Genomic DNA, 55,664 nt, shown 5'->3' with positions numbered 1-55,664 from the left:
CCCCTCGATCAGCGGGAAGGTGGCGACCCAGCCGAGGTCCCATCCGCCGACCAGCTCGGCGGCCGTGGCGAAGTCGGCGTCGGTGTAGGCGAACGAGCCGAGCACCCGCTTCTCGCCGCGCACGAGCCCGGCGGCGTCGAAGCCCGCGACGGCGTCGGCCAGGCCCAGCCACACCGCGACCCCGCCGGGCCGTAGCAGCGCGAGCGACCGTTCGCGGGTGACGGCGGCGCCCACCGCGTCGAAGATCACGTCGTACTCGCCGGTCAGCTGGGCCACGGCCGCGTCCGCGCCGAGGCCGCGCGCGATCGCGCGCCGGCTCTCCGCGTGGTCGGCCACCTCGATGCCTGCGGCCCCGCCCGAGAGGGCGACCTGCAGGCAGGCGAGGCCGATCGCGCCCGCGCCGATGACGCCGACGCGCGCCCCCGCGGGAGCTCCGGCCAACGACCACGCGTGCACCGCGTTCGCCGCGGGCTCCACGATGCCCGCCGCCGTCCAGTCCAGCTCCACGGGCGGCGCGGTGATCGCCGCGCGGGGTACGGCCACGCGCTCGGCGAAGCCGCCCGGCCGGTGCACGCCGACGATCTGCCGCTTCCTGCACACGTTCCGCAGACCGATCACGCACACGTCGCAGGCGCCGCACGACAGGATCGGGTTGACGATCACCTGGGTCCCGTCGTCCGTACGGCCGGCGAACTCGTGCCCCATCACCAGCGGCGGCACCCTGAACCCTGGCGTCCTGACGCCGTGCAGCTCGCTCCCGCAGATGCCGGAGGTGACCACGTGGACCAGGACCTCGCCGTCACCGACCTCCGGCTCGGCCACCTCGCGGATCTCGACGACACCAGGGCCGGTGAACACCAACGCCCTCATCGCGGGCCTCCTAATTCCGTATCGCAGAACGACATTCCGAATCAGCGCAAGAACACCAGCATGCGATGCGGCTGTCAAGGGTCTTCCGCAGCCACCGCGAGATTCCACATAACGGAACGCTGGTGCACTAGACGGAATGGATGTTAATTTCGAGACATGTACCCCGAGATCGACACTCCCGCGCTCGTCATCGACCTCGCCGCGGTCAGAGCCAATGTGACGGAGATGGCCAAGGTGGCCGCGCGCAACGGCGTCAGGCTGCGGCCGCACGTCAAGACGCACAAGATGCCCGAGCTGGCCAGGATGCAGCTCGAGGCGGGCGCGACCGGCATCACCTGCGCCAAGCTCGGCGAGGCCGAGATCATGGCCGGCGCGGGGATCGACGACATCCTGCTGGCCTTTCCGATCTGGGGCGAGCCGAAGCTACGCCGCCTGGCCGCGCTGCGCGAGCGGGCCAGGGTGCGGGTCAGCCTCGACTCCCCCGAGGTCGCCGCGGGGCTCGGCCGCCTGGGCGGGCCGCCGGTCGAGGTCCTGGTGGAGGTCGACACCGGCCAGCACCGCCTGGGCCGTCCTCCCGGCCGGCCCACCGCCGATCTGGTGGCCGAGATCGCCGCGATCCCCGGCGTCGAGGTCGTCGGGCTGCTCACGCTCGCAGGCCACGCCTACCACTCCCGCACCCCCGAGGAACTGGCCGAGACCTCCCGCCGCGAGGGCGCCGACCTGGTGGCCACGGCCGAGCTGTGCGCCCGCGACGGCATCGAGCTGCACGAGATCAGTGTCGGCTCCACGCCCACCGCCAGGCACGTCGCGGGAGTGGCGGGCGTGACCGAGATCAGGCCGGGGACCTACATCTTCAACGACGCCTCGATGATGCGCCTCGGCGTGGCGACCGAGGCGACCACGGCCGCCCGCGTGCTGGCCACCGTCATCGCCAGGCCCACGCCCGAGCGCGTGGTCTTCGACGCGGGGACCAAGTGCCTCACCTCCGACGGCAGCGGCTCACCCGACTGGATCAGGGTCGCGGGCGTGCCGTACGCGCACATGGAGTTCCTGAACGAGGAGCACGCCGTCGCGCATCTGGAGCCCGGGCACCACGGCGAGCTGCCCGTGGGGACGCGGGCGGCGCTCATCCCGAGCCACGCCTGCTCCGTCGTCAACCTCTTCGACCTGGCCCACGGCGTCGAAGATGGACAGGTCATCACCGAGCTACGCGTCGCGGCCCGCGGCGCGGTGCGTTGAAAGCAGGGACATCATGCGCGGACTGGCCGGCAGGCGAGTGCTGATCAGCGGCGGCAGCAGCGGCATCGGCGCCGCCACGGCCCGCAGGTTCCTCGAGGAGGGCTCCAGGGTCGTGCTCGGCGGGCTCGAGCAGGCCGAGGTCGCCGCGACCGTGGCCGAGCTGTCCCCGCTGGGCGAGGTGAGCGGCGTGGCGGGCGACGTCCGCGCGGAGGCCGACGTCGCCAGGCTGGTGGAGGGCGCGATCACGGCGATGGGCGGGGTCGACGTCCTGATCAACAACGCCGGTACGGCATGGCGCGAGCCGTTCCTCGAGATCACCCCCGACCACTGGGACACGATCATCGCGGTGAACCTGCGCGGCATGTTCCTCGTCGCCCAGGCCGTGGCGCGCCACCTGGTGGAGCGCGGCGAGGGCGGCGTCATCCTCAACATGTCCTCGACCAACGGCCTCGGCGGCGAGGCCGACTACGCCCACTACAACGCCTCCAAGGGCGGCGTCCTGCTTCTCACCAGGACCATGGCCGTCGAGCTGGGCAGGCACGGCATCAGGGTGAACGCGCTGTGCCCCGGCTACATCAGGACGCCGCTCAACTCGGCGATCTCGGCCGGGCTCGACGGCGACTTCGTCTCGTCGTACGAGCGTGACCACATCCCGCTCGGGCGCGCCGGGTTCGCGGAGGAGGTCGCGGCGGGGTACGCCTTCCTGGCCTCCGACGACGCGGCGTTCGTCCACGGCACCGAGCTGGTCATCGACGGCGGTCAGCTGGCGATCATGTGATGGACCTGCGGCCCTGGCGTCGCCGGACGACACGTCGAGGACACGGCCGACGCCGATCGCCGGTCACGACTCCCCCTTGCCAAGCCATCGCGCGACAGGGCTATCATCGCCATATGGCGATCAATGATGGTGGCCGGTGTGTGAGCGCCGACATCGCGGCAGGACTGCCGCCGGCGGCGGCGCTGTTCCACTCCCTGGCCGATGAGACCCGGCTGCGCATCGTGGCCAGACTGGCCCGAGGCGAGGCGCGGGTGGTGGATCTGACCGGCGAGCTCGGGCTGGCGCAGTCCACCGTCTCCAAACACCTGGCCTGTCTTCGCGACTGCGGCCTCGTCGACTACCGCGCCGAAGGACGGCAGTCGTTCTACTCGCTGACGCGGCCAGAGCTGATGGACCTGCTCGCCTCGGCCGAACAGCTCCTGTCCGCCACCGGTCACGCGGTCGCCCTGTGCCCGATGCCCGGCCTGGCAGCGCAGCCGAGGCCGTCGTGACCGCGCTGAACATGCCGGGTCTCGGGCCGTCCGCCGACCGGCGCGAGGCGCTACGGCGCCGCATCCGCCTGCTGGTCGCCGCGACGATCACCTACAACGTGGTCGAGGCCGCGGTGGCCATCACCGCGGGCACCGTCGCCTCCTCCGCCGCGCTGGTCGGCTTCGGCCTCGACTCGATCGTGGAGGTCGCCTCGGCCGCCGCGGTGGCCTGGCAGTTCTCCGGCGCCGCCCATGAAGAGCGCGAGAGGACCGCCCTGCGCGTCATCGCGCTGTCGTTCTTCGCCCTGGCCGCCTACGTCACCTTCGACGCCGTACGCGCCCTGCTCGGCACCGGCGAGGCCGACCACTCCACGCCCGGCCTGATCCTGGCCGGGCTCAGCCTGGTCGTCATGCCCTTCCTGTCGGCCGCCCAGCGGCGCGCGGGTCACGAGCTCGGCTCCGCCTCGGCCGTGGCCGACTCCAAGCAGACGCTGCTGTGCACCTACCTGTCGGCGGTGCTCCTGGCCGGGCTGGCGCTCAACAGCCTGTTCGGCTGGTCATGGGCCGACCCCGTCGCCGCCCTCGTGATCGCCGCGGTGGCGGTCAAGGAGGGTCGTGAAGCCTGGCGCGGGGACGCCTGCTGCGCTCCGCATCCGCTCGCCACCGACCTCTCAGCCCCGGATTCGGCCTCGGCCGGGTGCGCCGACGGCTGCTGCCCGAACGACCGAAAGGACGACTGATGCTCGGCCGCCGGATGCCCGCCCGCGTGCGGGCCGCCTACGACAGCGAGATGAACGCCGCCCGCACCGCCGACCCGCAGGCCCGGTGGCGACATCTGGAACGGGCGCACATCATCTCCCAGCCCTGGCCCTGGCCGCACACCCGCAACCACCTCTCGATGCTCGCCCTCGCCGTCGCCCAGCGCGACCGGCGCGAGGCCTTCGGCCAGGTGATCCGGATCATCGTCGCCGCTCCAGGCTCGGCACTGGGCCGCTACCCCGAAGGCAACACCGGCCGCGCCTCCGTGCCGCTCACCCAGCCCCAGCCGATCCCCGCCGACCTGGCCACCCTGCTGTCGAACCTCGCGTCGCCCGGCAAGGAGCGATGACCGGGCTCTGCGGCCGAGCCACACGGCTCGGCCGCAGAGCCCCCTCTACGCGAGCAGGTCCCGGTTCCACCCGGATGACCGGTGGACTCGGCCACCGCCGCCCACCGCGTGGGCCGGTCGCATGCCCCGCATTCGCTTGGCCGCCACAGCGGCGCACAGCAGCGCGACCAGCACGGCGGCCGAAGCGGTCACGTCCTGAACCTGGGGCAGTTCGGACGTCACACCGGCGAACGTCTGCCGAGCGGACACGGAGACGTCCTGCACGGCCGCGGTCTTCATCGGAGGCTCGGACGCGCCGCCGACGGCCGCGCTCTCGACCTGCTCGGAGGCGCTCTCCACGCGCGCGCCGAGGTTCTCCTGCACCTTCCTGGGGAGGCCGTAGCCGACGATCTTGCCCGGGTCACGCTCCTTGCGCTTGAGCCAGACACGGTCGGCGTTGCCCTCGATCGTGAAGACCTTGGCTCCGTCCACCTTCTCGACGATTCCGACATGGTCGATGCCATCGATGCGGTCCCCGCCGGACCAGTCGAAGAAGACGATGGCGCCTGGTTCGGGCTCCTCGCTCCACGCGTCCTGCTGTCTGAACCATTTCGCGTGGTCGACGGTGTAGGCGAACTCTCCGACGTACTCCTCGACACCGGCCTGGTGCGCCGCCCAGGTGACGAACATGTCGCACCAGGGCGCGGTCTTGAAGTAGGAGTCGCTCTTGTCCACGTTGGCGTAGTACCACTCGCCGAACTTGGTGTAGCCGTTGCTCTGTTCCCGGTAGCCGAGATCCCTTTGGGCAGCGTCAAGCAGCCCGTCCACGATGGATGGCATGAGGTTGGGGGAATGCCCTTTCTCCTTGACCGCCTACCGGGTTAGCTGACGGGTTCGGGCCAGGAGTCGCCCTACCACCACGCATGGTGGATTCCCCCCAGGCGTGGATCGCTCCACACCAAGTGGGTCCCCGGTTCCCATGACGGGACGTGCCCGTCACCGATGGGATTCGGCGGCCGACCGGCCGCCCTCGGGGGTGAAGGCAAGTCGCCGGTCAGTACGTTGCGATGTGGCAAGAAGGTAGCGATTTGTTGAACAAACCGCACCATTCCGGACAAAAGATTTACCTTGGACTGGTTTGGACAGCCGTCGACCACACCTCGCTTTTGCCCTCACGAGCTCTCCCCCGCGAGATCACCTCGTCACCATCGAGAGCGACCAGTCGCCACCTGGCACACCTTTTCGGCGCTGTTCACCTGGATCACCGCACACGCCCCCGAAGGACTGCTGCGCCACGGCGACCCGGGCCCCACGCGCCTGCACGCTCACGGTCGCCCCCTGCGCGACCCCGACGACATCGCCGCGAGCTACGTCGAAGATGTCCAACGACCTGGCAGTCCCCGACGTCAGCCCCTGTGGACGCCGCGGTTTCGCTGATCAGACACAAGCAGACTCCCGAGCAGCTCGTCGACCAGGCCTCGTCACCGAACTCGGCGTCAAGGACGGCGGCATCCAAGCCGAGCTCATCCCGCTCGCCGAGTTGACCGGCATCCTGATCAACTCCTTCCGCCACATGCTCGACGACGCCCCAACTACCTCGCACAGCCCGTCGACGTCGAGCCACCCGTCATCCTGGATTCAGAGAGGAACACGGTGGGTCGTCATGAGCCGGGCGGTTCGGGAGACGTGGGCACGGAACCTGACACGCCGATGGAGCCGACAGTGGAGTTTGTTCACCCGGAGTCGGAACGCCGGGCGGCCATGCGCCGGCGCCCCTCGCGCCGCTGCCTCGCGGACGGTGCGTGCGCTCGTGCTGACAAGCCGCCACTTGTGCTGAGGCACGTTGGCAACTGGCATCGGTTGCGGCCTGCTTGCAATGTGCTGTAAATGGCAGAGGCCGGGGTGCGTGGGCAGGGGCGATCACCACGACCGTCCGAGACGACCTGAAGCTCGCGGCGGGGCCGCTGTGGCGTCGGCGCTTCTGGACGCGGCCCGCGGGTGATCCTGGGCACTGGGCTTTCCCCCCGCTCACTCCCTATCGCAACTGATCCAGGGAGCGGCATCGTAGGTTCATGCCATCCTCCCTCCGCCATTTAGCCGCTTGGTTCGCCGCCAACGCCGACAGCATGATCGCGCTGATTCTGGCGGTGGTCATCGGCTCCCTCTCGGTCCTCTCCGACGCGCTGCGCTCCAGCGTCCTGGAGGGCACCACCCTGCTTGTCGTCGCGCTCATAGCCACCGCCTTGCTGCGCGATCGGGCCCGCACGGAGATGCAGTTTCAGCGGCTTGAGCAGTTCATGCACGTGTCCTCCCCGCAGGCGGGCGTTCCGGCAGTCAGCGACGACGAGAATCTGGAATCGCGCTTCACCGATCTGGCCCAACGGCTGGAGGGCACGTTCGCGGAGCTGGAGGAACTCGAAGCCGCCATGCAGGCCCGCGCCGCCATGGCCAGGAGGCTGGCGGCTGAGGCCGAGATGAACTGGATGGAGGCTGAGGCCAGCAGGGAGATGGCGCAGCTGCGCAAGGAAGAGGCCGAGGCATTCGACCGGCTCTTGCATAGCAAGATGGACGTAGTCGCCGAGAAGGTCGATCAGCGAGGGAAGAGAACCCAGCGCCGATACATGCTGTATGGCGTCGCGCTGGGATTCTTCGCCAGCATCGTGCTGGACGCGATGCGATCACTGTTGATTTAAGAGGCTGGGGTCCTGGCCGTACACCTCGGCCCAGACTGCCGCCATCGTCTTGAGGTGCGCGCGCTTCGCCTCACGCTCTCGCCGGGCCTACTCCTCCGTCCTCGACCGACCCCCTCGCCCTGCCGCGTACGGCATCGGCGGCCGGCTCCAGACCGGACAGATCATCTTCTGGGGGGACCGAACCAGCCCGGCACGGCCTGCGGTGGACGCAGACGCCGTGCTGCGAACGGTGGACACGTCTGCCCGTGCCGGACGACGCGCCGAACGGCCAGGACGATGAGCCGGAGCCGACAAACCGCTATTCGACACCGTAGCGGGCGGCGCATCCATCGGAGATCAGAGCACAAAGGTCGCTCCATCGTGCCCAAGTCCAGCTCGACCGCGGAAGTGGTCGCGGCACTACGTCAGGCTTGGCAGGATCTTGAGCCCTGCTGCGACACCCAACAGTCTGAACGAGAAGGGAGCTGCCAGGTGCGGACCCGGCACGGAGCTCGAACCGTATTGTTAGATCCCGATGACCAGCTGCTCATGATGCAGGTCCGAGACGATGGCGTCATCGTCGTCCCCGGTCATCCTGCGCCGGCATTCTTCTGGATCCTGCCAGGCGGCGGCGTTGAGCCCGGTGAGACCTTCCTCCAAGCCGCCCGCAGGGAACTGTTTGAAGAGACCGGCCTGACCGACATCGACTGGGGCCCATGTCTGTGGACTCGCGATGTGGACGCCTACTGGTCAGGCCAGCCCATCCACGCGCATGAGAGGTACTTCCTCGCCCGAATCCGAAACAACCAGAGCATCAGCCGAAAGCATCTAGAGCCCGCAGAACACGATGCGATTACTGAACACCGATGGTGGTCTTTCGCTGAGCTGGTCGCTGCCCAGGCGACACAGACCTTCTTCCCTCCAAGGCTGCCCCTGCTGCTCGCTGATGTCCTGGACGGGAACGGGTGCCTGCCGAGCGAACCGTTGGCCCTGGACATGTAGGCCCCCCGACGACCTGGGAAACGATCAACTGACGTGGCTGATCGCGAACGAGGTTGGGCTTCTCGCGCGGGGGGTCGAGGGCCGGCGCGGCCCGGGGTCGATCGGCGAGGGAGCGCGTTGTCTCTACGGGCTCGGTGCCCAGGGAGCCGGCGATGACAGGGTCGCCTCGAGTAATGAGTTCTTTTCCTTTCACATGTTTCCACCGGGACACTTCCAGAGCTTTGCTGGAAGCGACCGATGGTTGTGAGTATTTGTTGAATGAAAAGTTCTCCATGGGTGCACCCCGACCGCTGTCCGCGCTCGTCATCAAGGTTCCCGACCGAGTGTGAAAGCCGCCTGAGGCGCCCGTAGGGAGGGCAGTTCAGGAGGCCGTCATGGCTCGCTCACGTATCGTCTTCTCGCTCTCACTCGTCGCGGCCATCGCGCTGGTGGCACTGGTGCTCGGGGTGGTGGGAGGCCGGGCGACGAGTTCGGCCAGCCAGGCGACCGGCGGAGGCTCGGGCGGGGCGGCGAGCGGCAAGAAGATCGACGTGGTCATCAAGGCGAGTGACTCCTCGTTCTGGCAGACCATGATCGCCGGAGCGAAGCAGGCAGGCGGCGACTTCGGCATCAAGGTGAGCACCTTCGGCCCCACGTCAGAGACCAACATCGACCAGCAGGTCCAACTGGTGGAGAACTCCATCTCCAGGGGCGTTGACGGGCTGGTCATCGCGCCCAACTCCTCCAGCGCCCTGAACTCGGCGATCGACAGGGCGCGCAAGGCGGGTCTCAAGGTCATCACCGTGGACAGCCGCGTGACCACCGCCTCGGAGGGGTTCATCGGCACCGACAACCTCAAGGCCGGGATGCAGGCCGGCAAGCGGATGTGCGAGCTGCTCAAGGCGCAGAACAAGACGAGCGGGAGCGTCATGATCGAGTCTTCCGTCGCCGGCATCCAGTCACTGGTCGACAGGGACGCCGGCTTCAAGCAGGGCCTCGCGCTGAACTGCCCGCAGGTCAAGGTGACGCTGCAGCGCTTCAACAACAACGACATCAACACCGCGGCGTCGCAGGTCAACGACGCGCTGACCGCCAACCCCGACCTGGCGGGGGTGTTCGCGGACAACAACACCTCAGGGGTCGGCGCGGCCCGGGCGATCCAGGACAACAACGCCAGCGAGACCGTCCCTGTCGTGGCGTTCGACTCCGACCCGCAGGAGAACGCCGCGCTCGCCGCGGGCACCATCGACGCGCTGGTGGTGCAGAACCCGTACTTCTTCGGCTACCAGGGTGTCCTGGCCGCGGGGATGGCCACGGTCAACCGCATCCCGCCGCGTGACATCGACCCGGGGGCGGTCGTGGCGGACAAGAAGAACATGAGCGAGCCCGACGTGAAGCAGCTGCTCAACCCGCCGACGATGAAGGCGGAGTGATGGTCCAGGCCGTGGTCGAACTGCAGGGCGTCTCCAAGGCCTTCGGCCCCGTCCAGGCGCTGAGCGACGTCTCGCTCAGCCTGGTCCCCGGCCAGGTGAACTGCCTGGCGGGGGAGAACGGGGCAGGGAAGTCGACCCTGATCAGGGTGCTGACGGGTGCGCTGCGCCGGGACAGCGGCAGTTACGAGATCGAGGGACAGCCCGTCACCGCGCCGACCCCCGCGTCGGTGCGCGCGGCAGGCGTGCAGGCCGTCTACCAGGAGCTCAGCCTGCTCCCCCACCTGTCGGTCGCGGAGAACCTGTTCATGGGCCGCCTCCCCTCGCGCACCGGGATCATCGCAAGGAGCCGGCTGCGCACCCGGGCCAGGCAGGCCCTCGACGAGGTAGGGCTGACGGACCTCAGCCCGGACGCGATCGTGGAACGGCTCCCGGCGGCCACGCGCCAGCTCGTGGAGATCGCCAAGGTGCTGACCGCGGACTCCGTCAAGGTGATCGTGTTCGACGAGCCGACCACGGCGCTCACCGAGGCGGAGTCGGCGCGGCTCCTCGAGCACATCCTGCGGCTGCGCGAGCGCGGTATAGCGATGCTCTACGTGACCCACCGCCTTGAGGAGATGTTCGAGATCGGCGACTGGGTGACCGTACTGCGGGACGGGAGCCTGTCCGAGACGGGGCCGATCAGCAACTACGACGAGGACCGGCTGATCACCGCGATGGTCGGCAGGGAGATCAGTTCCCTCTATCCGGAGACCCACAGGCACGCGGGAACGCCTGCGCTGCGGGTCAGGGGACTGCGCCGGTTCGAGGGCTCGCCGAGCCTCGACCTCCACGTCGGAGCAGGGGAGATCCTCGGCATAGGCGGGTTGCTGGGCTCGGGGCGGAGCGGCCTGCTGCTGTCCGTCTTCGGCGCCGCTCCTGTCGTGGCCGGTGAGCTGGAGGTCGACGGCAAGCCGGTGAAACCGTCCGGTCCACGCGCGATGATGAACGCCGGAGTGGGACTGCTCACCGAGGACCGGAAGGTGCTGGGACTGCTGCCGGAGCTCTCGATCCGGGAGAACGTCACCATCGCCAGCCTGCGCAGCGGCTCCCGCCGTGGGCTGCTGCCCGGCCGCGAGCAGGTCGAGGAGGCGGATCGGCTGCTCGACAGCCTGCGGCTGCGGGCCGGTTCCTACGACCAGCCGGTGTCGACTCTGTCCGGCGGCAACCAGCAGAAGGTCCTGCTCGCCCGATGGCTGCTCACCAAGCCGAAGGTACTGATGTTCGACGAGCCCACGAAGGGCATCGATGTCGGGGCCAAGGGAGAGCTCTACACCGTCATCGGAGACCTGGCCGCGAAGGGGCTGGGGATCATCGTGGTGTCGTCCTACCTCCCTGAGCTGCTGGGTCTCGCCGATCGCATCCTGGTGCTGCGCGACGGGGCGGTGGCGGGCGAGCTCCCGGGATCGGCCACCGAGGAGGACGTGCTCCGCCTGGCCAGCGGCAGCGGAGGCGCCGAGATCCCGGCCGCCGAGGACGCGACCGCGGCGACCCCGGCCCCGGACGGAACCGCATCGGTCTCGGGTGAGGTCCGAGCGCCTGGGCGCACGACTCCACCGACGCCGGACGACCCAGGAGGGGGAAGCCGAGATGCCTAAGCTGATCTGGCGTGAGCCGATCGAGACCACGACGATCACCAACAAGCCGCCGGGCGGTGAGGGACCGGGGCTGGAGACGGTGCCGAGGGCGAGGCTGTCGCCCGAGCAGCAGGCCGGGCCCCGGCGGCGAGTCATCACGCTGGGGGACATCGCGGGACGGGAGAGCGGCGGCCTCGTCGTCCTGCTCGTCGCGATCGGCGCCCTCACCCTCGCCAGCGACGAGTTCCTCACCGGCAACAACCTGTCCAACCTCGCCCGGCAGGTCGCGATCTTCGGGATCATCGCGGTCGGCCAGCTCCTGGTCATCCTGACCGCAGGGATCGACCTGTCGGTCGGGTCGATCCTCGGCCTGTCAGGCGCCTCCACCGCGCAGTTCCTGGTCGCAGGCGTGCCGATCGTGCCGGCGATCCTGCTCGGCGTGGGGATCGGCACCGCGCTCGGGGTCGTCAACGGCCTGCTGGTGACCAGGGCCCTGCTGCCGCCGTTCATCGCGACCCTCGGCATGCTCGGCATCGCCCGCGGGATAGTCCTGGTGAGCACCGACGCCCAGACCATCCAGGGCGTGCCCGAGGCGTTCCAGGTCATCGCCAACGGCACGATCCTCGGCATTCCCAACCTGCTCATCGTCGCCGCCGTGGTCACCGCCGTGATGTGGTTCGTGCTCACCCGGACGGTCTTCGGCCGCTACATCTACGCCGTCGGCTCCAACCCCGAGTCGGCCCGCCTCGCGGGTGTGCCCGTGCGGATGGTGACGATCTCGGTCTACATGATCTCTGGCCTGCTCGCCGGTCTCGGCGGGGTGCTGCTGGCCTCCCGGCTGGGAGCGGGCATCCCCACCGCAGGCACGGGCTTCGAGCTCAGCGCGATCGCCGCCTGTGTCATCGGCGGCGCGAGCCTGTTCGGCGCGAAGGGAAGCGCGATCGGCGCCGCCACCGGAGCCCTGATCATGGGGGTCCTCAACAACGGCGGCAACCTCCTGGCGATCAACGCCTTCTACCTGCAGATCGCCATCGGCGTGCTCATCCTTGTCGCGGTCGGGTTCGACCAGCTGAACACCAGACGGTCGGCCTCCAGCGGCGGTTGACAACCGCTCTCCCCGGTGCCGCGCGGTGCGCCGCGGCGGTCCCCCGTCACCCTCCGTCCGCGGCACACGACGCCCCGAGATCCGGCAGGTCACAATTCCCACATATGCCGCAGTTGCCCCTTGAAAAGGTAACTGACGGGAGTCACGCTTCGTCCACATGGAGGTAAAGATCGTCTAGGAGCGTCTGTGACCCACACCCCCCGGCGCCGTCGAGCGGTCCTGTTAGGGATCCTCGCCGTGCTCTCCCTTCTCCTCCCCCACGGCCTGGCCCACGCAGCACCGGAACCGCAGAAGATCAGTGAAGCCGTCCGCGCCGACCTGGCCAAGGACGACAAGGCGACATTCTGGGTGCGGTTGAAGGGCGAGGCCAGCCTCACCGCCGCGCACCGGGCCACGACCAAGGACGACAAGGCCAAGCAGGTCTACACGGCCAAGTCCCAGCACGCCAGGTCCTCCCAGGCGAACCTCCGCAAGCTGCTCGACGCGCGCGACGCGGAGTTCACGCCCTTCTGGATCGTCAACGCGGTCACCGTCACAGCCGACGCCAAGCTCGCCGCCGAGATCGCCGAGCTGTCCGAGGTGACGGCCATCGAGCCGGTCAGGACGCTCTCCCTGCCCAAGCCCGTCCCCGGTACGGCGGAGGCGAAGGTCAACGCGGTCGAGTGGAACGTGGACCGGATCAACGCGCCCCGCGTCTGGAACGAGCTGGGCGCCAGGGGCGAGGGGATCGTCGTCGCGCACATCGACACCGGCGCGCAGTTCGACCACCCGGAGATCGCCGCGCAGTACCGGGGCAGGACCTCGGGAGGCGGCCACGACCACAACTACAACTGGTTCGACCCCGCGGGGATCTGCCCCAGCCCGGCCCCGTGTGACAACAACGGCCACGGCACCCACGTCATGGGCACCATGGTGGGCGCTTCCGGCATCGGCGTCGCGCCCGGAGCCACGTGGATCGCGGCCAAGGGTTGCGAGGGCCAGACCTGCACGGACGCCTCGCTGCTCGCGGCCGGTCAGTGGGTGCTGGCGCCGACGGACCTGACCGGCGCCAACCCGCGCCCCGACCTCGCTCCCGACATCGTCAACAACTCCTGGGGCGGGGCGGGCTTCGACCCCTGGTACAAGGCGACGGTCGACGCGTGGATCGCGGCAGGGATCTTCCCCATGTTCGCCAACGGCAATGAGGGGCCCGCCTGCCGTACCAGCGGCTCGCCAGGGCAGTACGTGGCCAGCTACAGCACCGGCGGGTTCGACGTGAACAACGTCGTCTACAACCGGTCCAGCAAGGGCGAGGGCGAGAACGGTGAGATCAAGCCCAACATCTCCGCTCCCGCCGTGAACGTCCGCTCGTCCGTGCCGGGCGGCGGATACAGCAGCTTCACCGGCACTTCGATGGCCTCGCCGCACGTCGCGGCCACGGTGGCGCTGATCTGGTCGGCCTCGCCGCGCCTGCAGGGGGACATCGCGGCGACGCGGCCGCTGCTCGACAGCACCGCGATCGACGTCAGCGACACCACCTGCGGCGGCACCGCGGCCGACAACAACGTGTGGGGCGAGGGCCGCCTCGACGCCTTCGCCGCCGTCAACGCCGCGCCACGCGAGGGGCTCGGCGAGCTGAAGGGGACTGTCAGCGCGGAGGGGGCGCCGCTCGCGGGCGCCACGGTCTCCGTGACGGGCCCGCTGAGCCGTACCGTCACCACGGCGCAGGACGGCGCCTACAGCCTGCCGCGCCTGGTGCCGGGCGACTACCAGATCACGGTGACCAAGTTCGGCTACGGCCAGGCCACCGCGACCGCCACGATCGTCGCCGAGCAGAGCACGACAACGGACGTGACGCTGACCCCGGCCGCCTCTGCCGTGGTGTCAGGCACGGTCACCACCGCCGGCGCGCCTGAGGCCGGCGCCGCGGTGGCCGCCAGGGGCACGCCGGTCAGCGCGGTCACCGACGCCTCGGGCAGGTACCGGCTGACGCTGCCGCACGGCGCCTACGAGCTCACCGTCACCCCCGCCTCCCGCTGCTCCAGCAGCGCCACCGCCGAGGTCACCGTCGCGGGCGACGTGACCAAGGACATCGAGCTGCCGCTGCGCGGCGACAACTTCGGCTACACCTGCAGGAGCGGCTCCGACGCCTATGTGGCGGGCACAGACAGGCTCGCGCTCACGGGCGACGACGAGGCGACGCAGGTGACGCTGCCGTTCACCGTCCCCTACTACGGCACGGGACAGTCGCGCGCCTGGGTGACCACCAACGGCTTCGCCACCTTCGCGGCCGACAGGGCGACCACGGGCAGCAACGCCACCCTTCCCTCGACCGGCACACCCAACCTGGCGGTCTACCCGTTCTGGGACGACCTGTCGGTGGACGCCCAGGCGGGCGTCTACACCGCGACGAGCGGCACCGCCCCACGCAGGACCTTCGTGATCGAGTGGCGGAACGTCACCTTCTACTCCGACACCACGCAGCGGATGTCGTTCTCCGTCCTGCTCGGCGAGGACGGCTCGATCGGCTACCGCTACAAGGACGTGGACAGCGAGCGGGAACGCGGCTCCAGCGCCACCGTCGGCATCGAGAACGCGGGCGGCACCGACGGGCTGCTGTACTCCTACAACACGGCGGCGCTGACCAACGGGCAGAGCCTGGCGTTGACGGCGAGCAGGCACGGCCTGGCGATCGGCACCGTCACCGACGCCAACGACGGCGACCCGCTCGCCGGGGCCCAGGTGAAGATCGGCGACGTGGCGACGTTCACCACCGGCGCGGACGGCGCCTTCTACGGGCAGGTGCCGTCGGGCGACTACACGGTGGAGGTCTCGAGGGAGCACTACGGCACCTTCTCCCGGCAGGTGACGATCGCGCCCGGCACGCTCACCAGGATCGACACCGCGCTCGTCACCGGCAGGGTGAGCGCCTCGGTGGCCGAGGTGACCGTGGTGATGCCCGCGGAGGCGAGCAGGGCCCGCACCGTGGAGCTCACCAACCTCGGTTCGCCCACCGCCTACACCGCGACGGCCGACGCGGCATGGCTCACCGTGGCCCCGGCCGCGGGTGAGCTGGCCAAGGGCCAGTCGGCGGCGCTGAAGATCTCCGTCTCCAGCGCCGGCCTCCAGCCGGGCAGCGTACGGGCGGGCACGCTGACCGTCCGCTCGGCCAGCGGTCGCCAGCCGGTCATCGAGATCAAGGTGACGGTCGCGGTGCCGAAGCTCCAGGTGGCCGTCGACGCGGGCGGCACCAGGACCCTGACGGACGGCGAGGGCGACACCTGGACCGCCGACAGGAAGTACGCCCAGGGCACACACGGCTACGTCGCCACCTCCACCTCGACGCACACCACGACGAGGCCCATCAAGGGCACGACCGAGCAGGAGCTGTTCAGGCGGGTCAGGGAGAACATGCTGGAGTACCGCTTCGACAACGTCCCCTCCGGCACCTACACCGTCGAGCTGGGCTTCGCGGAGACCAGGTCGACGGGGATGGGCAGGCGCGTGTTCGACGTGATCGTCGAGGGCCAGCTGGCGATCCCGGCGCTCGACCTGGCGCTCGAGGCGGGCACCTACACCGCGGTGACCAGGCAGCACACGGTGAAGGTGACCGACGGGCAGCTCAACGTGCGCTTCGCGGCGCGCAAGGGCGCGCCGATCGTCAGCTTCGTCCGCATCTCGGAGCGGCCGGACAAGCCGTGACGTCCTCTCTCGCCCCCTCCACCCGGAGGGGGCGAGGCTCCGCTTCAGGCCGGTGACCCCCGCCGGTGCTCAGGCGAGCAGGCCGCGACGGTAGGCCTCGCCCACGGCGGCGGCCCGGTCGCGCACGCCGAGTTTGCCGTAGATGTGCAGTAGGTGGGTCTTGATGCTCGCCTCGCTGATGAACAGTTTGGCGGCGGCCTGGCGGTTGGACGCGCCGTCGGCGACGAGCTGGAGCACCTGCAGCTCCCTATCGGTGAGGACGGCCTTCGTGTGCTTGCGGATCTGGCCCATCAGCCGTCCGGCGACCGACGGCGACAGCACCGGCTCGCCTGCCGCGGCGGCGTGCACGGCCCGCAGGAGCTCCTCGGTCGGGGCGTCCTTGAGCATGTAACCGGTGGCCCCCGCCTCGATCGCGGGCAGCACGTCCGCGTCGCTGTCGAAGGTCGTCAGCACGAGCACCCTGATCTCAGGATGGGCCTCGCGCATGGCGGCGATCGCGGTGACGCCGTCCATCTCCGGCATCCGCAGATCCATCAGGACGACGTCGACGGCGAGGGCTCCGGCTCGCTCGACGCCCTCGCGGCCGTTGGACGCCTCACCTGCCACCTCGATACCGGGCTCCGCCTCGAAGGCGGCGCGCAGGCCGCCACGCACGATCGGGTGGTCGTCGACGATCAGCAGCCTGATCATGCCGGAACCACCTGCAGGGCCGGGACACTGGCGCTGACGGCGGTCCCCTCGCCGGGAGTGCTCTCGATCTCCAGGGTGCCGCCGACCCCGCGGACGCGCTGCCTCATGCTGCTCAACCCGAATCCCCTCCCGCTCTCGGGGCCGATGCCTGCCCCATCGTCGCGGATGTCGAGCAGGACGACGTCGCCGGCGTACGAGAGGGTCAGTCCGGCCCGCGAGGCGCCGGCGTGCTTGGCGACATTGGTCAGGGCCTCCTGGGCGACGCGGAACAGGGTGACCTCGATGGCCGGGCTGAGCGGCCGGCTCTCTCCGGTGACCTCGACGTGCAGGTCGATTCCCGAGCCGCCGGCCCAGTTCCGCGCCATGGCCGACAGGGCCTCCGGCAGGTGGGCCTCTTCCAGCTCGAGCGGGCTCAGCGCCTGGACGGACCGCCGCGCCTCGGTCAGGTTCTCCTGGGCGAGGGTGAGCGCGAGGTCGACGTGCGGGCGCATGTCCTCGACCCTCTTGGCCGCCCTGAGCTGCGTGATGATCCCGGTGAGGCCCTGGGCGAGGGTGTCGTGGATCTCCCTGGCCATCCGCTGCCGCTCGTCGAGCACGCCCGCCTCACGGGCCTGCGTCATCAGCTGGACCTGCAGCCCGGCGTTCTCCTCCATCATGGCCTCCAGGTCGGCGAGGGCCTTGCGGTATTTCAGCTGCCGCTCCTCGATCTTGATGCTCATGATGACGCCGCCGCCGATGGAGAGCGTCTGCACGGCCACGATCGCGGCGTGGAAGAGAACGAACTGCACGTTCGCCTCCGACCAGTCCAGGACGGTGCCGTACAGGACGATGGAGGTGGTGGCGACCGCGGCGAACGTCCACCTCGACGGGGCGAACTGGGCGGCCAGAAAGAATCCGGAGATCGCATGGATGGCGAAGATCGGATCGTGGAGCGTGAGGATCGCCGCCGTGACGAGCACGCCGACGAAGTGGACGACGGTGACACCCGTTCGCTGCCGCCATCGGGCGGGCAGCAGCACGTGGGCGCAGAGGATCCAGGCCAGTGCCACTGCCGCCAGCCCCAGCGTCACGAGCCGCTTCTCCCAGAGCTGATCAGGCGCCGAGAGACTGATGACCGTCGCGGTGCCCAGGCAGATGAAGGGGACCACCTCGACGAGGCGGTCGAAGCGTCGCTCCCACCGCGACGGGGGATACGGGTCTGTCATGATGCCGACCTTATGTCCCGGCCGGCTGGCGGACCGACCGGTCCTGCTGTTCCCCTTCGGCCGGCTGGTAGCGCATGGGCAACAGGATCGCGTAGCCGTACATGAGCAGGCCGAGGGAGATCATGAAGATGATCATCGGCCACTGCCAGCCCTCGGGCAGATGGAGTGCGAGGAACCAGACACGATCCGTCACGCCCAGCACCTTGAACAGCAGCGGGACCAGGCCCTGAGGGAACAGCGGCAGCCAGGCGATGCTGTAGCAGAGGGCGATGGCGATCTTGTGGGCACGTGGCAGGTCGGGAGCGGACGCCTTGTCACCGCCGGCCGCGCGCGACGGAGCGGATCCGTGCTTCATCAGGTTGAGCAACTCGGTCCCGTTCGACTCGAGCCGCTTACAGGCGATCCTGCCGAACCACCACGCGCACAGGGCCCCGGTGGCCACGCCGACGGGCACCCCCGCCCACGGCTGGATCAGCACGACGGCCGTCGCGGGAAGCGCCGTCGTGGGAACCGCGATCAGCATGAGCCAGGCCAGCCCGGTCTCCGCGCTCTCGTCGGCGCCGGTACTGAGCGGGTTGCCGCCACGCTTGTGCGGGTCGGTCGCCGGGATCAGCGACGTGACGGCGATGAGGACGACCAGCCCCGCCGCTCCCCCAAGGGTGGCGGGCAGGAGGCTGAGCACCCAGGGCCACGCCCAGGCCTGACCGCCTGCGGCGGTCCCCGCCACCGAGAGGAGCACGGCGGCCGGCCCGACGGTCAGCAACCAGGCGAGCTGCCTGCCGTGGACGTCCTTGCGTTCCGCACCGGGCGTCATCAGCGTGAGCCAGAGCGCGGTCCCGTCGGTGGCGTAGAGGTTGGCCGACACGCCCGCGGCCATCACGATCGCGATGACGCCGGCGAACGGGGCCATGCCCCACCAGCCGAGCGACACGGGCAGCAGGACGAACACCACGGCGTAGGAGAAGGCCACGGCGAGCAGGTGGATCCTGGTCAGATCGCGCGACCAGGCGCGCAACTCCTTGGCCGCGACCGCGCGGGCGCCGGGGACCATGGGGAACGGACGCGGCCTGCCGCGGCGGGCCGGGACGCCGCCCCGTGCCGCCGAGGCGACACGCCTGTCGAGAAGCGCCGCCCACGCCATCCACAGCAGGGCGACCACGAGCCCGTTGGCGGCCAGGATGCCGAGCCCGACCGGCCAGGAGGCCTCGATCGCGGCGATACCCCACCCCGAGGGCAGGAGCCGGACCAGCAGCTCGGCCCATGTCGGCTCCTGGGCCGCGCCGAGGGCGACGACCAGGGCCCAGCCGTTGCCCGCCAGAGCGAGGAGAGTCCCGGTGACGACCGCGGCGGCCACGGCCGCCACGCGAGAGCGGATGAACAGGCCGAAGGCCGCCACGACGATCCGGGAGAGCAGCACCATCGTGATCAGGGTGAGCGCCGCGGCCACCAGGCCGACCAGCGTGGCGACGAAGCCGTGGCGCCAGCCGTACACGGCCATCGACAGGAAGGCCACCAGGCTGATCAGGGGCGCTGGGCCGGCGAAGGCGCCGGCCAGCAGCCCGGCGGCCATACGCCGAGGCGTGACCGGGATCATGGTGAAGTATTCGGGACGCAGCGTCTCGTTGCCGCCGCCGGTGAAGATCGGACCGAAGACCCAGCCCATCAGCCAGACGGCCAGCGTCACGGGCAGCGCCGACGGCCAGAGCACGGCCACGACGATCGTGCCGGCCGCCAGGACCACACCGACCACCACACCGGTGGCGAATCCGTACACGCGCTCGCCCCGCAACGAGTTGCGCAGGAGCGTCCACCTCATCCGGATCAGGACGTGAGCCACGACAGCCCCTCCATCCCGCTCGTCCTGGCGCCGACCAGGTCGACGAAGGCGTCCTCGAGAGACCTCGTCCTCCGCACGTCATCCAGCAGGCCTGCGGCCACCACCCGGCCGTCGGAGATGACGCCGACGTGATCGCAGAGCTGTTCCACCAGGGCCATGACATGGCTGGAGATGATGACGGACCCGCCACCGGCGACGAAGCGCCGCAGGATCGCCCTGATCGCCGTGGCGGAGACCGGATCGACGGCCTCGAACGGCTCGTCCAGAACGAGCAGGCGAGGTGCGTGCAGCAGGGCCACCGCGAGCCCGATCTTCTTGCGCATCCCGGTGGAGTACTCGATGACGAACGTGCGCTCGGCCGTGTCGAGCTCCAGGACCCGCAGCAACTCCTCGGTCCGCTCCGCGACGACCTCGGGGGCCATGCCTCGCAGGAGCCCCAGGTAGGTCAGCACCTCCCGCCCCGTGAGACGCTCCGGCATCGCGTTGCCGTCCGGCAGCACCCCGATCAGCGACTTGGCCCGGACGGAGTCCTTCCACATGTCCACGCCGAAGACCTCGGCGCGTCCCGAGTCCGGCCGCAGCAGCCCCACCGCCATCGCCAGGGTCGTCGTCTTGCCCGCGCCGTTCGGCCCGACCAGGCCGTAGAACGACCCTGCGGGGACCGTCAGCTCGACGTGGTCGACCGCGACATGGTCTCCGAAGCTCTTGTGCAGGCCGGTGACCCGGAGCGCGGGTATCCCTTGTGTTCCCATACGTAGACAATGGCGTCAGCCGGTGGGCGCGCACATCGCCCAGCCGCCTTCCGGCTGGTGGATCCGGCATCAACCGATCGGTTGATGCCGGACCGGATCGGCTCAGGGGGGCAGGTTCGCCGCGTACTGGCGGCAGCGTGAGCAGGCGGCAGGCTGGACCCTCGCCAAGATCACCGCTCCCCCACCCGGAAGCGAGGATCCGGAACGACCGCTGGTTCACTGACAGGAAGGTGATGGAGGGCGGCGGCGATGACCGGGTGGGACTCCGTCCCTGCGCGGACCACGGCCTCGATCGTCCGCCCCTTGCCCGGCAGGGGGATGAGGGCGAGTCCCCGCGGCGCCGTCCTGCACAGCATCATGGGCAGGATCGTCACCCCGAGGCCCGCGGCGACCAGCGCCAGCGCGGCGCGGAGGTCGCGGTAACTGTGCTCGATGACCGGGGTGAAGCCCGCGCTCTGGCAGGCGTGCGTCATCACGTCGCGGCACGCGCTCGGCGCCGGTGTGGCGATCCACGGCTGGTGCCGGAGCGCGGTCAGATCGTCGATCTCCCCCAGTTCCTCCGGTACGGCCAGCACGAGCGGATCGTCGAACAACGCCTGCGCGACCAGCCCCTCCGGCAGGGGCATGCCCAGGTGGGGGTAGCGGTAGGTCAGCGCCACGTCGAGGGCGCGCTGCCTGAGCAGCGGCAGCGCCTCCTCGGGTTCGGCCTCGACGATACGGACACGCAGCCCCGGATGCGCGCGCACCAGGCTCGATGCCAGCGGTACGGCCAGCACTTCCAGTCCACTGGGCAGGCAGCCGATCACCAGCTCACCGCCCACCTCGCCGTCGAGCGCGCGAACGGCGCCTTTCGCGCGCTCGAGAGCCGCCAGCACCTGCTCGCACTCCGCGGCGAGAGTGGATCCCGCGGCGGTGAGCCGGACCATCCGTCCCTCCCTGCGCAGGAGAGCGGCGCCGGCCTCGGTCTCAAGGATCCGCAGTTGCTGTGACACCGCGGACGGCGTCACGCCGTGGAGCTCGGCGACGGCCGTGACGGTGCCGTACTCGGCGAAGTCCCTGAGCAGGACGAGTCGCTTCACATCGATCACAAGGACATCTTAAAAGGTTCTGAAGTTCAGGTAGCTGGACTTCACGATGGTGCTCCGGCGAAGCTGGGCTCATGAGAATTCTGCTGGTGGGAGCGACAGGAACGCTGGGCCGAGGCATCCATGAGGTGCTGCGGGAGCGCGGCCACGAGATCGTGACGGCGTCCCGCAAGGGCTCGGAGGTCACGGTCGACATCACCGACCCCGCATCGATCCGCGCGATGTACGAGCAGGTGGGCGAGGTGGACGCGGTCGCCTCAGCGGCGGGGAGCGTGCCATGGCTGCCGCTCGACCGGCTCGGCCACCAGGACGTGCTGGACGGCATCACGGGCAAGGTGACCAGCCAGGTCGAGCTGGTGCGCCAGGGCGCCACCACCGTCCGCGGATCGTTCACGCTGATCAGCGGCGTGCTGGCCCGCGACCCGCTGCGCACGGGCGCCGTGGCGTCCCTCGCCAACGGCGCGATCGAGGCCTTCGTCCGCGCCGCGGCCATCGAGCTGCCGCAACGGGTCAACGCGGTGAGCCCGACCGTCTTCACCGAATCGATGGACGCCTACGGCGAGCTCTTCGCCGGTTTCGAGCCGGTGCCGGTACGGCAGGCCGCCAACGCCTACCTGCGCTCGATCGAGGGACACCAGACCGGGCAGGTCTACGAGGTCGGCTGACCCCGGGGTGATCCGTGACGGGTGGCGCCTGATGCTGTGACGGCGGTGCGGACAGCTCTCACAGCATCAGGCATGGAGATGTCAGCCGAGGCGTTGCCGCTCGCCGGTCGTGGCGGCGCGCTTGATGGCGTCGATCAGCCGGTGCGTCCGGACGGCGGTGCGGAAGTCCGGCTCGGACGGGATTCCGGCGGCCAGATTCCGGTAGACCTGGCGAACATTGCGTACGGCGGGCGGAGCGTCCGAAGGCATCGGGAAGTACCGATCGGGCACGGGGAGCACGACGGCGCCGCCGCTGCCGCCGGAGAACGACAGCGTGAACTCGGGGCCGACCAGCGAGTCGTCCGCCGAATCCAGCACCAGCCGTCCCGCCCGCCCGTGGACCTCGATCAGGAACCCCTCGCCCCGCGGCCCTCCGGTCATGATGTGCACCGAGGCGGCGGCGCCGGACTCCAGCAGGCCCACGGCCGCGATCTGGTCGGGAGAGGTGACAGTGATCTGTTCGCCTGTCTCCTGCAGGGTGATGCGCGGGATACGGGTCGCCAGCGTCGCCGAGATCTCGGTGAAGTGCCCGACAGCCGAGCCGAACATGTCCATCGAGTGCCCGCCCACGACGGCGAGGTGGTTGACCCCCTTCGTGTGGTCGAACAGGTCCGCGTACCGCACGGACCAGACCTCGGGCGAGGACAGGGAGTAGGTCAGCGAGGCTGACATCACCTCGCCGACCTTGCCTTCCGCCACCAGGTCGCGCAGGTAGCCGATCGCCGGGTGGTGCCTGCTCTGCAGCCCGACGGCATGCCGTACCCCTGCCTGCTCGGCGAGGGCGTGGAGGCGCTCGGCGGCCTCGGCGGACCGGGCCAGCGGCCACTCGCTGTAGACGTGCTTGCCCGCGCTGATCGCCGCCTCGACGAGCCCGTCCCTGCGGGGCAGTTGCACGGAGATCGTCACGAGGTCGACGTCGGGATGGGAGATCAGCTCCTGAGGGTCGGCGAAGGCGTGCTTGGCGCCCCACACGTCGGCCGCCTGGTGAGCGGACTCCCTGCTGGTGCTCGCGACCGCGATGATCTCGTGGTCGGGAAGGGACGACAGCGCGGGCAGATGGACCGCGCGCGCCCAGCCGCGGGAGGCGTGCGCGCCGATGACTCCGACTCTCATACCGAGATCCTTTGCTTGGCGGGGGCGTCCCTGAGGACGACGTAGGTGATGATCAAGGCCACGAACACGAACCCGGCGGCGGCCTGGAAGGCCAGGCTGTAGCCGTCACGCAGCGCGGTGAGGGCAGGTTCGCCCTGAGCGACGAGGGAGCCGCTCCGAGTGGTGGCGACCGTCGCCAGCACCGCCAGGCCGACTGCGGCGCCGGCCTGCTGTGCGGTGTTGTTCAGCCCGGAGGCGAGCCCGGCGTCGGTCGGCTCGGCGCCCGACATGGCTCGCATGATCACCGCGGGGATCGTCAGGCCCATGCCGAAGCCCTGGATGAGCAGCGAGGGGCCGACGTCGGTCCAGTAGTCGCCGCCGACCGGCGCCCTGCTGAGCAGGACCAGGCCCGCACCCAGTGCCAGCAGGCCGACCAGCAACACGCGGCGGGTGCCGTAGCGCGCGGTGAGCCTGGCCGAGAAGAACAGCGACAGGGTGCCGATGACCAGAGGCGCGGGCAGGAAGGCCAGACCGGTCTGCATCGAGTCGAAGCCGAGCACGCGCTGCAGGTACAGGGCGTTGAGGAACTGGAAGCCGAAGCCGGCGGCGAAGACGAGCACCACCACGAGGTTGGCGCCGATGATCTCCTTGCTGTGGAAGATGCGCAGCGCCAGCAGCGGCCGGGAGGCCTTGGCCTGACGTACGACGAACGCCGCGAGCAGGGCGATGGCGGCCCCGCCGTACCAGGGGTTCAGACCGGATTCGGAGATCTGGGCGATGGTGAACACCCCGAGGGACAGGCCCGTGGTGACCAGGACCGCCCCGAGGACGTCGGCGCCGGCGCGCAGTCCGAGCCCGTTCTCCCGTCTGAGTATCCGGCCTCCGGCCAGCAGCGCGACTGCGCCGATCGGGAGATTGACCAGGAAGAGCCAGTGCCAGCCGAGGGCCTCGGTGATGACCCCGCCGGCGATCAGTCCTGCCGAGGCGCCGCCGGCGGAGACGAAGCCGTAGACGCCCATGGCTCTGGCCTGCTCGCCGGGTTCGGGGAAGAGCCCCACGATCATGCCGAGCACGACGGCGGAGGCCAGCGCGGCCCCGACGCCTTGCAGGAACCGTCCGGCGATGAGCATCTCCTGGCTGGTCGCCACGCCGCACAGCAGCGAGGCGAGGGTGAAGACCGCGAGCCCGGACAGGAACACCTTCTTGCTGCCGGTCAGGTCGCCGAGGCGTCCGGCCAGCAGCAGCAGACCGGCGAAGGCGATCAGGTAGGAGTTGACCACCCAGGACAGGCCCGCCTGGGAGAAGCCGAGGTCGTTCTGGATGGTGGGCAGGGCGACGGTGACGATCGTTCCATCCAGGACCGTCATCAACTGCATGGCGCACAGCACGGTGAGCGCAGACCAGCGCGAGTTCATGAATTCCCTTCGTTATACGACACGTGTCGTGTCGTGTGGAGATTGTGTGGCCGCGCTCGGCCCCTGTCAACACGACACGTGTCGTTCCTGTAAGCTGCGCGGCGTGATGATGGCACCCAATGCCCAACGACGCAGCGAGAAGAGCCACCAGGCGATCTTGGCCGCGGCCATGGATCTCAGCGCGGAGCGCGGATACGGCAACGTGACCGTGGAGGCCATCGCCGCCCGAGCCGGGGTGAGCAAGAAGACGATCTACCGCTGGTGGCCCACCAAGGGCGCCGTGATCCTCGAGGCGCTGGGCGAGCTGGCGCAGACCACCACCACCTTTCCCGACACCGGCGACCTCGTCGCCGACCTGCGCACGCAGACGGCGGCCGTGCTGGACTTCCTGGCCAGCCCGCGCACCGGATCGGCCTACCTCGGGCTCATCGCGGAGACCCAGCACGACGAGGCCCTCGCCCGCGACCTCGTCGAGCAACTGATCAAGCCGCGTGTCGCGGTCGCGACGGACCGGCTCCGCTCCGCCCAGCGGCAGGGGCAGCTGTCCGCCGAGGCGGACCTGGAGCTGATCGTCGAGCTGCTGTACGGCCCGATCTACTACCGCCGCCTCCTGCACCTGGGCCCGCACGCCGATGACCGCCTCCACGCTCTGATCGACCACGTCCTCAGCCAGTGGCGCTAGCGGGTCCCGCGCCTCTTTGACCGGGTCGGCCCGGTCCGGCTGCGGCGACCCTGTGGGCGCCGGAGCCCATTTCGCGTGCGCTCATCCAGGCGGCGACGTTCTTCAAGAGCCCCCACACCGTGGTTGCGGCAATCCCCCGCTAACCGGCTCCGTCATTCGCAAATGAAAACCGTTTTCGTTATCATGCCAGGACCCGGCCAGACAGAGGAGCTGTGGCATTGGCCAGAAACGACGTAAGACCGGTGATCAAGCTGCGTTCGACGGCGGGCACCGGCTACACCTACGTGACCCGCAAGAACCGCCGCAACGATCCCGACCGCCTCACCCTCAGCAAGTACGACCCGATCATCCGGCGGCACGTGCTGTTCAGGGAGGACCGATGAGAAGGGGCGTCCACCTCGGCTGCCACCCGGTCGCCTTCCGCGATCCGGCCGCGGGCCCAGCCTGCCCCCGCTACCGCGTACTCGGCACCGCCGGCCGCGTCGAGCGATTCGACCAGCGTCACGGGAGGAACTGATGGCGGCCCATTGCCAGCTCACCGGCGCCAAGCCGGTGTTCGGCAACAACGTCTCCCACTCCCACCGGCGCACCCGCCGCCGGTGGAACCCCAACATCCAGCACCGGCGCTACTGGCTGCCGAGCGAGGGCCGACATGTCCGGCTGACGCTGAGCGCCCGAGCGATCAGGACCGTCGACAAGATCGGCGTCGAAGCCGCCGTGGCACGGATCCGAGCTCGCGGAGAGAGGGTCTGATGGCCAAGAAGAGCAAGATCGCAGCCAACCGGCGGCGCGAAGTCGTCGTCACCCGCCACGCATCCAGGAGGGCGGAGCTGAAGGAGGCCATCCGCACCGGCACCCCTGCGGAGAGGGCGGCAGCCGTACGGGAGCTGGGCAGGCAGCCGCGCGACGCCAGCGCCACCCGCCTGCGCAACCGCGACACGGTCGACGGCCGCCCCCGCGGCCACCTGACCACGTTCGGGCTCTCACGGATCCGGTTCCGAGAGATGGCGCATCGGGGCGAGCTGCCCGGCATCACGAAGGCGAGCTGGTAGCCATGGCCGTTCCCAAGCGCAGGACCTCCCGCGCCAACACGCGCCATCGTCGCTCCCAGTGGAAGGCGTCCGCCCCCGACCTGGTCCCGCTGGTCATCGGAGGCGACCGGCTGCTGGTGCCGCGCCGTCTGGTCCGCGCCTACCAGCGCGGCCTCATCACCCCCTGAGAGGAGCTGACATGTCCGTCCCCGTCGTCCTGGTCTCAGGACTGCACGCCGAAGCGCGCTCGACGCTCGTCGATCGTCTGCTCGCCGAGCATCCCGGGTCGGTGGCGGTCCACCACGATCTGGGTGAGGTGGGCGCCGGCCGGGTGGAGCGCATCGTCAGGGACGCCTCCGGCGTCCTCGACAGGCACCACGTACGGCTCGCGCACGGCTGCGTCACCTGCACCGTACGCGAAGACCTGATCCCCGAGCTGCTGGCCAGGGCGGCGGGGAGCGCTCCGCTGCTCATCGCGGAGCTGTGGGACTCCGTCGAGCCCAGAACCGTCGCCGAGGCGCTCGCCTGGCATGAGGACGCGGCGCACGCCCTCCGCGTGACGGGCGTGCTGACCGCGGTCGACGCCGAAGGGCTCACCGAGGACCTGTGCTGCGACGAGCGGCTCGCCACGCGTGGCAAGCGCGCGGCCGCCGACGACGAGCGCTACCTGGCCGAGGTCCTGACCAGGCAGATCGAATACGCCACCGGCATCGTCGTGTCCGGCGCAGACCAGGAGGACATCGAGCTCGCCCTGACGGTGCTCGGCCACCTCGTGCCCACCACCCCGGCAGACGTCCTCGCGCTGCCGGAGGTCACCGGTCGGCGAGTCGACGTGGAGATGCTCGCCGCCCGCGTCGACCCCGCCACCGCCCAGCTGCCCTGCCAGGCGCAGACGGGGGAGATCTCGACCGTGGTCTGGCATCGGCTGCGCCCGCTGCACCCCCAGCGCCTCTTCGACGCCGTGGACGAGCTGGTCACCCAGACCGTCCGCAGCCGCGGACGGTTCTGGCTGGCCAACCGGCACGACCGGCTGCTCGCCTGGGACGCCGTGGCAGGCGTCGTCTCGATCGAGGACGCAGGGCCATGGCTGGTCGCCCTGCCCGAGGCCGCCTGGGAGCTGGTCTCCCCCGCCCGCAGGATGGCCGCCACCCTGGACTGGAACGACATCCTCGGTGACCGCGTCCAGCATCTCGTCTTCACCGGCCCCGACCTCGACCAGGACCGCATCCTCTCGCTGCTGGACTCCTGCCTGCTCACCGAGCAGGAGTCGCTGGCCGGATCGGACGTCTGGGCGAACTACCCCGACCCGTTCGCCTTCGTACTCGACCTCAAGGAGACCACCGCATGAGAACCGGCCGCCCACCGGGCAAGAAGGCGAATCCACTGCTGGGCGTCGACTCCATCGACTACAAGGACACCGACCTGCTGCGCAGGTTCATCTCCGACCGGGGCAAGATCCGTGGCCGCCGCGTCACAGGGGTCACCGTCCAGCAGCAGCGCCAGGTCGCCCGCGCCGTCAAGAACGCCCGCGAGATGGCCCTGCTCCCGTACGGCTCGCGAGCCCGCTGACGGGCGACATGCCGACTGTCCGTACAGAAGGTACGGACAGTCGCCCCGGACCACGCCCGGAACGGGGACCGGCCTCGGCACCACGTTGATCGCCGAGTCTGCTCTGATCGCCGCACTGGCACAATACGGGCATGCGATGCACCCAATGTGACAGCGCGGACCTCGAGCCTGGCTTCATCGAGGACTCCGGCGAGCATTCTCAGGGGTACGCCCGCTGGATCAAGGGCCCCCTGGAGCGCGGGCTGTTCGGCGGCGCCAGGCGGATGGGGAAGACGCGCTGGATCGTCGACGCCTTCCGCTGTGTCGAGTGCTCGCACCTCGAACTGTTCGCCCGCCCGAAAGACTGAACCGGCGCGAGCACCTGCCCCGACCGCGACGGCCACGGCGAGGCCCTCACCAGCTCATAGGCCGCGGCTGACCTCTGCGGGGCTGGTGAGCGGGGTTCGGAGCTCGTACAGGGCCACGGAGGTGGTGAACCGCGGGGACGTGGAGGGCAGGACCATCACCGTGGACAGCCGCTACACCGCGTGGGGCGCCAAGGTGTCGGTCAAGGCTCCAGACCCCCGTACGGTGACCAGCAAGCTCGCCGGCTGACCGCCCAGCCACTCGCTCCCCGGCCCGGTGGTGCCGATGATCAGAGGCGTGCGCGTTTGGCTAGGGTGGCCTGATGCTCTTCACCATTGCTCAGGCCACAGCCGACGACGGGGACGCGCTGGGCGAGATCCACGCAGAGGCATGGAAGGTCGCCTACGCCCCCTTCTTCGCGACGGACTTCGCCGAGCAGGCGGTACGGCGCCGCCGTACCCAATGGCACGAGCGCCTCGCTCAGGCCAAGGACACGATCATGCTGGCGAGGGGCGACGGACGTCCGCTGGCCATGTCCGCTTTCGGCGACTCCCGGACCGAGACCGGGATGGCGGAGATCCACAGCTTCTACGCCCACCCGGACGGCTGGGGCACCGGGGTCGCCAGATCCCTCATGACCGCCACGCTGGCACAGCTCAAGGAGGACGGCTTCGACCACGTCCACCTGTGGACGCTGCACGACACCCCGCAGTCCTGGCGCTTCTACACCAAGTGCGGCTTCACGCAAACGGGCGCGCTGCGCGACCACGACTTCGGCGACGGCCGGCCGCTGGCACAGGTGGAGTTCGCCCTCCACCTCTGAATCGGCCCATGTTCGCCCTGCCGCGGGGAGTCCCTGAGGCGGGCGGCAGTGACGACTACGATGCCGCGACCTGGCCTCGGCGCCCGTCAATGCCCGGTGGCAGCCGCGACCGCTTCGATGACGCCACGCCAGGCCCGCCGGTATCCCTCGCGAAGCCATGGGCGACACCAAGCTCCGTGGCCGACGCTATTCTCCCTTCATGGGACGTGATGAACGCGGTGTGACCCCTCAAGGGGAGGACTTCTCTGCCTGGTACAACGAGCTGGTCGCCAAGGCTCAGCTCGTGGACAGGGGGCCGGCGAAGGGCACCATGGTCATCCGACCGTACGGCTACCGCTTGTGGGAACTCCTCCAGGGAGAGCTCGACCGGCGGATCAAGGACACCGGCCACGAGAACGCCTACTTCCCGCTGCTGATCCCGGAAAGCTACCTGCGTCGCGAAGCGGAACACGTCGAGGGCTTCTCCCCCGAACTCGCTGTCGTCACCCATGCGGGCGGCAAGGAGCTCGAGGAGCCGTTGATCGTCCGACCCACCTCAGAGACGATCATCGGGGAGATGATGGCCAAGTGGGTCTCCTCTCACCGTGACCTGCCGCTCCTGCTGAACCAGTGGGCGAACGTGGTGCGCTGGGAGCTGCGGCCCCGGATGTTCCTGCGCACGACGGAGTTCCTCTGGCAGGAGGGCCATACCGCGCACGCCGACGAGGCTGACGCGATGCGGGAGACGATGCTCGCCCTCGACCTCTACACCGAGGTGGCGCGCGACATCGCGGCGATTCCGGTCGTGCCTGGGGAGAAGACGGCCGGGGAGCGTTTCGCCGGGGCGGTGCGCACCTTCACCATCGAGGGCATGATGCGGGACGGCAAGGCGCTTCAAGCCGGCACCTCTCACTACATGGGCACGAACTTCGCCAAGGCCTTCGACATCCAGTACACCTCCGAGGCGGGCCGCCTCGAACTGTGTCACACCACTTCCTGGGGGATGTCCACCCGGATGATCGGTGGAGTCATCATGACCCACGGCGATGACAAGGGCCTGGTCCTACCGCCCGGGCTCGCGCCGTACCAGGTCGTGATCGTTCCGATCGGACGTGGGGAGCAAGGTGAGCAGACCCTGGCCGCCGCTCGTGACCTCGCGGTGCGGCTCAAGGCCGTGGGCGTGCGCGCGCACGTCGACGACCGTCCACAGCTGTCGCCCGGTTTCCGGTTCAACGACTGGGAGCTGCGCGGCGTACCCGTTCGCCTCGAACTCGGCCCGCGCGATCTCGAATCGGGCACCGTGGTCATGGTCAGACGACTCGGTGATGAGGGCAAGCAAACGATCTCGCTGGCCTCCGCCGCGGAGAACATGCCGGCTGTCCTGGAAGCCTTCCAGGCCTTCCTCCTCAAGCGGGCCACCGACTTCCGCCACGCTCACACGACGACAGTCGACACATGGGACTCGTTCACCGATGCTGTGACCTCGGGCTGGGCCTTGGCCCTGCACTGCGGCGACCCCGCGTGTGAGAACGACATCAAGGCCAAGATCGCCGCTACCCCGCGTTGCGTTCCTCTCGACGCCGCGCAGGAGACCGGCTCATGCGTGCACTGCGGCGCGCCCTCCGCCTACGGCAAGCGCGTCATCTTCGGGCGGTCCTACTGAAGCCGGACGGCTTCGCGCGGTCATCACGTCACGGGGGCGAGCAGGCGTGCGCCCCCGCCTCGTCGGGTGTGGTGATCGCGGTGTCCACGCCCGCAGACGGCCGGCACCGAGGTGTTCTACGCTGTGCAACGCGGCCACCGCATGATCTGCACACGGTTCTGTTGTCGGGTCATCGCACGGGGCGAATTAGGCTTCACCAAATGCAACATTCATGACATACCTCTTTGAGGAGGCCTGACATGGCCCTCTGGTCCAAGAGCCGCCGCAGGAACACCATCAGCGTGCTCGCTCTGACCGCCATCCTGGGGCTGTCCGCCTGCGGCGGCTCAGGAGACAGCGGCGCCACCGCTACCGCCAGCCCTGGCGGCACGGGCGCGGCCGGCGTGCAGCTCGTCAACCCTGGCAAGCTCACCACCTGCACGAACATCCCTTACGAGCCGTTCCAGTTCAAGGACGCGAGCGGCAAGGTCGTCGGCTTCGATGTCGACATCGTCGACCTGGCGGCCAAGAAGCTGGGGGTGACGCAGGACATCGTCGACATCGACTTCGCGGTGATCAAGAGCGGCGCCGCCATGGCCGCGAAGAAGTGCGACCTGGCCGCCGCCGGTATGACGATCACCGACGAGCGCAAGCAGAACATCGACTTCTCCGTGCCGTACTTCGACGCCACGCAGGCGCTGCTGGCCAAGAAGGGCACCGGCGCCAAGTCCCTCGAGGACGTCAAGGCCAAGGGTCTCAAGCTGGGCGCACAGGCCAGCACCACCGGCCTCGACTACGTCAAGAAGAACGGGTTCGACCCGACCGAGTACGCCGACTCGCCCAAGGAGCTGCTCGCTCTGCAGTCGGGGCAGGCCGACGTGATCGTCCAGGACCTGCCCGTGGTCCTCACCTGGCTGAAGAAGCCGGAGATCGCCGCCAAGTTCGAGCTGCTGGCCAGCCTCGACACCGGCGAGCAGTACGGCATGGGCCTCAAGAAGGGCGCCGACCCGGTCCTGCTCAAGACGATCAACGACGCGATCACCCAGGCCAAGGCCGATGGCACCTACGACCAGATCTTCATGAAGTGGTTCGGCAAAAAGCCCGGCGAGCTGGGCTAGCCCATGGCGGATCAGCCTGTGGCGGCTGCGCCGGGCCGTGCCCGGCTCAGCCCTCGTAAGAAACAGAAGATCACTCGTGGCACCCAGTACGTCGTACTGGGTGTCGTCCTTGGCGCACTGCTCCTGTATGTGGACTGGGCGAGCCTCGCCCAGAACTTCGCCAAGGGCGACGTGGCCGAGAAGGCGCTGCCCGAGCTGTTCACGATCGCGCTGCGAAACACGCTCATCTACACGATCGGCGGCTTCGTCCTCGCCTTCGTGCTTGGGCTGATCTTCGCCCTCATGCGCATCTCACCTGTGCGTCCCTACCGGTGGATCGCGACGATCTACATCGAGATCTTCCGTGGCCTGCCGGCCCTCCTGATCTTCCTGTTGATCACCTTCCTGCCCCTGGCGCTGCCCGGCTTCCAGGTGCCCGGCGGCACCTACGGCCAGGGCATCCTGGGGCTCGGCCTCGTCGGCGCGGCCTACCAGGCCGAGGTCTTCCGCGCCGGGCTGCAGGCCGTACCGAAGGGACAGACCGAGGCGGCCAGGTCGCTGGGCATGTCGGCGGCCAGGGCGCAGTTCACCGTGGTGATCCCCCAGGCGATCAGGATCGTGATCCCACCCACCACGAACCAGTTCGTCAGCCTGCTCAAGGACTCCTCACTGGTGCTCTTCCTCGGAGTCTCGGGGCAGTACGTCGAGTTGGCCAAGTTCGGCAACGACCTGGCCTCGCAGTACGCCAACGCCACGCCCATCATGGTCGCGGGACTGACGTACCTGATCGTCACCGTCCCGCTCGGCTATCTCGCGACACGGCTGGAGAAGCGTAAGGGGAGTGGCCGATGACGCCCGCCATCGAGATCAAGGGGCTGCACAAGTACTTCGGCGCGAACGAGGTGCTCAAGGGCATCGACATCACGGTCGAAGCGGGCCAGGTCGTCTGCGTCGTCGGCCCCTCGGGCTCGGGCAAGTCCACGTTGCTGCGCTGCGTGAACCTGCTGGAGGAGCCGACCGAGGGCACCGTGCACGTCGAGGGGATCGAGATCACCGACCCCGACGCGGACATCGACTCGGTCAGGCGCCGCATCGGGATGGTGTTCCAGCAGTTCAACCTGTTCCCCCACATGACCGCGTTGCAGAACGTCATGATCTCGCAGCGGCGGGTGCTGAAGCGGAGCAGCAAAGAGGCCGAGATCGTCGCCAGGGACAACCTGAACAAGGTCGGCGTCTCAGACAAGTGCGACGCCTACCCCTCCCAGCTCTCCGGTGGGCAGCAGCAGCGGGTGGCCATCGCCAGGGCCCTGGCGATGAACCCCGACCTGATGCTGTTCGACGAGCCCACCTCTGCGCTCGACCCCGAGCTCGTCGGCGACGTGCTCGCCGTCATGCGCAAGCTGGCGGAGGAGGGCATGACCATGCTCGTGGTCACGCACGAGATGGGCTTCGCCCGCGAGGTGGCCGACCGGGTGGTGTTCATGGACGGCGGCGTCATCGTCGAGGACGGCCCGCCCGCCCAGGTGATCGGCGACCCCCAGCACGAGCGCACCCGCTCTTTCCTCAAGCGCGTGCTGCATCCGGAAGGCTGAGTTCGGGAGGCCCAGGTGGTGGCTGATCGACTGGTCGGCCCCCGCCGAGGGCTTCCCGAACTGGTACGTAGGTCGTCAGGCGGCGGCGACCAGGCCGCCGTCGATGATCAGGTCCTGTCCGTTGACGTAGGACGCTTCGTCGGAAGCGAGGAAGGCGACCGCGTCGGCGACGTCCTCGGGGGTGCCGATCCGACCGGCGGCCACCTGGGCGACGACCGCGGCCTGCGCCTCGGCGGAGATGTTGGCGTGGAACATCGCGGTCTCGATGTAGCCGGGGCTCACGGAGTTGACCCGAACCCCCTTGACCCGCAACTCGGCCGCGAGGGTGTGCGCCAGGTTGTGCACTGCCGCCTTGGTCGCCGCGTACAGGGAGGCGCCGGACAGGCCGCGGTGCAGCGTCCACGACGCGTTGATCACGATCGCCGCGCGGTCGGACAGCAGCGGGAGGCTCTTCTGGAGGGTGAAGAACACTCCCTTGAAGTTGATGCCCACGACGTGGTCGAACTCGGCCTCGGAGATCTCACCGTTCGGCTGGAACGAGGCGACGCCCGCGTTGGCGAAGACCACATCCAGCCGCCCGTACCTGTCCCGGATCGCAGCCATCAGCGCGTCCAGATCAGGGAGGCTCGCCACGTCGCCGCGCACCGCCAGGACGCGGTCCCCCCTGTCCAGATCTTTGACCGCGGCGTCCAGCCGGGCCTCGTCGCGCCCGGTGATGACCACCTGTGCGCCCTCGGCGAGCAACCTTCGCGCGGTGGCCAGGCCCATGCCGCTCGTACCGCCGGTGACGAGTGCGATCTTGTCGTCGAATCGGGAAATGCTGTGCGTCATGGGACTCAGCGTGCCGGGTGGCGCGCGGCACAAACAGTGCGCAGTCAACCTGGGAGCCGCACCACCACCCTCGGCGGGTGCTCAGGCCGGGGCGGCGAGCCGGACAAGCAGCCGTTCGAGCCGATCCTCCGCCTCGGAGCCGGGCCGCGGGTTGTACAGCTCCAGATACCACTCGGGACGGTCGACCACGGCCAGGGTCGTCATGTCGAAGAACAGGTCACCGGCCTCGGGGTGGTGCACCGCCTTCACCGTCTGAACAGGGACACCCACGTCGTGGCGCGCCCACAACTGCGCGAACTCGGGACTCACAACGCTCAGATCGTCCACCACCCGGCCGAACTCCGGGTCGTCGGGAGCGTGAGCCGCGGCGGCGCGGAAGGCGGCGACGACCACCGGCGCGGCCGACGCCCAATGAACGTGCATGTCCCGATATCGGGCATTGGTGAAGAACGAGATCAGACAGTTGTGGTCGGTGTCGTCGAACCCGAACACCGCCCGCGCCGCCTCGTTGATCGCGAGCAGATTCCAGTACCGGTCCCGCAGCACCGCGGGCCGCGGCGTCCACGCGTCGAGCAGGTGCCGCAGCTCGGGGGTGACCTCGGCGCCGCGGGCCCCGCCGATCCGTGGCGGGTTGAGTCCGGCCAGCACATACAGGTGCGCACGCTCGGGCTCGGTCAGGCGCAGCGCCCCGCTGATCGCGTCGAGCACCTCGACCGAGACGTTGATGTCACGGCCCTGCTCGAGCCAGGTGTACCAGGACACGCCGACCCCGGCCAGCGCGGCGACCTCCTCGCGCCGCAACCCCGGTGTGCGCCGCCTGCCCACCGCCACCATGCCGACGTCGCCGGGCGTGAGCCGCGCCCGGCGCGTGCGCAGGAAGTCGCGGAGCTGCTCACGGCGCCGCGCCACCGCAGGGGACTCGCTGGCCATATCCCATGGTAGCCACGATCGGCGCGAACCGGCCGCCTGATCGTCCAGGGCCGCGCCGGACGGTCCCCTGTCACCTGGTGTTGCTTCGCGGGTGGGACCGCGGACATGCCGACTCGTTTGGCGGGTAGTCGGTCAGGGAGCTGCCGGCAGCTGTTCGACCAGGAGGCTGACGATGAAGAGTAGGAGACATCGCCTTCACGCCGTCCGCGCCGTTCACGCCCCCATCCACCGCGTCTCGACGAGCTGATCCCCATGCGGTCGCCCCTTCTGCGCCGGATGCCCCGTGGGAGGCGGCGCCTGATCACTGTCGTGCTCGCGCTGCTCCTCGTCCCCGCTCTCGCCTACGCCGTCGCCGCGGCCGCCCTGGCGGGTGAGGTGCCACCCGACACGCGGGTGGCGGGCGTCGACATCGGTGGCCTGCCGCCGGAGGACGCCGAGGCGAAGCTGGTCCGGGAGCTCTCCGGCAGAGCGACGGTCCCCGTCACGCTGGACGTCGGAGACGACGAGGTACGCGTCGAGCCGGACGAGCTCGGCTTGGCCTTCGACGCGGAGGGCACCGTCGCGGCCGCACAGGACGGTTCCCTGACACCGGCCGGGGTCGCTCGCTCGCTGTTCGGTCATCGGGACATCGGCCCCGTGACCACGGTCGACGAGCGGCGTCTTGCGACGGCCATGGCAGGTGTCGCCCGGGAAGTCGACAGAGAACCCAGGGAAGGCGGCGTCTCCTATCGCGGGCTGGTGCCCGAGCCGGTGCTCCCGAAGGCGGGGCGACGGCTGGACCAGGAAGGCGCCGCGCGTGCCGTACGGCGGGCCTATCCGGCCGGCAGCGGCGCGGTCACCGTGCCGGTACGCGAGGTCGCCCCTCAGGTGAGCGCGGACAAGGTACGGCAGGCGGTGTCCACGAGTGCGCGCAGGGCTGTGGCCGCGCCGCTCACGCTCACAAGCGGAACGGGAAAGGCCGAGCTGTCACCCGAGCAGATCGCCGCGCGCCTGCGCTACGTTCCCGACAACAGGGGCGGGCTAGGTCCCCGGTTCGACGCGTCCGGCCTCGCCGCCGATCTCGACGCCAAGCTCGTGAGCGAGGACCGGCGACCGAGGAACGCCACGTTCAGGGTCGCCGCAGGCGTCCTTGAGGTGGTGCCCTCCCGGGCGGGCATGGGCGTGGACGCGGTCGCTCTGGGTCAGGCGGTCTCGGCCGCCCTGGCGAGCGGCGGCCGCACCGTCGAGGCGCCCCTGCGCAGGACCGAGCCCAGGCTCACCACGGAGAAGGCGGCACGCCTGGGCGTCAAGGAGAAGGTGAGCTCCTTCACCACCCGCCATCCCTGCTGCGCGCCCCGCGTGACCAACATCCACCGGATCGCCGACATCGTCGACGGGCACGTGGTGATGCCCGGCGAGACCTTCTCCCTCAACGAGGTCGTCGGCAGGCGCGACAGGGCACGCGGGTTCGTGGAGGCGCCCATGATCTTGAACAACCGGTTCGTCGACGACGTGGGCGGCGGGGTGTCGCAGTTCGCCACGACGATGTTCAACGCGGTCTTCTTCGGCGGCTTCGAGGACGTGCAGCACGTCCCGCACCAGTACTACATCTCCCGCTACCCCGCCGGACGCGAGTCCACGGTCTCCTATCCGCAGCCGGACTTCCGCTGGCGCAACGATTCGCCCTACGGCGTGCTGATCAACACCTCTCACACCCGCACGTCCATCACCGTCCAGTTCTGGAGCACCAAACGATTCGAGATCGAGTCGAAGAGCTCGCAACGCTACAACGTGCGCGGATTCCCCTCCCTGGAGGAGTCAGGGGCTGAGTGCATCCCCATGGGAGGCGTCGAAGGGTTCACCATCGACGTGTGGCGGATCTTCAAGAAGGACGGCGAGACGATCAGGAAGCAGAAGTTCCACACCGTCTACGCCCCTGAACCCCGGCTTGACTGCACCTAGCGCTCGGCCTCACAGCCCGAGCGAGGCGAGCTCCGCCCTGGTCGTGACGCCCAGCTTGGGATAGGCCTTGTACAGGTGGTAGCCGACGGTGCGCGGGCTCACGAACAGCCGCTCGGCGATCTCCCGGTTGCTCAGCCCGGTGGCCGCCAGCCGTACGCTCTGCAGTTCCTGCGGTGTGAGCCGGTCGGCGAGGTCGGTCGCGTGGTCGCGCACCAAGCGGGTCTCCCCCGTGGCGCGCAGTTCGGCGCGGGCGCGCTCGGCCCAGGGACGCGCGCCGAGCCGCTCGAACGTCTCGGCGGCGCCGCGCAGGTGCCCGCGCGCGTCGCTGGTCCGCCGCTCCCTCCGCAGCCGCTCGCCGTACAGCAGCTCCGTCCGCGCCTGGTCGAAGGGGTAAGTCCGGATCTGTACGGCCTGCGCGAACGTGTCGACGTCGTCGGCGAGCAGTGCCCGGCAGCGCAGCGCGACGGCCGCGGCCCACGGCTGCCCGACCCGATCGGCCCAGGCCGTGAACAGCCGCACCGCGGAAGCGGCGCGTCGCGGCTGCCCCAGGCGCACCGCGGCCTCGATCAGGATCGGCAGATGGCCCATGACGCCCATCGGGCGCGATCCGGACACCACCGCCTCCATCCGGTCCAAGGCCGCCTCATATCGTCCCAGGCCCAGGTCGAGCAGGCTCAGCGCGACGGCCGCGTGCACCGAGCTCGGGGCCAGGCCTGTCTCGATCGCCTCGGCCGTCAGCTCGCGGCAGCGTTCCTCGTCGCCTTCGATGGCGGCCAGCTCGGCCAGGGTCGCCGACAGCTCGACGCGCGGCATGCGCTGGCAGGTGTCGTCGGCGATCTGCAGCCCATCGGCCAGGGTGGCGCGCGCGTCGGTGTGACGGCCGGTGAAGAGCAGGGTCCTCCCCAGGATCGTCTGCACGGCCGGCAGCACGCCGAGCGCGCCCCGCGTCCTGCACTCCCGCTCCAGGCTGCCGGCCAGGCGCATCGCGCCCTCGATGTCGCCGATGACCAGGTGCAACCGGGCGAACAGCAGGCGATCCTGCACATCCGACTGCGGCGGCAGGGCCAGCAGCTCCTTCAGCGTCTCGATGCCGCCGTCGTCGAGCCGGTTGGTGGCGAGCGCCGCCGTGGCCAGCCGGTGCACGTCCGACCCCTCGGCCACGCAGGCGGCGATCCGGTCGAGCGCCTCGAAGTCGTTGGCACGCCAGGCCGCCCGCGCGGCGCTGCGCAGCAGAGGCGGCAGCTCCGCCGGCGTGACGGTCGCGGCCGACTCGAACAGCAGCGCGTGCGCTTCCTCCGTCCGCCCGAGCCCGTCGGCGATGACGGCCCTGAGCACGGCCGCCTCTGCCGAGCTCCCCGCGTGCCTGACCAGGTGGTCTGCCCGCTCGAACTGGCCCGCGTCGGCGGCCGCGCGCGCCGCTGCGAGCCTGCGGCGCTCGCGCTCGCCAGGGTCAGGGGTGAGGGCGGCGGCACGTTCGTAGGCGGCGGCCACGGCCGCGTACCCGCCACGGTCTCTGGCCCGCTGCGCCGTACGTTCCAACGCTGCCGCGACCTTCTCGTCCGGGCCCGTCGCCGCGGCCGCCAGATGCCAGGCACGCCGGTCACCGTCCAGGATCTCCGCCAGCGCGCGGTGCGCCTCGATCCTCGGGTTCGCCGTGGCCCCCTGGTAGGCGGCGCTCCTCATCAGCGGGTGGCCGAAGACCAGGCGGTCGCCTTCGGCCCGCAGCAACCCGGCGGCCTCAGCCGGGTCCAGGTCCTGCAGCCCCGCGCCCAACCGCTCGGCGGCCCGCAGGACGGTGCCCAGGTCACCGGTGTCGTCGGCCGCCGCGACCAGCAGCACGGTCCGCGTCGCGGCCGGCAGCGCGCGGATCCTGTCGTCGAAGGTCTGCAGGATCCGGTTCTGCACCGGCAAGAGCCCCATCGAGAGCATGCCGATGCCCTGCTCACGGCGCGCCTCTGCCAGCACCCGCAACGCCAGCGGGTTGCCGCGCGCCTCGACCAGCACCTCCTCGCGCACGTGCGGCGCCAGATCACCGACCAGCGCGGCAGCAGCCTCGTCGGCCAGGCCGTCCAGGCGCAGCTCGGGCAGGCCCGTCGAGGGAAAGTCCGGCGCGTACGGCACGCGGACCGCGAACATCATCACCACGCCCTCGGCCCGCAGCCGCCGCGCGGCGAACAGCAGGGCGTCGGCCGAGGCGGTGTCCAGCCACTGGGCGTCGTCGACCAGGCACAGGAGCGGGGCCTCCTCGGCCAGCAGGCCGAGCACCGCCAAACCGATCAGGAAGGCGTCGCCGTCGGCATCGCCCAGCCCCAGCGCGCCCCTGAGCGCGTCGGCCTGCCGTACCGGGAGATCGTCGAGGCGATCGAGAAGCCCGCCGACGAGCATGCTGAGCCCGGCGTAGGGCAGCTCGCTCTCCGCCTCGACACCGGTCGTACGCAGCACGCGCATGCCGTCCGCCCGGCTGGCGGTGTGGTCGAGCAGCGCGGTCTTGCCGATGCCCGCCTCGCCGCGGACCACCAGCGCCCCGCTCGTGCCCCGGCGAGCGGCGGCGAGCAGGGCGTCGATCGTCCCCGTCTCCTTCGTCCGCCCCCGCAGCATGTCCCAAGGCTACCGCCAGTGATCAGCGGCCCATTGCCTGTAGGTCCTGGCCGGGCGTCCGGTGAGTTCCTCGACGGTGCCGGTGACCGGCTCGGGCTCAGGGACCCCGCCTGCCATCCTGCCGACCAGACCCGCGGCCAGCTCGGGCCCGAAGACGGCCTCGTACTGCAGCCTGACCTCCTCCAGGGACGCCTCATGGAAGCGCACCTCGCGGCCGATCACCTCGGAGACGGCGGCCACCCGCTCGGGCGCGGTCAGCGCCTGCGGCCCGGTCAGCACGTAGGTCGCCCCTTCGTGCCCTTCACCGGTCAGCACGCGCACGCCTGCCGCCGCCACGTCGGCCTCGTGGATGTGGGACCGTGCCCACCCGGCGAACGGCTCGCGCACGACGCCGTCGCGTTCGATGCCCTCCGCCCACTTGAGGTCGTTGGCCGCCAGGCCGGTGATCCGCAGGAAGGTCCATCCGGCGCCCGACTCGCGGACCAGCCGCTCGATCTCACCGTGGGAGGCGTTGATCGGATCGGCCGCCCCCGCCGTCGCGGCGGAGAAGTACACGACATGTCTGCCCGCCAGCCTCTTCACCGTCTCGGGTGCGGCGTGGTCGGCCTGGAGCGTCGGCCAGACGAGGAAGACCTTCTCCACGCCCTCCAGCGCCGCGTCCAGCGAGCCTGGCACGGCCAGATCGCCTTCGACGACCTCGACCGGCAGCCGCGCCCGGCTCGCGTCGCGGGCCAGCGCTCGCACCTCGCTCACCCCGGCTTCCACCAGCTGCCTGACGACCTGACCACCGACCCGGCCGGTCGCCCCTGTCACCAGAATCATGAGATCTCCCCGTAGAACGTCTCTTCGGACTGCGCTCCGGACAGCGTGCGCCCGTTGATCTCGAAGATCGGCACGCCTCTGATCCCGGACCTGCGCACCTGCTCCAGCTCCGCCCTGGTGTCCTCCGCGCCGTCGCCGGTCCACGCCACCCCGGCCTCGGCGGCCAGCTTCCGCAACGTGTCGCCGTCGGCGAGGTTGAGCCCATCGGCGAAGTAGGCGCGGAACAGCCGGTCCGCCATCTCCTCGGCCCGCCCCTGCGCGGCGGCGACCCTGATCAGCCGGTGAGCCTCGAGCGTGTTGGCGAACAACGCCCTGCCGTAGTCGTAGACCATCCCCTCCCGCGCGCCCAGCGCGGTCATACGGGCGGTCGACTCCCCCACCGACGGACCGAAGAACCGCTTGTGCACCTCTTCGAGGGGCTCGGCCTGCGCCGGGTCGCTCGGCGCGTCGGGAGCGATCTGGAAGGGGTGGAAGACCACCTCCGCCTCACCGCCCTCGGCGCGCAACCGGGCCAGCGCCCTGCGCAACCGGTCCCATCCGAGATAGGAGGCGCCGCACGCGATGTCCATGGTCATCTCTATCCGTGAAGTCATGCCCTCGACGGTAGGAGCGGCCCCCGTCCCCCAGCATCTGTCGATCGACTGGTCGTCCTCGGCCGCCGCAGACCAGTCGATCGACTGATGCTGACGTCAAGGGAGCGACCGTAGCGTCGGCGTCATGAACGAGACGATTCTGGTGACAGGGGCCACCGGTCACACCGGTGGACAGGTGGTACGGCAGCTGCACGAGCGCGGCGGGGTGACGATCAAGGCGCTGAGCAGAGATCCGGGCCGGGTGACGTTCCCCGAAGGGGTGCGGGCGGTCAAGGGGGACCTGAGTGATCCCGGCTCCCTCGACGAGGCGCTGGAGGGAGTCGACAAGATCTTCCTCGTGTGGCCGACGATGTTCACCGAGCACTCGCGCAACGCGGTGATCCCGAAGCTGGCGGCACAGGCGCGCAGAATCGTCTATCTGTCGGCGGCCGGTTCTGAGACCCACGACGATCCCGACAACGCCTCCCACAACCGGATCGAGCGGCTGATCAGGGAACACGCCAAGGAGTGGACGTTCCTGCGGTCCGGCGGGCACATGAGCAACGACCTGGGGACTCCGGTGCCCACGGACGGCGTGGTCCGCGGGCCGTTCCTGAGCTGGGCGCGGTCGCAGATCCATCCCAAGGATCTGGCGGCGGTGGGAGTGCACGCGCTGCTCACCGACGACCTGCTGAACACGGCCACGCCCATGCTGACCGGCGAGGAACTCATGACAGGGGCCGAACGGATCAAGCTCGTGGGAGAGCTGGTCGGCAGGCCGGTGACGAAGGTGGAGGAGATCCCGCTGGAGCAGGCCAGGGAGTGGTTCCTGCAGTGGGTGCCGCCGCAGGACGTGGACGCCGTCGTGGAGACCATGAAGGAGATCGCCGCACAGCCCGAGCCGGTGGTCCCGGCGATCAGGGAGATCCTCGGGCGTCCGGCCACGTCCTATCGCGAGTGGATACTCGACCATCTGCCCGCTTTCGTGGAGCCGACGGCCGAAGGGGTGGGGCTGGCCTTCGCCAGTCTGGCCAACAAGGGCGAGAGCGACGCGATCACCCGGCACCTGCTGGCCGCCGGACAGGTGAGCGGCCCTGTCGAGGGACCGTACCTGCAGGCGGGCGGCGACCGCTTCGCCGTACGGTTCACCGCCGACTCCACGATCGGTGTCTACACGGTGCGCGACGGGCGGATCGTCAGTGAGGAGAGGTTCTCCTGAGCAGCGGCACCGACACATCCCCTGTGCGCGTCCAGCCCAGCTTGTCGATCGCGACCCTGACCGATGTCGCACAGGCGTCCTTGGCCGGGTTGACCAGCCCCGCGTCGAAGCGGATCTGCTGCGTTCGTTAGGCTCCGGCAATGGAGCTGATCTTCCCGCGCAAGCTGAACCAGGGCGACGTCATACGGGTGGTGGCGCCGGCCAGATCCCGCGCGATGGTGATGGAACACGACCACACCGACATCATCGGGGCCCGGTTCGCCGAACTGGGCCTGACGCTGTCCTATGGCCGCCATGTCGATGAACGGGACGCTCTCGACTCCTCCAGCATCGCCTCCAGGATCGCCGATCTGCACGAAGCCTTCGCCGACCCCTCGGTGGCGGCGATCCTGACGGTCATCGGCGGCTACAACTGCAACGAACTGCTGCCGTTCCTGGACTGGGAGCTGATCCGCGCCAATCCGAAGATCCTGTGCGGATACTCCGACATCACCGCACTGCAGAACGCCATCCTCGCCCGAACCGGGCTGGTCACCTACTCAGGGCCGCACTGGTCGACGTTCGGGATGCGTGATCACTTCGAGCAGACCCTGGAGTGGTTCACCGAGGTCATGTTCGGCACCGCCCCGATCGCCCTGAACCCGGCGGCCCGTTGGAGCGACGATCTCTGGTTCCTCGACCAGGACAAGCGCGATCTGATCCCCAACGAGGGGTGGTGGCCGATCCAGTCCGGCACCGCCGAGGGAAGGATCGTGGGCGGCAATCTGTGCACCCTGAACCTGCTGCAGGGCACGCCCAACATGCCGTCTCTCGACGGCGCGATACTGATCGTCGAGGACGACTTCGAATCACACGCGGCCACCTTCGCCAGGGACCTGACATCACTGCTCCAACTTCCTGACGCTGCGGGAATCCGGGGACTGGCCATCGGACGGTTCCAGAACGCCAGCAACATGACTCGCGCACTCCTGGAACAGATCATCGGTTCGCAACCGGCGCTGACCGGCATCCCGATCCTGGCCAATATCGACGTCGGCCACACCTACCCCTTGGCCACCGTCCCGATCGGCGGCCAAGCCGGGCTCACGGTCGCGGACAACGAGACACGCCTGACATTCCAACGTCACTGACACATCGCGCGATCCCTCCCTGTGCGCCCGCCGAGGCTGCCGATCCGACCCGCACCGGAGCACCCGGCACCGGAGCACGATGCCATCCAGTGCGACCAGAGGCGCGCCTCACCGGTGAAGGACTGACAGGAGCCCCCTTCGTGACCAGCGCGTCCGCTCCCCAACCGCGGGTCCGTGGCCGCCGTCCGCCCCAGGGCGACCCGGTCGTCGACCGGGCTCTCTCGCTCCTGAGCGCCTTCGACGCCGGCCACGGGTCGCTGAGCCTGGGCGAGTTGAGCCGGCGCAGCGGCATCCCCGCCAGTTCGGCGTTGCGGCTCGCCAGGCGGATGGTGGCATGGGGCGCCCTCGAGCGCGGTGAGGACGGCCGGTTCACGATCGGCCTCCGGCTTTGGGAGGTGGCCTCTCTCGCCCCTCGCGGGCAAGGGCTGCGCCAGGTGGCCATGCCGTTCATGGGTGACCTGGCCCAGGTCACCCGGCAGCACGTGCTGCTCGCTGTGCGGGACGGTTACGAGGCCCTGCTGATCGAACGGCTGTCGTCACGTCGGGCGATGCCGGTGCTGTACCGCGTCGGCGGCCGGCTGCCCCTGCACTCGACCGGGGTGGGCCTGGTCCTGCTCGCCTTCGCCGAGCCCGAGGTACAGGAGGAAGTGCTCTCCCGTCCGATGGTGCGCGAACCGGAGAAGGAGATCGTCTCCCCCGTCGACCTGCGACGCACCCTCGCCAGGGTCCGGCTGGAGGGGTTGGCGCACCTCCACCGGCCGCACGCCCCGCGCGCGATCGTGTCGGTGGCGGCGCCGGTCTTCGGAGCCGACGACAGGGTCGCCGCGGCGCTGTCGGTCCTCGTCCCCCCGGAAGACGCCGACCCTCGGATGCTGGGACCGGCCGTCCGCACGATCGCCCGCGCCATCTCACGAGGGCTCGGCGCCCGGCGCTCCATCGGCCAGGTCGAGGACGATTCGGCCGACCGCTGACTCTTCCCGTCAATGGAGACGCACGGGGCGAGAGGTGTAACGGCCCGCGCAGCCGTACGACGAAAGGCCGCCGTCCGCTGGTGGCGCACCCGCCGGCTGCTCGTCCAGCGGTCGTCCGTCAGGGTCGACCTCCGCGACACGCGTGCTCTAGTCTCCCGCCCATGAAGCTTCGTTCGATCATGGCCCTGGCGTGCGCCGCGGCCCTGTGGTTATGCGGAACGGCGACCGCGGGGACCTATCCGTCGAGCAGCGCGTCCTGACCGACAACGCCCTGTACGGCATGGGCAGGCTGCCCAGGTCGGCGTGCGAGGAGCAGCCCGTCGCGCCTGGTCACCGCGCGGCGGCCAAGCGCTACCTCGGCGGGATCATGCAGTGCCTCGAGGCGACCTGGGAGCAGTACCTGTCGGAGAACGGCGTGCAGTTCGAGGACGCCCGCCTGAAATTCGTGACCGGCGACTACTGCGGCACCGAACGCAGGCTCGACTCCGACAGCGTCTACTGCTACGACGCCCGCGCGGTCGTCTACAAGCTCGGCGCGTCCTGGCTCCAGGACCCCTCCGACCTGTGGCTGCTGTACAACACCGCCACCCGCTACGCCGAGCACGTCCAGCGGCTCGTCGACATCGTCCACAGCGTGGATGTCGAGGCCTTCTACGACAGCCAGGCCGAGCGCGCCGAGCGGGTGCGCCGCTACCATCTGCAGTCCGCCTGCCTGGCCTCGGCGTTCATCAAGAGCGTCTGGCCGCTGGAGGGGAGGTCCTCACGCGACTGGAAGTACCTCCAGCTGATCGTGCAGGGTGACGTCCCCGGTCAGCAGCGGCTGTACGGCAAGACGGCCAACATCCGCCTGTGGAACGGTCGCGGCTTCGCCACAGGGAATCCCGGCTCGTGCAACACCTGGAAGGCGCCTGCGGGCGAGGTCGCCTAGATGATCGATTCCAAGGGGTCCAGTGGTCGTAGGGGGTTGGTGAGCGCATGGCGGGTTGGCCGGTGCGGGCTATGGCCCGTGGCGTTCCAGCTGTGTGCGCCGTTGGCGGAAGGCGGCCTTCTTGGCCTGGTTGCCACAGGTGTTCATGGAGCACCAGCGGCGGTTTCCGGGGGCTGACACGTCGACGAACATGCCCTGGCATTCGGGGTTGGCGCATCGGCGTAGTCGGGATGACGTCGGGTTGGTGAGGAGGTCGACTGCGTCGCGTGCCACGAGGGCGAGAACGTGTCGGGTCTGGGCGCCTTCCTGGCGCCAGCGGAGCGAGCCGGTCTCGTCCAGTTGGGGCGTGAGGGCTGGTCGCGCCGCCCAGCTGTTGATGACCTTCGTGGGCTGCGGATCGAGGCAGGTGCCGGTGCGTACGCTCTCGGCCGTTTGGTCGATTGCCTCGCGCAGACGGCGGGCCTCGGCGAGGGTTGCGGCTCCGGTGGCCGGGGGCTCGGCGAGCAGTCCGAGCTCCACGCACCATCGCGCGAGGTCGGCCGGGCGGGCCAGTCGCTCGATGGGGGCAGCCGAGCCGCGGTTGCCCAGCGTGGCGGTGAAGGTGAAGCACAGTCGCCCGTTGCCGAACCTGAAGGTACTGTCCGGCATCCCTTTCTCCCTCTGCATGGAACCAGCATAGCTGGTTCCACTCGCCCTCCCGCGGATGCTAGCGTGCAGGTCACCGGACTGCTTGTAGAGGCGCGTTGCGACGGTCACACCCCTACCGTTGATCCATGCCGGCTCCACCCGCGCCGGGCGTGTTCGACACGATGACTGGGCTGCGAGGCCTTCTCCAACCGGCCGCAGCCCGGGATGACCGGCACTCATCACCAGGGCGGGCACCGCCCCCGACATGAAGGATGTCTGCTATGACAGGGATGAACGTCGGGTTCGTCGGCCTAGGGGCCATGGGCAAGGCGATGGCCGCCAACCTGGTTCGCGCCGGCCACAGCGTCCAGGTCTGGAACCGCTCCCCGGCACCCGTACAGGCCCTCGTTGCCCAAGGAGCTACCGCCGCACCTGACCTCGAGACCGTCTTCGCCAACGACGTCGTCATCTCCATGCTGTCCGACGACGCCGCAGTCGAATCCGTGCTCCTGGAACCGGAGTTGCTCGCGAACGCGAGCGCGACCGTCCATGTGAACATGGCCACCGTCTCCGTCGCCCTCGCCCAGCGAGCCGCCGATCTCCACGCCAAGTACGGTCTCGGCTACCTCGCCGCACCGGTCCTGGGCCGCAGCGAAGTAGCCGCCGCCGGAAAACTCAACATCCTGGCCGCAGGGGACAGCACACTGCTCGACCACGTGGAACCGCTCTTCACCGCCATGGGGCAACGCACTTGGCGACAGGGAGACCAGCCGCACCACGCCAACACCATCAAAATCGCCGGGAACTACCTGGTCGCCTGCGCCATCGAGTCCCTGGCCGAAGCCTGCACCCTCGCCGAAGCCACCGGCGCACAACCGAGCGAACTGATCGACGTCCTCACCCACACCATCTTCCCCGGCCCCGTCTACACCGGCTACGGAACCATGGTCGCCGAGCAGCGATACGAGCCCGCCGGGTTCCGTCTCGCCCTCGGCCTCAAGGACGTCACACTCGCGCTCACCGCCGGCGCCGACAGCCGCGTCCCCCTGCCCTTCGGCAGCGTCCTACGCGACGCCTTCATCGATGCCATCGCCCACGGCGACGCCGACCGCGACTGGACCGCCGTCGCCGACGTCACCCGCCGCCGCGCCGCCCTGCCCCGGCGCCACGACGGACCGTTTCACTGAACGATCGAATGAGTCGCGACAGCGAGCAAAGGCTTACGACGCTCGTCGATTCCAAGGGATCGCCTGCGCGCATGGGAGGGGGAGTCCAACGTCGGTGTGTGAAAACAGAGTTGGACTCCCTCGCGACCGCACTCCATGTGAAGACCGACGACCTGCTGAAGGATTCGCCGCAGTTTGCCCCCTGGCGGCCGGTCGTGGGCATTGCACCGCAACTCAGCGACGCGGAGCTCGTGACGCTGGCGATGATGCAAGCGATGCTCGGCTTCACCTCCGAGGCCCGGTGGCTGCGGCACGCCCACACCCATCTGCGGCGCCTGTTCCCCTACCTTCCCCAGCAGCCCGGCTACAACAAGCGCCTGCGCAAGGCCGCCGCCTTCTGGGGACTACGGCTGCACTTGGTCTGCACCCTGCACGGCCTGCCGGTCGCTTCGCCCTGACTGGAGCCAAAGCCGACGAACGCGAGACACTCCTGGACCTGCTCGCCATCGAACCGCAGCTCACCGACGAGCGCCCGGGTCAAACACTGATCGGCGACAAGAACTATTTCGGCCGCGACTTCGAGCAGCGGCTGGCGGCACTGGACATCCGACTGCTGCGGCCGGCACGCAAGGGCGAGGCCGAGCGGCCCGGATCACAGTCATTCAAGCCGCTGCGGCAGGTCATCGAGTCGATCAACGAGACCTTCAAGGGCCAGCTCGACCTCGAACGACACCGAGGCCGCACACCCGGCGGCGTGGCCGTCCGCATCCTGCAGCGCATCCTCGCGCTCACCGCAGCCATCTGGCACAACGACCACACCGGCCAACCGACCATGCGCTCGCTGACCACCTACGATCACTGACCCCTTGGAATCGATCATCTAGACCTGCCCCACGCCGTCGGCCGGCGGGGAACGGCGAGGTGGCAGCGGACCCAGACCAGAACGATCGACGTGTCCAGGACGGCCGGGCTCGACGACAGTCTTGCCGACCCGTCCTGCCCGCCGGGGCCAGACCCATGGGAAGGGCGCTCGGGGAGCCGACGAGCCTGCCGCCGTTCCTTCAGAGCGCGGCTCCTTGCCACTGAATGGCAACGGCATGGGGCGGTTGAAGCCCGCCGTGGATGCTGGTGGCGCGCCTCCTCGGTACGACGCCGGGCGGCGCGCCGTCCATCCGCCTGGCCCCCGCGCGGGCTCGGGCGGCCTACCTCCTGGAGGACCCCGTGACCTCACCCGGCGACGTGCGGGAGGAGCGGCTCGACGCTCTGCTGACCGCCGTCCTCGATCAGCTGAACAGCACGGACCCGCGGCTCAACTTCGTGATGGAGTCGCTGGTCCGCCATCTGCACGCCTTCGTTCGTGAGACGCGCCCGACCGAATCGGAGTGGCTGACCGGGATCGACTTCCTCGTCCGCACCGGCCAGACCTGCACCGAGCACCGCAACGAGTTCATCCTGCTGGCCGACACGCTCGGGCTGACCACCGCCGTGGACGACGTCAACCACGCAGGCCCTGCCGACGCCACGCCGTCCTCGGTCGAGGGCCCTTTCCACTCCCCCGCGCCCGCGCGGGAGAACGGGGCATGGATCTCCACCGGCCCTGAACGGCAGCGCGGCGAGGTCATGGTCGTGCGCGGCAGGGTGACCGACACCAGCGGCAAGCCGATCGAGCGGGCCACCGTCGACATCTGGCAGGCCGACGACGCCGGGCGCTACGACACCCAGGACCCGGCGCAGGAGCCCGGAAACCTGCGCGGCCTGTTCACCACCGACGCCGACGGGACCTACTGGTTCCGCAGCGTCATCCCGGCCAGCTATCCGGTGCCCACCGACGGGCCGGGTGGAGAACTGCTGACCGCGCTCGGCCGCCATCCGATGCGCCCGGCCCATATCCACTACCGTGTGGAGGCTTGCGGGCATCGGCCGGTGACCACGCACGTCTTCGTGGCCGGTGACGAGTACCTCGACGCCGACGCGGCCTTCGCGGTCAAGGACGAGCTCGTCGTCGCCCCGGTCCGGGAGACCGATCCCGAGCACGCCGTGGCCTTCGGTGTCGACGTCCCGTTCGCCGACTTCGTCTTCGACGTCCGGCTGCTGCCGCTCGGCGAGGTGATCGCGTGAAGCTCGTCGGCATCCGCACCGGGCGGCGGGTGGACGTCGCCGTCCAGATCGGGGACGCCGTGACCCCGATCGCCGAGGTCGGCCATTTCTACGCCGACCTGGAGCGATGGCTCGCCGTCGCGCGCCACGCGACCGCCGGAGAGGTTCCGGTCGCCGAGGTGGAGCTGGCCCCGCCGGTGCCTGCCTCGGCCCGGGTCATCTGCATCGGCCTGAACTACCGGGCGCACGCCGCCGAGGGCGGTTTCGCCCCGCCTGAGCATCCGACCGTCTTCGGCCGCTGGGTCGCCTCTCTCACCGCGGGTGAGACGTCGGCGCCGGTGCCCGCCAACGAGCCGGGCCTGGACTGGGAGGGCGAGGTCGCCGCCGTCGTCGGCCGAAGGCTCACCGACGTCGACGCGGAGGCGGCGGCAGGCGCGGTCCTCGGCTACGCGGCGTTCAACGATCTCACCGCCCGCACGGCGCAGAAGCTCACCACTCAGTGGACGCTCGGGAAGAACGGGGACCGCAGTGGCCCGATGGGCCCGCTCGTCACGGCCGACGAGGTCGGCGACCTCGCCGACGGTCTGCGGGTGCGAACCCGCGTCAACGGGCAGACCGTCCAGGACGGCAACACGCGGGACATGATCTTCGGCATCGGGGATCTGCTGTCCAGGATCAGCCGCACCTTCACCCTGAACCCGGGCGACGTCATCGCCACGGGGACGCCGGAGGGCGTGGGATACGTCCGGACGCCGCCGTGGCTGCTGCGGCCAGGGGACGTGGTCGAGGTGGAGATCGACAGGCTCGGCGTGCTGCGCACCCCGATCGTCTCCTCGGAGGCGCGGCCGTGACGATCGTCCCTTCCCAGGTGCCCGTCCTGATCGCCGGTGGCGGGCCGAGCGGCCTGGCCGCCGCGATCGAGCTGGGCCGGCGCGGCGTCGAGGTATGCGTGGTCGAGCCGCGGACGACGCTCGACCCGCTGCGCCCTCGCGCGAAGACCACCAGCGTGCGGACGATGGAGCATCTGCGCCGCTGGGGACTGGCCGACCGGCTGCGGTCCCGTGCGGCGCTGCCGGTGGCGCACGCGCAGGACGTCGTCTTCTGCACCGGGCTGTTCGGACACGAGATCACTCGCTTCCCCGAGGCCTTCGGCCTGTGGACGGAGCCGCGCGACATCGCCGCGGAAGCAGGGCAGCAGGTTGCGCAGCCGATCGTCGAAGAGCTGCTGCGTGAGGCGGCGGCGGCGCTGCCGTCCGTGACCCTGCTGGTCGGCTGGCGGGTCGACGCCGTCATCGACGGCCAGGACGGCGTGCGGGCCGAACTGGCCGGGCCCGACGGGCGACGTCGCGACGTCCATGCGGAGTATCTGCTCGGCTGCGACGGCAACGCCGGCGTCAGCCGGTCGGCGATCGGCAGCCACTATGCGGGTTCGTCAGGCGCGCTGCCCAACCTGAGCATCACCTTCCGCTCCAGGGAACTCGACGAACGGCCGCTGTGCGCGCTCGGCGTGCACTACTGGGTCATCGGCGCCGAGCGTGGCGGGCTCATGGGACGGCTGGATCTCGACGGCACCTGGTGGGCGATCGTGCAGGGCATCGACGTACAGGCCGAGGAGGCCGATCCCGTCGCGCTCGTGCGCACGCTGGCCGGCGCCGAGATTGATGTGGAGGTGCTCGCCACGGACCCGTGGTCGGCGCGCATGCTGCTGGCCGACCGCTACCGGGGCGAGCGGGTGTTCCTCGTCGGCGACGCCGCGCACCTCAACCCGCCCTGGGGCGGGCACGGGTTCAACACCTGCGTCGGCGACGCGGTGAACATCGGCTACAAGCTCGCGGCGGTGCTGCAGGGCTGGGCGCCGCCGTCGTTGCTGGACAGCTACGAGCGGGAGCGGCGGCCGGTCGCCGTGCGAACCATCGCCGCCGCCGGCAGCCAGGAGGCCTTCCTCGCCCCGTCCTTCGCGGCAGCCGAACTCGACGACGCTGGCCCGGCCGGCAAGGTGCTGCGGGCCGAGCTCGCCGATGCCCTGCGGGGCAAGGATCCTGAGTTCCACAGCCTCGGGCTGGTACTCGGCTACGACTACGCGGACTCCCCCGTCGTCGTTCCCGACGGTCGCGGCCGCCCAGAGCCCGAGCTGACCCGCTACCGGCCGTCGGCTCATCCAGGGGCGCGGCTGCCGCATGTCTGGCTGCCCGACGGCAGCTCGTTGTACGACCTCCTGGGCGACTGGTTCACCCTGCTCCGGCTGTCGGCTCGGGCCGACCCGACGCCACTCGTGACCGCCGCCACGGCCGCGGGCATCCCCTTGCGCGTCGTGGATCTCGGCCATCTTCCCCGCCTGGGCGCGGTCTGCGAGGCCGATCTCGTCCTGGTTCGCCCCGACCAGCATGTCGCCTGGCGCGGCGACGTGGCGGCGGACCCCGCCGAGGTGTGGACGCGCGTCATCGGCGGAGGCCAGGACACGACCTGAAACGCAACGTGTGTAGAGAGGGTCGCTTCGATGCCCTTGATCTTCGACGTGGAACCGGAGGCCGGCGGGATCAGCTACCTGCGCGGCCCCTGGGCCGAGAACGGACGGACGTCTGCTGTCCCGAAGGTATTTGGGTGGACTCCATCATTATCGACGTCGGTCCGACTTCCGGATTGAACAACACCCCGTTGAGGTGATCCACTGCGTAGCAGACCGCCCCGGCCGCCACGCACTCCTCGCCCAGCGTCGAAGCGCGCAGGTCCGGCGTCCGCAGGCACATCGTTTCGAGCTCGGCCCGCAGCGGCGGCAACAACACGTCGGCCGAGCGGGAGAAACCGCCGCCCAGCACGACCACCTCGGGGTCCACCGCCAGCGTGAGCGCGGCCGTGGCCAGGCCCAGCACCTTGACGTAGCGCAGTACCGCGCCACGGGCCTCCGGGTCACCCCGGCGTGCGGCCTCGAAGACGGCACCGGCCACGGCCTCGGGCGGAGTGCCGGGCTCGACGGACGGGATGGCCGACAGGAGCTCGCTGGTGTGGCCGAGGTTGAACAGCGGATGGACGCCGATCTCGCCTGCGGCTCCCGTCGAACCGCGCAAGGGGACGCCGTCCAGCACGATCGCCGCGCCGGCGCGCCGCCCGATGTGCAGGTAGACCATGTTGGAGACGCCACGCGCCGCGCCTTTGCGGCACTCGGCCAGAGCGGCCAGACGGCTGTCGTTCTCCACCAGGATCGTGCAGGGCAGCCTGCGGCCCAGATGCTCGACCAGTGGCACGCCCGACCAGTCGTGGATCGCCCTGGAGAGCACCACGTGCCCCTCCAGGTCCACGTACCCGGTGCTGCCCGCCACCGCGGCCCACACCCCTGCGGCAGCCGTACCGGATCCCGCCAGGCACGAGGCGACCGCGCGGTCCACGGCGGCCAGTCGCTCGTGCCTGGAGTCATCGGGCGTGACCGGTTCGCGCGCGATGTGCAGCACCCGGCCGTCCAGGTCGGCGATGGCCGCGAGCACCTTGTGCGCTCCTATGTCGAGACCGAGTACCCGCCCGGCCTCGGCGTGGAAGCGGTAGCGGCGCGCGGGCCTGCCCTTGGCCCCGGCGCTGGGGTCCAGCTCGAGCACCCAGCCCTGCTCCACCAGGTCGGCGACCACCTCCTTGACGGTGGCCCTGGCCAGCTCGGCGTGCTCGGCGAGCTGGGTCAGCGGGAGCGGCCCTGCCGCGCGTAGCGCGGAGATGACGGCCAGCGCGTTGAGCCGCCGCAGATGCTGAAGGTCGCCTCCAGTCACCATTTAAGTCACCTCTTGACGGCGATTAATTGTGGACTCCACTATAAAGGCATCTTTCCGGAAGGGGTGCAATGTCTGGCCGGTTAGGGTTCCTGCTCTCGCGGCTGGGGCTGTATGTCCTCACCGCCTGGGTAGCGGTCACCGTGAACTTCCTGGTCCCGCGCTTCATGCCCGGAGATCCTGCCGAGGAGATGGCCGCCCGGCTCCGCCGGCAGACCGGTCAGGCACCGTCGGCCGAGCAGCTCGCGGCGATCAGGAGATTCTTCGGAGATCCTACGAAGAACCTCTTCCAGCAGTACCTCGACTATCTCGGCTCGGTGGCCCGGCTGGATTTCGGCAGCTCCCTGCACCACTACCCGGTGCCGGTGGCCGCGCTCGTCGGCGAGGCGCTGCCGTGGACAATCGCCCTGGTCGGCACCACGACGCTGGTCGCCTGGTTGTTCGGCACCGCGCTCGGCACGGTGCTGGGCTGGAAGCCGGGCGGCCGGCTGGACGCGCTGATCGCGCCGGCGACCACATTCCTCCACGCGATCCCCGCCTTCTGGCTGGCTCTGATCGGCTTCTACCTGTTCGCGTTCGAGCTGGAGTGGTTCCCGCTGGGCGGCGCCTACGACGCCGACCTCGACCCGGCCTTCAGCGCCGAGTTCTTGGGCAGCGCGCTATGGTACGGCGCACTGCCGGCCCTGTCACTGATCTTCGTGGGCTTCAACGGCTGGCTGTTCGGCATGCGTAACATGATGATCACCACGATCAGCGAGGACTACGTCCTGCTGGCCAGAGCCAAAGGCCTGTCGGCCCTGCGGATCATGTTCCGCTACGCGGCGCGCAACGCGATGCTTCCCAACGTCACCGGGCTGGCCGTCGCGGTCGGCGCGGTGATCGGCGGCGAGCTGGTGACCGAGGTGGTCTTCTCCTATCCAGGCCTCGGCCACGTGCTGTTCGAGGCGGTCAAGGGCAAGGACTACCCGGTCATGCAGATGATCTTTCTGATGATCACGTTGATCGCCGTAACCGCCAACTTCCTTGCCGACTTCGCATACGCCGCGCTCGACCCGCGGACGAAAGAGCGGGTGTGAGGTGTTCAAGACGTTCCTCGACAGCGGCAAGGTCCGCGTCGGTCTGACACTGTTCGTCCTGTCCATCCTGCTCGCTGTGTTCGGCCCCTGGCTGGCGAGCGTCAGCCCGCGCGCGATCGACTACAACGCGCTGGGCGCCGCCCCGGGCGGTGCCCACCTGCTGGGCACCACCGCCGCCGGCGAGGACGTGCTGGCCCAGCTCTTGGTCGGTGCGCGCGGCTCGGTGGTGGTGGGCCTGATCACCGGCCTGGTCAGTACGGGGCTGGCGGTGGTCGTCGGCATCACCGGCGGGTTTTCCGGCGGCAGGACCGACAAGGTGCTCACCGTCGTCACCAACGTCATGCTCACCCTGCCGGGATTGCCGCTCATCCTCATCATCGCGGGCTATCTGCCCGAGCCCGGCCCGGTCACCATCGGAATCCTGCTGGGCGTGCTCGGCTGGTCGGCCAGCGCCCGCTACCTGCGCGCCCAGACGATGTCGCTGCGCAACCGCGACTTCGTGGCCGCGATGCGCATGGTCGGCGAGAGCCGTGTCAGGCTCGTCTTCTCCGAGGTGCTCCCCCATCTGACCGGCCTGATCTCGGCGCTGTTCCTGGCAGGGGTGGTCGGCGGGGTGCTCGGCGAGGCGGCGCTGGCCTTCCTGGGTGTGGTCATCCCCGACTCCGTCTCCTGGGGCAGCATGATCAGCGAATCCCAGCAGCAGAGCGCGCTCCTGCGCGGCATGTGGTGGTGGTTCGGCCCGCCCGGCTTGTGCATCGCGCTGCTGGGCGCGGCGATCGCGCTGCTCAACTTCGGCATCGACGAGGTCACCAACCCGCGCCTGAGGAGAGTCCGTGCTTGAAGTCGAAGGCCTCACCGTCCAGTACGGCGAGGCGGTCAAGGCCTGCGTGGACGTCAGTTTCACCTTGGCCAAGGGCGAGATCCTCGGGGTGGTGGGCGAGTCCGGCTCGGGCAAGTCAACGCTGATCACCGCGCTCACCCGGCTCCAGCGTCCTCCCGCCCGCACCACGGCCGGACGGATCATCCACCACCCGCGCGACGGCGAGCCGGTGGACCTGGTCGCGCTGAGCGAGCGCGAGCTGCGCCGCTACCGGTGGACCTCGCTGTCGATCGTGCTGCAGAGCGCGATGGACGCGCTCAACCCGCTCATGCGGCTGGGCGACCAGTTCGCCGACGTGCTCAAGGCTCACGGCAGGTCGGTCGAGCGCATCCCGGAGCTGCTCAGCATGGTCGGCATCGCTCCCGAACGCGCCCGCGCCTACCCGCACGAGCTGTCCGGCGGGACACGCCAGCGCGCCGCCATCGCGCTCGCGCTGGCCTGCGAACCCGACCTGATCGTCATGGACGAGCCCACCACCGCCGTCGACGTGGTCATGCAGCGGCTGATCATCCAGCAGATCGTCAAGCTCCGCCGCGAGCTCGGCTTCGCCCTCGTCTTCGTCACCCACGACCTTCCGCTGCTGCTGGAGGTGGCCGACAGGATCGCGGTCATGTACGCGGGGCGGATCGTGGAGATCGGCGACGCGGCCGTCATG

At 69.9% G+C, this 55,664-nt stretch carries 55 protein-coding genes, 1 pseudogene and 1 riboswitch (2 of these 57 running past the window's edge); of the genes and pseudogenes, 40 read left to right on the top strand and 16 right to left on the bottom strand.

From position 1 onward, the window contains the following. On the bottom strand, positions 1-870 hold the 5' portion of the coding sequence (locus tag ABFX55_RS48310) for a zinc-binding dehydrogenase (RefSeq protein ID WP_346130839.1). 66 nt of this gene lie to the left of the window's left edge; 870 of the gene's 936 nt are visible here — the first part of the coding sequence; the start codon lies at positions 868-870; its stop codon lies beyond the left edge, outside the window. Positions 871-1,026: 156 nt separating this feature from the next. On the opposite strand from ABFX55_RS48310, the gene ABFX55_RS48305 reads away from it, so the two are divergent. From ABFX55_RS48305 to ABFX55_RS48285, 5 genes are all read left to right on the top strand, one after another. After that, positions 1,027-2,109 (top strand): alanine racemase, encoded by a 1,083-nt coding sequence (locus ABFX55_RS48305; RefSeq protein ID WP_346130838.1) that lies wholly within the window; start codon positions 1,027-1,029, stop codon positions 2,107-2,109. Positions 2,110-2,122: 13 nt separating this feature from the next. After that, positions 2,123-2,887 carry an SDR family NAD(P)-dependent oxidoreductase gene (locus ABFX55_RS48300; RefSeq protein ID WP_346130836.1) on the top strand — a complete coding sequence of 255 codons (765 nt, stop codon included), beginning with the start codon at positions 2,123-2,125 and terminating at the stop codon, positions 2,885-2,887. A 113-nt stretch (positions 2,888-3,000) separates the two neighbouring features. Continuing rightward, entirely contained in the window at positions 3,001-3,378 is a 378-nt protein-coding gene (locus ABFX55_RS48295; protein WP_346130835.1) for an ArsR/SmtB family transcription factor, read from the top strand. An 11-nt stretch (positions 3,379-3,389) separates the two neighbouring features. Beyond that, positions 3,390-4,097 (top strand): cation efflux transmembrane domain-containing protein, encoded by a 708-nt coding sequence (locus ABFX55_RS48290; RefSeq protein ID WP_379479187.1) that lies wholly within the window; start codon positions 3,390-3,392, stop codon positions 4,095-4,097. After that, positions 4,097-4,465, top strand: a complete 369-nt coding sequence (locus tag ABFX55_RS48285) for a DUF3703 domain-containing protein (RefSeq protein ID WP_346130832.1) — start codon at positions 4,097-4,099, stop codon at positions 4,463-4,465. The genes ABFX55_RS48290 and ABFX55_RS48285 overlap by 1 nt, the downstream gene beginning before the upstream one ends. A 45-nt stretch (positions 4,466-4,510) precedes the next feature. On the opposite strand, the gene ABFX55_RS48280 is transcribed toward ABFX55_RS48285, so the two are convergent. After that, entirely contained in the window at positions 4,511-5,284 is a 774-nt protein-coding gene (locus ABFX55_RS48280; protein WP_346130830.1) for a CHAP domain-containing protein, read from the bottom strand. Between the two features lie 15 nt (positions 5,285-5,299). Then, positions 5,300-5,469, bottom strand: a riboswitch (cyclic di-AMP (ydaO/yuaA leader). Between the two features lie 1,047 nt (positions 5,470-6,516). On the opposite strand from ABFX55_RS48280, the gene ABFX55_RS48275 reads away from it, so the two are divergent. From ABFX55_RS48275 to ABFX55_RS48250, 6 genes are all read left to right on the top strand, one after another. After that, positions 6,517-7,137: a hypothetical protein gene (locus ABFX55_RS48275; protein WP_346130829.1), complete on the top strand. Its 621-nt coding sequence runs from the start codon at positions 6,517-6,519 to the stop codon at positions 7,135-7,137. Positions 7,138-7,497: 360 nt separating this feature from the next. Beyond that, positions 7,498-8,118 (top strand): NUDIX hydrolase, encoded by a 621-nt coding sequence (locus tag ABFX55_RS48270; protein ID WP_346130827.1) that lies wholly within the window; start codon positions 7,498-7,500, stop codon positions 8,116-8,118. A 374-nt stretch (positions 8,119-8,492) separates the two neighbouring features. Next, positions 8,493-9,530 (top strand): ABC transporter substrate-binding protein, encoded by a 1,038-nt coding sequence (locus ABFX55_RS48265; protein ID WP_346130825.1) that lies wholly within the window; start codon positions 8,493-8,495, stop codon positions 9,528-9,530. Beyond that, positions 9,530-11,164: a sugar ABC transporter ATP-binding protein gene (locus tag ABFX55_RS48260; protein ID WP_346130823.1), complete on the top strand. Its 1,635-nt coding sequence runs from the start codon at positions 9,530-9,532 to the stop codon at positions 11,162-11,164. Before ABFX55_RS48265 ends, ABFX55_RS48260 begins: the two co-directional genes overlap by 1 nt. Beyond that, a complete protein-coding gene (locus ABFX55_RS48255; RefSeq protein WP_346130822.1) occupies positions 11,157-12,248 on the top strand; it encodes an ABC transporter permease in 1,092 nt (363 codons plus the stop codon). The genes ABFX55_RS48260 and ABFX55_RS48255 overlap by 8 nt, the downstream gene beginning before the upstream one ends. 237 nt (positions 12,249-12,485) lie before the next feature. Beyond that, positions 12,486-15,929: a S8 family serine peptidase gene (locus tag ABFX55_RS48250; protein ID WP_346130820.1), complete on the top strand. Its 3,444-nt coding sequence runs from the start codon at positions 12,486-12,488 to the stop codon at positions 15,927-15,929. Between the two features lie 69 nt (positions 15,930-15,998). Here the strand turns inward: ABFX55_RS48250 and ABFX55_RS48245 are convergent, their stop codons facing one another. From ABFX55_RS48245 to ABFX55_RS48225, 5 genes are all read right to left on the bottom strand, one after another. Continuing rightward, positions 15,999-16,619, bottom strand: coding sequence for a response regulator (locus ABFX55_RS48245; protein WP_346130818.1), 621 nt, complete (start codon positions 16,617-16,619; stop codon positions 15,999-16,001). Continuing rightward, positions 16,616-17,824, bottom strand: coding sequence for a sensor histidine kinase (locus tag ABFX55_RS48240; RefSeq protein ID WP_346130817.1), 1,209 nt, complete (start codon positions 17,822-17,824; stop codon positions 16,616-16,618). Before ABFX55_RS48240 ends, ABFX55_RS48245 begins: the two co-directional genes overlap by 4 nt. A gap of 10 nt (positions 17,825-17,834) precedes the next feature. Then, the gene (locus ABFX55_RS48235; protein ID WP_346130815.1) at positions 17,835-19,661 is read right to left on the bottom strand and encodes a hypothetical protein; all 1,827 of its coding nucleotides are present in this window, start codon (positions 19,659-19,661) and stop codon (positions 17,835-17,837) included. Then, positions 19,646-20,413, bottom strand: coding sequence for an ABC transporter ATP-binding protein (locus ABFX55_RS48230; RefSeq protein ID WP_346130813.1), 768 nt, complete (start codon positions 20,411-20,413; stop codon positions 19,646-19,648). Before ABFX55_RS48230 ends, ABFX55_RS48235 begins: the two co-directional genes overlap by 16 nt. 170 nt (positions 20,414-20,583) lie before the next feature. Then, positions 20,584-21,501 carry a LysR family transcriptional regulator gene (locus tag ABFX55_RS48225; protein WP_346130811.1) on the bottom strand — a complete coding sequence of 306 codons (918 nt, stop codon included), beginning with the start codon at positions 21,499-21,501 and terminating at the stop codon, positions 20,584-20,586. Positions 21,502-21,572: 71 nt separating this feature from the next. On the opposite strand from ABFX55_RS48225, the gene ABFX55_RS48220 reads away from it, so the two are divergent. Further along, positions 21,573-22,163 carry a short chain dehydrogenase gene (locus ABFX55_RS48220; RefSeq protein WP_346130809.1) on the top strand — a complete coding sequence of 197 codons (591 nt, stop codon included), beginning with the start codon at positions 21,573-21,575 and terminating at the stop codon, positions 22,161-22,163. Between the two features lie 81 nt (positions 22,164-22,244). Here the strand turns inward: ABFX55_RS48220 and ABFX55_RS48215 are convergent, their stop codons facing one another. Then, positions 22,245-23,315 carry a Gfo/Idh/MocA family protein gene (locus ABFX55_RS48215; RefSeq protein WP_346130808.1) on the bottom strand — a complete coding sequence of 357 codons (1,071 nt, stop codon included), beginning with the start codon at positions 23,313-23,315 and terminating at the stop codon, positions 22,245-22,247. Further along, positions 23,312-24,709 carry an MFS transporter gene (locus ABFX55_RS48210; protein WP_346130806.1) on the bottom strand — a complete coding sequence of 466 codons (1,398 nt, stop codon included), beginning with the start codon at positions 24,707-24,709 and terminating at the stop codon, positions 23,312-23,314. The genes ABFX55_RS48215 and ABFX55_RS48210 overlap by 4 nt, the downstream gene beginning before the upstream one ends. Before the next feature lie 106 nt (positions 24,710-24,815). On the opposite strand from ABFX55_RS48210, the gene ABFX55_RS48205 reads away from it, so the two are divergent. From ABFX55_RS48205 to ABFX55_RS48135, 15 genes are all read left to right on the top strand, one after another. After that, positions 24,816-25,391: a TetR/AcrR family transcriptional regulator gene (locus tag ABFX55_RS48205; RefSeq protein ID WP_346131482.1), complete on the top strand. Its 576-nt coding sequence runs from the start codon at positions 24,816-24,818 to the stop codon at positions 25,389-25,391. Positions 25,392-25,609: 218 nt separating this feature from the next. Continuing rightward, on the top strand, positions 25,610-25,774 hold the full coding sequence (gene rpmG, locus ABFX55_RS48200) for a 50S ribosomal protein L33 (RefSeq protein ID WP_346130804.1): 165 nt from the start codon (positions 25,610-25,612) through the stop codon (positions 25,772-25,774). Continuing rightward, the gene (locus tag ABFX55_RS48195) at positions 25,771-25,908 is read left to right on the top strand and encodes a hypothetical protein (RefSeq protein ID WP_346130803.1); all 138 of its coding nucleotides are present in this window, start codon (positions 25,771-25,773) and stop codon (positions 25,906-25,908) included. Before rpmG ends, ABFX55_RS48195 begins: the two co-directional genes overlap by 4 nt. Further along, a complete protein-coding gene (gene rpmB / locus ABFX55_RS48190; RefSeq protein WP_346130801.1) occupies positions 25,908-26,144 on the top strand; it encodes a 50S ribosomal protein L28 in 237 nt (78 codons plus the stop codon). Before ABFX55_RS48195 ends, rpmB begins: the two co-directional genes overlap by 1 nt. Then, positions 26,144-26,443, top strand: coding sequence for a 30S ribosomal protein S14 (gene rpsN / locus ABFX55_RS48185; protein ID WP_346130799.1), 300 nt, complete (start codon positions 26,144-26,146; stop codon positions 26,441-26,443). Before rpmB ends, rpsN begins: the two co-directional genes overlap by 1 nt. Before the next feature lie 2 nt (positions 26,444-26,445). Then, positions 26,446-26,610 carry a 50S ribosomal protein L32 gene (rpmF, locus tag ABFX55_RS48180; RefSeq protein WP_346130797.1) on the top strand — a complete coding sequence of 55 codons (165 nt, stop codon included), beginning with the start codon at positions 26,446-26,448 and terminating at the stop codon, positions 26,608-26,610. Positions 26,611-26,621: 11 nt separating this feature from the next. Beyond that, positions 26,622-27,770, top strand: a complete 1,149-nt coding sequence (locus ABFX55_RS48175) for a CobW family GTP-binding protein (protein WP_346130795.1) — start codon at positions 26,622-26,624, stop codon at positions 27,768-27,770. Next, the gene (gene rpsR, locus ABFX55_RS48170) at positions 27,767-27,991 is read left to right on the top strand and encodes a 30S ribosomal protein S18 (RefSeq protein ID WP_346130793.1); all 225 of its coding nucleotides are present in this window, start codon (positions 27,767-27,769) and stop codon (positions 27,989-27,991) included. The genes ABFX55_RS48175 and rpsR overlap by 4 nt, the downstream gene beginning before the upstream one ends. 131 nt (positions 27,992-28,122) lie before the next feature. Beyond that, a complete protein-coding gene (locus ABFX55_RS48165) occupies positions 28,123-28,338 on the top strand; it encodes a hypothetical protein (protein WP_346130791.1) in 216 nt (71 codons plus the stop codon). Between the two features lie 124 nt (positions 28,339-28,462). Continuing rightward, positions 28,463-28,585, top strand: coding sequence for a hypothetical protein (locus tag ABFX55_RS48160; protein ID WP_346130790.1), 123 nt, complete (start codon positions 28,463-28,465; stop codon positions 28,583-28,585). Positions 28,586-28,658: 73 nt separating this feature from the next. Further along, the gene (locus ABFX55_RS48155) at positions 28,659-29,159 is read left to right on the top strand and encodes a GNAT family N-acetyltransferase (RefSeq protein ID WP_346130788.1); all 501 of its coding nucleotides are present in this window, start codon (positions 28,659-28,661) and stop codon (positions 29,157-29,159) included. 199 nt (positions 29,160-29,358) lie between these two features. Then, positions 29,359-30,801 carry a proline--tRNA ligase gene (gene proS, locus ABFX55_RS48150; RefSeq protein ID WP_346130786.1) on the top strand — a complete coding sequence of 481 codons (1,443 nt, stop codon included), beginning with the start codon at positions 29,359-29,361 and terminating at the stop codon, positions 30,799-30,801. Positions 30,802-31,040: 239 nt separating this feature from the next. After that, on the top strand, positions 31,041-31,898 hold the full coding sequence (locus ABFX55_RS48145; protein WP_346130784.1) for an ABC transporter substrate-binding protein: 858 nt from the start codon (positions 31,041-31,043) through the stop codon (positions 31,896-31,898). Between the two features lie 129 nt (positions 31,899-32,027). Further along, the gene (locus tag ABFX55_RS48140) at positions 32,028-32,729 is read left to right on the top strand and encodes an amino acid ABC transporter permease (protein WP_346130782.1); all 702 of its coding nucleotides are present in this window, start codon (positions 32,028-32,030) and stop codon (positions 32,727-32,729) included. Next, the gene (locus tag ABFX55_RS48135; protein WP_346130780.1) at positions 32,726-33,469 is read left to right on the top strand and encodes an amino acid ABC transporter ATP-binding protein; all 744 of its coding nucleotides are present in this window, start codon (positions 32,726-32,728) and stop codon (positions 33,467-33,469) included. Before ABFX55_RS48140 ends, ABFX55_RS48135 begins: the two co-directional genes overlap by 4 nt. A gap of 75 nt (positions 33,470-33,544) precedes the next feature. Here the strand turns inward: ABFX55_RS48135 and ABFX55_RS48130 are convergent, their stop codons facing one another. Further along, positions 33,545-34,300: a glucose 1-dehydrogenase gene (locus ABFX55_RS48130; RefSeq protein ID WP_346130778.1), complete on the bottom strand. Its 756-nt coding sequence runs from the start codon at positions 34,298-34,300 to the stop codon at positions 33,545-33,547. 81 nt (positions 34,301-34,381) lie between these two features. Then, positions 34,382-35,230, bottom strand: coding sequence for a helix-turn-helix transcriptional regulator (locus ABFX55_RS48125; protein ID WP_346130777.1), 849 nt, complete (start codon positions 35,228-35,230; stop codon positions 34,382-34,384). Positions 35,231-35,539: 309 nt separating this feature from the next. On the opposite strand from ABFX55_RS48125, the gene ABFX55_RS48120 reads away from it, so the two are divergent. Next, complete coding sequence (locus ABFX55_RS48120; RefSeq protein WP_346130775.1) at positions 35,540-37,171, top strand: VanW family protein; 1,632 nt, start codon at positions 35,540-35,542, stop codon at positions 37,169-37,171. 9 nt (positions 37,172-37,180) lie between these two features. Here the strand turns inward: ABFX55_RS48120 and ABFX55_RS48115 are convergent, their stop codons facing one another. The 3 genes from ABFX55_RS48115 to ABFX55_RS48105 are packed head-to-tail and all read right to left on the bottom strand — an operon-like array spanning position 37,181 to position 41,184. Beyond that, positions 37,181-39,769 carry a helix-turn-helix transcriptional regulator gene (locus ABFX55_RS48115; RefSeq protein WP_346130773.1) on the bottom strand — a complete coding sequence of 863 codons (2,589 nt, stop codon included), beginning with the start codon at positions 39,767-39,769 and terminating at the stop codon, positions 37,181-37,183. Between the two features lie 9 nt (positions 39,770-39,778). Next, positions 39,779-40,591 carry an NAD(P)H-binding protein gene (locus ABFX55_RS48110; RefSeq protein ID WP_346130771.1) on the bottom strand — a complete coding sequence of 271 codons (813 nt, stop codon included), beginning with the start codon at positions 40,589-40,591 and terminating at the stop codon, positions 39,779-39,781. Then, the gene (locus tag ABFX55_RS48105) at positions 40,588-41,184 is read right to left on the bottom strand and encodes a DsbA family protein (protein ID WP_346130769.1); all 597 of its coding nucleotides are present in this window, start codon (positions 41,182-41,184) and stop codon (positions 40,588-40,590) included. Before ABFX55_RS48105 ends, ABFX55_RS48110 begins: the two co-directional genes overlap by 4 nt. Before the next feature lie 124 nt (positions 41,185-41,308). Here ABFX55_RS48105 and ABFX55_RS48100 point away from each other — a divergent pair, with 124 nt between their 5' ends. From ABFX55_RS48100 to ABFX55_RS48085, 4 genes are all read left to right on the top strand, one after another. Further along, the gene (locus tag ABFX55_RS48100) at positions 41,309-42,382 is read left to right on the top strand and encodes an NAD(P)H-binding protein (RefSeq protein WP_346130768.1); all 1,074 of its coding nucleotides are present in this window, start codon (positions 41,309-41,311) and stop codon (positions 42,380-42,382) included. A gap of 140 nt (positions 42,383-42,522) precedes the next feature. Then, on the top strand, positions 42,523-43,512 hold the full coding sequence (locus tag ABFX55_RS48095) for a S66 family peptidase (RefSeq protein ID WP_346130766.1): 990 nt from the start codon (positions 42,523-42,525) through the stop codon (positions 43,510-43,512). A gap of 140 nt (positions 43,513-43,652) precedes the next feature. After that, positions 43,653-44,483: an IclR family transcriptional regulator gene (locus ABFX55_RS48090; RefSeq protein WP_346130764.1), complete on the top strand. Its 831-nt coding sequence runs from the start codon at positions 43,653-43,655 to the stop codon at positions 44,481-44,483. 211 nt (positions 44,484-44,694) lie between these two features. Continuing rightward, a complete protein-coding gene (locus tag ABFX55_RS48085) occupies positions 44,695-45,411 on the top strand; it encodes a neutral zinc metallopeptidase (RefSeq protein ID WP_346130763.1) in 717 nt (238 codons plus the stop codon). A gap of 69 nt (positions 45,412-45,480) precedes the next feature. Here ABFX55_RS48085 and ABFX55_RS48080 read toward each other — a convergent pair whose 3' ends face one another. Continuing rightward, the gene (locus ABFX55_RS48080) at positions 45,481-46,059 is read right to left on the bottom strand and encodes a CGNR zinc finger domain-containing protein (protein ID WP_346130761.1); all 579 of its coding nucleotides are present in this window, start codon (positions 46,057-46,059) and stop codon (positions 45,481-45,483) included. A gap of 251 nt (positions 46,060-46,310) precedes the next feature. On the opposite strand from ABFX55_RS48080, the gene ABFX55_RS48075 reads away from it, so the two are divergent. The 5 genes and pseudogenes from ABFX55_RS48075 (at position 46,311) to ABFX55_RS48050 (ending at position 51,768) form a co-directional block, all read left to right on the top strand. After that, positions 46,311-47,225, top strand: coding sequence for an NAD(P)-dependent oxidoreductase (locus tag ABFX55_RS48075; RefSeq protein WP_346130760.1), 915 nt, complete (start codon positions 46,311-46,313; stop codon positions 47,223-47,225). A 98-nt stretch (positions 47,226-47,323) separates the two neighbouring features. Continuing rightward, a pseudogene (locus tag ABFX55_RS50115) lies at positions 47,324-48,066 on the top strand (transposase). A gap of 260 nt (positions 48,067-48,326) precedes the next feature. Next, positions 48,327-49,322: a dioxygenase family protein gene (locus ABFX55_RS48060; protein WP_346130756.1), complete on the top strand. Its 996-nt coding sequence runs from the start codon at positions 48,327-48,329 to the stop codon at positions 49,320-49,322. After that, a complete protein-coding gene (locus ABFX55_RS48055) occupies positions 49,319-50,152 on the top strand; it encodes a fumarylacetoacetate hydrolase family protein (protein WP_346130754.1) in 834 nt (277 codons plus the stop codon). The genes ABFX55_RS48060 and ABFX55_RS48055 overlap by 4 nt, the downstream gene beginning before the upstream one ends. Further along, the gene (locus ABFX55_RS48050; protein WP_346130752.1) at positions 50,149-51,768 is read left to right on the top strand and encodes an FAD-dependent monooxygenase; all 1,620 of its coding nucleotides are present in this window, start codon (positions 50,149-50,151) and stop codon (positions 51,766-51,768) included. The genes ABFX55_RS48055 and ABFX55_RS48050 overlap by 4 nt, the downstream gene beginning before the upstream one ends. 70 nt (positions 51,769-51,838) lie before the next feature. On the opposite strand, the gene ABFX55_RS48045 is transcribed toward ABFX55_RS48050, so the two are convergent. Continuing rightward, the gene (locus ABFX55_RS48045; protein WP_346130751.1) at positions 51,839-53,056 is read right to left on the bottom strand and encodes an ROK family transcriptional regulator; all 1,218 of its coding nucleotides are present in this window, start codon (positions 53,054-53,056) and stop codon (positions 51,839-51,841) included. A gap of 68 nt (positions 53,057-53,124) precedes the next feature. Between ABFX55_RS48045 and ABFX55_RS48040 the strand changes: the two genes are divergently transcribed. The 3 genes in view from ABFX55_RS48040 to ABFX55_RS48030 are tightly spaced (at most 1 nt apart) and all read left to right on the top strand, a layout consistent with a single transcriptional unit that may run on beyond the window. Next, complete coding sequence (locus ABFX55_RS48040; RefSeq protein WP_346130749.1) at positions 53,125-54,129, top strand: ABC transporter permease; 1,005 nt, start codon at positions 53,125-53,127, stop codon at positions 54,127-54,129. Between the two features lies 1 nt (position 54,130). Next, the gene (locus ABFX55_RS48035; RefSeq protein ID WP_346130747.1) at positions 54,131-54,970 is read left to right on the top strand and encodes an ABC transporter permease; all 840 of its coding nucleotides are present in this window, start codon (positions 54,131-54,133) and stop codon (positions 54,968-54,970) included. Continuing rightward, on the top strand, positions 54,963-55,664 hold the 5' portion of the coding sequence (locus tag ABFX55_RS48030; protein ID WP_346130746.1) for an ABC transporter ATP-binding protein. Its footprint extends 243 nt past the window's final position; only the first 702 of its 945 coding nucleotides appear in the window; the start codon lies at positions 54,963-54,965; the stop codon falls past the right edge of the window. Before ABFX55_RS48035 ends, ABFX55_RS48030 begins: the two co-directional genes overlap by 8 nt.

It is taken from the genome of Nonomuraea roseola (genome assembly GCF_039535395.1).
Classification (GTDB): domain Bacteria; phylum Actinomycetota; class Actinomycetes; order Streptosporangiales; family Streptosporangiaceae; genus Nonomuraea; species Nonomuraea roseola.
This window is presented reverse-complemented; position numbering and strand designations above follow the sequence as displayed.

Coding starts and splice junctions, on each gene's coding strand:
- ABFX55_RS48220 (WP_346130809.1), top strand. CDS start 21,573: ATGAGAATTCTGCTGGTGGGAGCGACAGGAACGCTGGGCCGAGGCATC.
- proS (WP_346130786.1), top strand. CDS start 29,359: ATGGGACGTGATGAACGCGGTGTGACCCCTCAAGGGGAGGACTTCTCT.
- ABFX55_RS48125 (WP_346130777.1), bottom strand. CDS start 35,230: ATGGCCAGCGAGTCCCCTGCGGTGGCGCGGCGCCGTGAGCAGCTCCGC.
- ABFX55_RS48165 (WP_346130791.1), top strand. CDS start 28,123: ATGCGATGCACCCAATGTGACAGCGCGGACCTCGAGCCTGGCTTCATC.
- ABFX55_RS48245 (WP_346130818.1), bottom strand. CDS start 16,619: ATGATCAGGCTGCTGATCGTCGACGACCACCCGATCGTGCGTGGCGGC.
- ABFX55_RS48205 (WP_346131482.1), top strand. CDS start 24,816: ATGATGGCACCCAATGCCCAACGACGCAGCGAGAAGAGCCACCAGGCG.
- ABFX55_RS48210 (WP_346130806.1), bottom strand. CDS start 24,709: ATGAACTCGCGCTGGTCTGCGCTCACCGTGCTGTGCGCCATGCAGTTG.
- ABFX55_RS48110 (WP_346130771.1), bottom strand. CDS start 40,591: ATGATTCTGGTGACAGGGGCGACCGGCCGGGTCGGTGGTCAGGTCGTC.
- ABFX55_RS48085 (WP_346130763.1), top strand. CDS start 44,695: ATGCGGAACGGCGACCGCGGGGACCTATCCGTCGAGCAGCGCGTCCTG.
- ABFX55_RS48040 (WP_346130749.1), top strand. CDS start 53,125: ATGTCTGGCCGGTTAGGGTTCCTGCTCTCGCGGCTGGGGCTGTATGTC.
- ABFX55_RS48075 (WP_346130760.1), top strand. CDS start 46,311: ATGTCTGCTATGACAGGGATGAACGTCGGGTTCGTCGGCCTAGGGGCC.
- ABFX55_RS48285 (WP_346130832.1), top strand. CDS start 4,097: ATGCTCGGCCGCCGGATGCCCGCCCGCGTGCGGGCCGCCTACGACAGC.
- ABFX55_RS48115 (WP_346130773.1), bottom strand. CDS start 39,769: ATGCTGCGGGGGCGGACGAAGGAGACGGGGACGATCGACGCCCTGCTC.
- ABFX55_RS48155 (WP_346130788.1), top strand. CDS start 28,659: ATGCTCTTCACCATTGCTCAGGCCACAGCCGACGACGGGGACGCGCTG.
- rpmF (WP_346130797.1), top strand. CDS start 26,446: ATGGCCGTTCCCAAGCGCAGGACCTCCCGCGCCAACACGCGCCATCGT.
- ABFX55_RS48175 (WP_346130795.1), top strand. CDS start 26,622: ATGTCCGTCCCCGTCGTCCTGGTCTCAGGACTGCACGCCGAAGCGCGC.
- ABFX55_RS48135 (WP_346130780.1), top strand. CDS start 32,726: ATGACGCCCGCCATCGAGATCAAGGGGCTGCACAAGTACTTCGGCGCG.
- ABFX55_RS48215 (WP_346130808.1), bottom strand. CDS start 23,315: ATGAGAGTCGGAGTCATCGGCGCGCACGCCTCCCGCGGCTGGGCGCGC.
- ABFX55_RS48100 (WP_346130768.1), top strand. CDS start 41,309: ATGAACGAGACGATTCTGGTGACAGGGGCCACCGGTCACACCGGTGGA.
- ABFX55_RS48300 (WP_346130836.1), top strand. CDS start 2,123: ATGCGCGGACTGGCCGGCAGGCGAGTGCTGATCAGCGGCGGCAGCAGC.
- ABFX55_RS48080 (WP_346130761.1), bottom strand. CDS start 46,059: ATGCCGGACAGTACCTTCAGGTTCGGCAACGGGCGACTGTGCTTCACC.
- ABFX55_RS48240 (WP_346130817.1), bottom strand. CDS start 17,824: ATGACAGACCCGTATCCCCCGTCGCGGTGGGAGCGACGCTTCGACCGC.
- ABFX55_RS48255 (WP_346130822.1), top strand. CDS start 11,157: ATGCCTAAGCTGATCTGGCGTGAGCCGATCGAGACCACGACGATCACC.
- ABFX55_RS48295 (WP_346130835.1), top strand. CDS start 3,001: ATGGCGATCAATGATGGTGGCCGGTGTGTGAGCGCCGACATCGCGGCA.
- ABFX55_RS48130 (WP_346130778.1), bottom strand. CDS start 34,300: ATGACGCACAGCATTTCCCGATTCGACGACAAGATCGCACTCGTCACC.
- ABFX55_RS48305 (WP_346130838.1), top strand. CDS start 1,027: ATGTACCCCGAGATCGACACTCCCGCGCTCGTCATCGACCTCGCCGCG.
- ABFX55_RS48260 (WP_346130823.1), top strand. CDS start 9,530: ATGGTCCAGGCCGTGGTCGAACTGCAGGGCGTCTCCAAGGCCTTCGGC.
- rpsN (WP_346130799.1), top strand. CDS start 26,144: ATGGCCAAGAAGAGCAAGATCGCAGCCAACCGGCGGCGCGAAGTCGTC.
- rpsR (WP_346130793.1), top strand. CDS start 27,767: ATGAGAACCGGCCGCCCACCGGGCAAGAAGGCGAATCCACTGCTGGGC.
- ABFX55_RS48045 (WP_346130751.1), bottom strand. CDS start 53,056: ATGGTGACTGGAGGCGACCTTCAGCATCTGCGGCGGCTCAACGCGCTG.
- ABFX55_RS48280 (WP_346130830.1), bottom strand. CDS start 5,284: ATGCCATCCATCGTGGACGGGCTGCTTGACGCTGCCCAAAGGGATCTC.
- ABFX55_RS48105 (WP_346130769.1), bottom strand. CDS start 41,184: ATGACTTCACGGATAGAGATGACCATGGACATCGCGTGCGGCGCCTCC.
- ABFX55_RS48060 (WP_346130756.1), top strand. CDS start 48,327: ATGCTGGTGGCGCGCCTCCTCGGTACGACGCCGGGCGGCGCGCCGTCC.
- ABFX55_RS48145 (WP_346130784.1), top strand. CDS start 31,041: ATGGCCCTCTGGTCCAAGAGCCGCCGCAGGAACACCATCAGCGTGCTC.
- rpmB (WP_346130801.1), top strand. CDS start 25,908: ATGGCGGCCCATTGCCAGCTCACCGGCGCCAAGCCGGTGTTCGGCAAC.
- ABFX55_RS48265 (WP_346130825.1), top strand. CDS start 8,493: ATGGCTCGCTCACGTATCGTCTTCTCGCTCTCACTCGTCGCGGCCATC.
- ABFX55_RS48275 (WP_346130829.1), top strand. CDS start 6,517: ATGCCATCCTCCCTCCGCCATTTAGCCGCTTGGTTCGCCGCCAACGCC.
- ABFX55_RS48195 (WP_346130803.1), top strand. CDS start 25,771: ATGAGAAGGGGCGTCCACCTCGGCTGCCACCCGGTCGCCTTCCGCGAT.
- ABFX55_RS48095 (WP_346130766.1), top strand. CDS start 42,523: ATGGAGCTGATCTTCCCGCGCAAGCTGAACCAGGGCGACGTCATACGG.
- ABFX55_RS48230 (WP_346130813.1), bottom strand. CDS start 20,413: ATGGGAACACAAGGGATACCCGCGCTCCGGGTCACCGGCCTGCACAAG.
- ABFX55_RS48290 (WP_379479187.1), top strand. CDS start 3,390: ATGCCGGGTCTCGGGCCGTCCGCCGACCGGCGCGAGGCGCTACGGCGC.